Origin of the sequence: uncultured Coprobacter sp. (assembly GCF_947855755.1) — a bacterium.
Taxonomy (GTDB): domain Bacteria; phylum Bacteroidota; class Bacteroidia; order Bacteroidales; family Coprobacteraceae; genus Coprobacter.
The window spans coordinates 115,344-173,014 of sequence record NZ_CANUAR010000003.1 but is presented as its reverse complement, the minus strand read 5'-3'; the positions used below and the strand labels follow the sequence as shown (position 1 = coordinate 173,014).

The following is a 57,671-nucleotide window of genomic DNA, read 5'->3' as shown; positions in this document are numbered from 1 at the left end:
CAGCCAAATAGAAAAAAAGATGCCGTTACCGGCCGGCACATCATCTTCGGTAATAAAATTAGAAGCCTCTTCGGACAAACGTATTTATGTTGAAGAAATCATCATCAGTAAAGGAGGCGGATACAAAGAAGTACGAGTAAACGGTTATCCCAAACAAGTAGGAAATACCCTTTCCGAAACAGTAACAGGGCTTACTCCTTCTACAGAATATTATTACACAGTTACTCCTATCGGAGGAAGCGCCTCGAAATCGAATGAAATCAAAGTAACGACTTCCGATGACCCTGCAGCTCTTCCCAACATAACAGATATTAGTTATTCTGTCATATATAGTAATGTAAACCGACTATATGTCTCTAATGCCCCGTCAAATACGAAAGTATATGTATTTACCATAGACGGACAATTGATTCTGGAACGCACTTTACATGATGAAAATCTTGAAGAATATACAATCGATACGGCAGGTGTTTATATTGTAAAAATAGTCTCACCGCAAGGAAGTAAAAGCAATAAAGTCATTATCGAAAATTAAATATTTCATTTTATGAAAATCAAATATTTTGTTTACCAAAGCATAATATCATTATTTCTTGCTCTTTCCACATATACTCTGTGGGCACAGATTCCTAATGGATATTATGATGCAATCGAAGGTAAAAAAGATAAAGATCTGAAGACTGCCTTATATCAAATTATCAGTAATAACGGATTCAAAGTTGTCGGATATAGTGGATTGTGGGATGCTTATAAAGACACGGATGCCCGTTCGGACGGAAAAGTTTGGGATATGTACTCAAATACTTCGAATTTCACATTTGTAACAGATCAGGATAAAGGTTCAGGAGGGACTATAGAAGGCGATAAATATAATCGGGAACACTCATTCCCGCAAAGTTGGTTTGAAAAAGCCTCTGGGGACATGAAATCAGATTTATTCAATGTTTACCCCACTGATAAACTTGTCAATAATAAACGAAGTAATTATCCGTATGGCGAAACAAATGGCGAGATTTATAAATCAGATAATAGTTTCAGCAAATTGGGGACATGCACCTTTCCCGGATATTCGGGGACTGTTTTCGAACCTAACGACCAATATAAAGGAGATTTTGCCCGTTCTTACTTTTACATTGCAACGTGTTATGAAGATGTATTTCCCCAGTTCGGAGGAGAAATGACTGCCGGAAATTCATATCCCGGTTATAAAGACTGGGTAATCGATCTTTTGTTGAAATGGCACAGAAACGACCAAGTAGATTCAAAAGAGATCGACCGGAACGAAGCCGTTCAAAAGAAACAGCATAACCGCAACCCGTTTATCGATTATCCCGAACTCGTTGAATATATCTGGGGAAACAAAAAAGGGACAGCATTCAATCTGTCAGCATCGATAAACCAAGCAGATATGAACTCTATACATGTCTCGACAAGGGAGGGCTCAATAGTCGTCACGACTTCTGTTCCCGTACATGTTTTTCTATATAATACTTACGGGACTTTGATACAATCCCAAAACGGACAAGGAGAAATATATATACCGGCAAATCAATCAGGTATTTATATTCTGAAAATTCAAAACGACAAACACATCATTACACAAAAAATAAGACTTTAACTATGAACGGTATGTTCTCGAAAGTAAAAATTTCTTTTCTACTTTTTCTCGGAATATCTTTACAATTATGGGCACAGATTCCTGACGGATATTACGATAGTGCATTTGGGAAAAAGAAAGCCGAACTAAAAACGGCCTTACACAAAATTATAGGAAAAGCCGATGTCTTAGACTATGGCAGCGGAGCGGGTAAAACTTGGTCTGGTTTCGTTCAAACGGACGTCGATGATGAAGGTTATTATGTAGATATGTATTCGCCCAACCGAGTAAAAGCCAACGGAAATTCTGCCGGATCGGGAATGAATATAGAACATTCTTTCGCAAAGAGCTGGTGGGGAGGTACAAAGAATCAAGCATATAAAGATATACAGCAATTAAGACCGTCCAATTCAAAAGCCAATTCAAGTAAAGGAAGCTGGCCTATGGCGATAGTCGATGGAAAAACGACTTACGATAACGGAGTAATCAAAGTCGGGAAATCTTCAAGTCGTCCCGGCGGCGAAATAACGGCATGGGAACCGAGCGACCAATATAAAGGAGATTTTGCTCGCATTTATATGTACATGGTTACTTGTTATGAAGATTTCAGCGAAAAATGGACAGGAAACTCGGTAAACCAGCTCGATAATAACACCTATCCTGTTTTTGAGGATTGGACGATAAAAATGTTATTGGAGTGGTGCGAAAAAGATCCCGTCGATGACTGGGAAATAGCCCGGAATGACAAAGTCTATAAAATACAAGGAAACCGGAATCCGTTTGTCGATCATCCCGAACTTGCCGAATATATCTGGGGAAATAAAACAGAGACGGAATGGTATCCTGAGGATAATAATGAACCGACAATTATTTCTCCCAAAGATAAATCGGAAATCGACCTCGGCATGACCGCCATCAATTATCCTTTATCCCAGGAATTATTAATAAAGGTCCGCAATCCCGAAGGGAATATTTCCTTATCGGTAAGCGGTACTGGATTTTCTGTCACTCCTGAAACGATCACGGCAGAAGAAGGAAAAACCGGGAAAAATGTTACCCTTACCTATACTACGGCAACAGAAGGACGGTCAGAAGGAAGTTTAACCGTTTCTTGCGGATCTTTGGTTTCTAATGTAAATCTAAAAGCCGAAGCCGTCGATGGCATTCCTGCTCTTCAAGCTACGGACATTACAAAAAATTCATTTACGGCAAATTGGATAAATCCGGCGCACATACAGGATATATCTCTTACGGTATATCAAAACTCATCGGGTTCTCTTCTTCCGGGATTCCCGAAAATAGTCGATGAAAATACGACAAAAATGGAAATATCCGGATTAACGCCCGACACAGAATACTACTACAGTTTATCAGGAGGAGGCTTGACATCCAATACGATCACTGTTCAGACTCTGCCGTTAAATCCTCATATAGAATCCGATTTAGAAGACGGAGACCTGCTTTTCACTACAATAACAGGTTACGCATCGGACAGCAAACGCATACGAATATCCGGAACAGACACTTCGCTCCCATTGCAAATAAATACTGAAAGTCCGTTCGAATTATCGGTAAATCAACAAGATTGGAATACTCAACTTGTCCTTCCTGCAGAAGGCGGATTAGTTTATGTCCGCCTATCGGCTTCAGAAGCACCGGGAAATTATTCTGCCGATTTAACGATATCTTCATCCGAAATAGAAGAAGAATCCGAACCTTTATCCGGAGTTATCGAAATAAAAAAAGCATTTTCCGAAACTTTTGAGAATGGAACAAAAGGAAGCTACAATAATGGGAATGTCGAATGTACAGCTACAGAATGGTATATGGAAAATTCCCTAATCGGGACTCAACCGGGAGATAAAAAGAACGGAAAACAATCGGCTCGTATAAAAGGGTCGATCGAAACGACTAAAGATAAACCGGGAGGTATCGGCATGATTTCTCTATACGGTGCAAATTTCAGTAGCGATAACGACGGTAGTTTCAGTTTGTTTTACTCAACCGATCAAGGGTCGACTTGGAAAACCATTCAAAAGTCGGAAACATTGACAAATACATTGCAAAAATTTACATACATAGTTAACGAGCCGGGTAACATCCGAATCAAAATAGTGAAGGATAAAGGAGACCGCATCAATATCGACGATATAGAAATAAGCGATTATGATAACCCCGACGGAATTACACAAACCGAGGGCTCTTTCTTCAAAATATATAGCTTTCGGAATGAACTGGTTATCGAATCTCCTCAAGAAAATACCTTTGCAATATATGATATTACCGGTGCTTATATAAACCGATACGAAGTAAACGGAAATATTCGCATTCCCCTTTCTGCCGGAGTATATTTAATAAAAAACCTCTCTGACGAAAAAACTATAAAAATAAATATAAACCGATAAACACTGTTCAGCAAAACTAAAAAGAGGAAGCCGATTATTATTTGGCTTCCTCTTTTCTTTTTACAACACACACTCACATAATTACCTCTCATAATGGTAATCTCTCAATTGAGACTGCAATTGCTGACGCGTCATATAGATACGGCTTTTTATCGTTCCGATAGGCAGATGCATTTCATCGGCAATTTCCTGATATTTATAACCGGCAAGATAAAGTGAAAAAGGAACACGATATTCTTTTGAAAGATTATTGATCGCTTTATTTATTTCTTTGACATTATATAAAGATTCAGGAGTATCGTCCGAAGGATCATTTGCAACAGATTTCATTATTGTTTCGTCCTCATTATCATAAACCGTTCTGCGATTGACGTTACGGTGATAATCATTAATAAAAATATTACGCATGATCGTATACATCCACCCATTCAGATTTTCATAATGAACTAATTTTTCTACATTGCTAAGCACTTTAAGAGAAGTTGCTTGCAACAGGTCTTGAGCATCATCTCGATTCATGGTCAGGCTATAAGCAAAATTGAACAAGCTCTTTTGCATCCCGATTAACAGACCGGTCATTTTTTTTTCGTCCATATTATTATCTGTCTTTAAAAATTAAACATTTGTAATCCATTTCCCTTTTGGATGTTACAAATGTACAATTGAAGTTATAAGTATATTGTAAGTATTATAAGGTAGGGTATAAAGATTTTATAAAGAAATCATCAATATAAATAAATATGCAATATTATCCACTATTATGCACATAATAATGCAAAAACGATTATACATATAACAATAAAAAGACACCTCTTTTAATAACAGATTTACCACAAGAAAAAAGCGAAAAAAAATGGAAATAAAGTTTCTAAAAGCTTGTCCAATAAATATTACGAAAATCCATGAGAATTGAGAACAAAGTGTAAATAGAAACTCAAAAAAAAGGTTGCCTGCAAACAGACAACCCTTTCATATTTTTACAGATATAACCGATTATTTCAATTTTGCCAGCGCTTCTTTTATACGCCGTAGAGCTTCAACCAAGTTTTCGTCAGAAGTCGCATACGAAAAACGCAAACACTCGGGAGTTCCGAATGCAGCACCACCGACTGTTGCGACATGACCTTCTTCTAACAAGAACATTGCCAGGTCCGCAGCATTTTCTATTTTACGGTCTCCGAAAGACTTTCCAAAATAGTAACTTACTTCAGGAAAAAGGTAAAAAGCACCCTGAGGAACGTTTACTTTAAATCCGGGAATCTGTTTTGCCAGATCGACAACCAAATTACGACGACGTTCAAATGCCTTGCGCATCTCTCCGACACACGATTGATCGCCCGCAAAAGCTGCGACAGAAGCCTTTTGAGCAATAGAACTCGGACCGGAAGTGTATTGACTCTGCAATTTATTACATGCTTTTGCCAACCAAAGAGGCGCAGCAATAAAACCGATACGCCACCCGGTCATTGCATAAGCTTTCGATACTCCGTTTATGATAGCTACACGATCACGGATATTTTCAAACTGGGCAATACTCTGATGCCCTCCTATATAATTAATGTGTTCATAAATTTCATCAGCCAATACAATCACTCGGGGATATTTAGCCAATACATCCGCTAAAGCTTTTAATTCTTCTTTCGAATAAACACTTCCTGTCGGGTTAGACGGCGAACATAAAATTAACGCTTTGGTTTTAGGCGTAATCGCAGCTTCGAGCTGAGCAGGTGTAATTTTGAAATCCTGATCGATACCTGCCGTAATAATCACGCTTTTACCTTCGGCAAGCTTCACCATTTCTACATAGCTCACCCAATACGGAGCAGGAATAATCACTTCGTCTTCCGGATCGATAAGACTCAATATCGCGTTACAAATAGATTGTTTTGCACCGTTCGACACAACAATCTGGTCGGGAGTGAACTCCAGCGCATTTTCATTTTTCAGTTTCGCACATATAGCTTTACGCAGATCCATATATCCGGGAACCGGAGAATAGAACGAAAAATTATCATCAATCGCTTTTTTCGCTGCGGCTTTAATGTGATCGGGGGTATTGAAATCAGGTTCTCCTACACTTAAATTGATGATGTCTATTCCTTGAGCTTTCAATTCATTACTTTTCTGCGACATGGCCAACGTCTCTGAAGGAGAGAGGCTTGCCAAACGTTCTGAAATCTGATTCATGGGTGATATTTGTTTAAATTATTACTTTCTGCATTTTAACTATTTTACGCTTGCAAATATAAGACAATCTTAAATGATAGCAAACAATATACCTAAATATTTCGATATACAATAACAAAAATATGGGAAATACACGCAATAACAGAACAATATGTCACAAAATTAAGGAAAGTAAAAACTTTTAAGATAATCCAGGATCTGCGAGAAAGCCCCTTTTTTATTTTTAAGAATATTCTAAAGACAGTATAAATTCCTTGAAAATGCTTTTTCGGAAATTTCGAGAAATCAATACAAACCGTAATTTATTTTCAACACACGAAATTCGGTGCGACGGTTTATCTGATTGGCGATTTCCTGCTGATCTTCAGGTAATGCGAGAATATATTCTTCGGTAAGCACATCTCCTTCTTTAAACATCGGATACTTCTGTGCCATTTTTTTGGTTATCGTTTTAGGCTGACTTTCACCGTAACCTTTCGGAGTAAGACGATCTGCCGCAATCCCTCCGGCTATCAAATAATCTACGACAGATTTTGCCCGACGCTCCGACAAATTCAAATTATAAGCATCCGTTCCTTTCATATCGGTATGTGCACCCAACTCGATCGTCACATTCGGATTGTCTTCGAGCATTTTTATCAACTCATCCAACGCTGTCGCCGACTCGGGACGCAATGTAGCCTTATCAAAATCATAAAATATATTTTCGATCAATACCGGTTTCGTTATAGATGCAAGAATAAAGTCGACCGAATAGGTGATATTTTTTTCTTCATCACTAGTACGCATTTCATTTTTGGCATTCAAGAATCCCCGGCATCCGGCCATCATTACATAATCCGTACCTAAACTTAAAGGAAATTTATAAGTTCCGTCCTTACGGGCTATAGCTTTTTGATTAGAACCATCTTTACCGACAATACGGATAATCGCATCCGGAACAGGTTCTTCGTCACGGTCGATAACGACTCCGGTCACCCACACATTGATCGTAGGCAATTCAAAACTATAAATATGGTCATATCCTCGGGCATCATTACGGTTAGAACTGAAAAATCCGGATTCACCCAGTCCGAACGTAATACCGAAATCATCAGAAGGAGAATTGATCGGATATCCCAAATTTTCAATCTGCCAAACCCCATACTCATTCATTTTTGCCTTAAACAGATCAAGCCCCCCCATTCCCGGATGCCCGTCTGATGAAAAATACAGATCTCCGTTTTCACGAATATACGGAAAAACCTCATCTCCCGGAGTATTTATCTGACTCCCCAGATTTTCCACTCCTCCTTTTTCATCATTCAGAGCGATACGCCAAAGATCCTTTCCTCCGTATCCTCCAGGCATATCTGAGGTAAAATACAGATACTCTCCATCAGGCGACACTGCCGGATGTGCAAAAACAGACAACGTATCCCCGGTAATCTCGTATTTTTGCGCAGCACTCCATTTAGCCCCGGAACGCGACGAAGTAAATATCTCGACAGATGTATCCGAATTGGGCTCTCTTCTTGCTTTTGTCAAATACATTGTACTGCCATCGGGACTGAAACTGATAATTCCCTCGTCCAGCTCGGTATTCACCTCCCCTTCTACCAATTCGGGACGCATCCATGCCCCTTTTTCATCCTTTTTTGAAAAGAAAATATCATTATTCTTCACTCCTGTAATATCGCTCTTGTTATTTCCTGAAGCCTTGTCGTTCGTAGAAGAAAAATATAATTGATCATAATCACTTCCCAAAAACATCGGACTACATTCGCTTCTTCTGGAATTAAACAGATTAGCCCGCTTTACAACATAACGTGTCGGCTTAGCCTTTAACTCCACAGCCAATTCACATCCTTTTTTCCCGTTTAATGCCAAAGGATCATCCGGCTTCTTTTCCAAATAAAGGTCATAATTCTTTATCGCATCTTTATATTTGCCCTGCATTTGAAGCGCTCTACCCAAATATAAATAAGCCGTACTATCCGGATAATGGTATCTGATCGCATTTTGATACGCCCCGGCACAACGAGGAGCGGAATTCAACATGCGATAACAAGTTGCCATACGGAATGCTATCTTGCCCCTAAGCGCCCGTTCTTTACGAGGAGAGGTCTTATTATATACTTTACGATATGTCGCTGCGGCGGCGAAATATTCTCCCCGGCGAAATTGTCCGTCGGCCGTGCTCAGTTTTGCACTGTTGCATCCCGTAAACAACCACGCTAATAAAAAAAGAGATAAAGGCACGTATATCCGCTTCAACATCAAATGCAAATTATTTTATAGTTTATACGGCATATTCCGCAAATTATTGTACATCCGCTCCAATTTAATCAGGCAATAACAGAGAACTGTCTCCATAACTTAAAAAACGGAAATCGTGAGACAAAGCATAATCGTATATCTCCCGCCACCTTCCGTCTACAAAAGCCGAGACCAATAATAATAAAGTGCTTTGCGGCTGGTGAAAATTAGTAATCATTCCTCTGACAATCTTAAACGTATATCCCGGAGCAATTATAATTTGCGTAGCTGTTACGAGTTTCGACAGACCTTTTCGGTCTAAATAATCTACAATATTCCGCAACGCTTTCCGATAATCGATCTCCGCCACCGTATCGTCGTAAGGCTGCCATTGTCCGACTTTCAACTCTTCCGGAACAGCATCGGGATTGTACTCTAACGTCCGACCGATATAATAAAGACTTTCCAATGTACGCACCGAAGTTGTTCCTACGGCAATAATCCGACGGTCGGTTTCGGCAAGAGAAGCAATCAATGAACGTTCGACCGAAATAAACTCGGTGTGCATTTCGTGACCTTCGATCGTTTCGCTCTTCACCGGCTTGAATGTCCCCGCCCCGACATGCAACGTCAATTCCAGACACGGAATGCTTTTCTCTTTCAGAGCAGCCAATACATCTTCCGTAAAATGAAGTCCGGCCGTAGGAGCAGCAACAGATCCCTCTATTTTTGAATATACTGTCTGATAAGTCTCCTTATCGCTCTCTTCCGTTTCCCGATTCAAATAAGGGGGAATAGGGAGTTCCCCGATAGCATCGAGCAAAGCAGCAAAAGAGATTTGCGGATTATCCCATGAAAAACGAATCTCAAAACTATTTCCGTACGCATTCAGCCGATCAGCATTTAAAGTCACGGATTTACCCTCTATAATAACCGTCCGGGATAATGTTCCACTTTTCCACTTTTTTAAATTTCCGACCATACATGCCCAAACACATTCCCTGTCGGACTGGAACGACAACAAATAATCATTCGGAGAAAGAGGTTCAAGGCAGAATATTTCGATCAACGCACCTGTCTCTTTCCTGAAATGAAGCCGTGCCTGTATCACTTTCGTGTTATTGAACACCAACAGGCTATTTTCCGGCAACAGATCGGGTAAATGAAAAAACTCGGACTCGGAAACCGAACCAGAACGATATAACAGCAATTTAGAACGGTCTCTTTGCGATAAAGGGAATTTTGCAATGCGCTCATCCGGCAGCGGATAATTGAATTCTTCGATACGTATATCTCGTGTTTTTTGCATAATCTATTGAATATATCTACAAAAATAAGCAACTTTGTGAGATAAACAGATAAAGATATGGTTAAAGTAGGTGATAGAGTACGCTTCCTGAACTCTGTGGGCGGAGGAATCGTAAAAAAAATAAATAAAGATATTGCTTTGGTCGAAGAGGAAGACGGGTTTGAAACTCCCGTACTGTTACGGGAATGCGTAGTGATAGAAGCCGGGAAAAAATACAGCGATCCTGTTCCTGAAAAACGGACTGATTCGCCTCAAATATCCCGGAATATTATTCAAGAAGAGGAAGAAGAAGCAGAAGATGAACTGCCTCTACTCGAAACGCCGGAAGGAGAACGTCTAAACATTTTATTAGCATTCGTACCGGAAGAGCGGAAGAATCTGCAAACCACTTGTTTCGATGCCTATTTAATAAACGACAGCAATTATTTTCTCGATTTTACCTATTCCTGCAAAACGGACGCAGGTTGGCTCGTAAGATACCACGGATCTGTCGAACCCAACATAAAGCTACACCTGGAAACATTCGGAAAAGAGATATTGAACGACCTGGAACGTATCTGCATTCAGGCAATAGCTTATAAAAAAGAAAAAGCATTCAAACAGAAAAATCCTATATCGGTAGAACATCGCATCGACACGGTCAAATTTTATAAACTGCATAGCTTCCGGGAAAATGATTACTTCGATGAAGATGCCTTAATCTTCCCGATCGTACGCAATGATATTCCTGAACGATCATTCATCATAGATCCCGTTGAGATCGAAACTGCCATAAAACAAAAAAAAGATTCGGAAAAACCGGAACGGCAGGCAATCAAAAAGAAACACCGTCCGATAAACGAACCTTTAGAAATAGACCTCCACATTAACGAACTTCTCGATACCACTGCAGGAATGAGTAACTCCGATATACTTCAATATCAACTGCAAAAAGTAAGGGAAATTCTGAATGAACACAAAAACGAGAAAGGCAGAAAAATCATATTTATACACGGCAAAGGCGATGGCGTATTACGCAATGCATTGATAACCGAATTAAGAACAAAATATAAGACTTTCTATTATCAAGACGCATCTTTCCGTGAATACGGATATGGGGCAACCCAAGTTACAATACGTTAAAATATAAACCATTATACATAGAGCGATAGACTTTAATTCTATCGCTCTATATATTGTTATCCTCCGATACTCCCAATTCGTCAAGCATCTTGGGATAATTATTTATAAAGTACTTTGTCAACTTAAACTGGTCAGTCTCTTCATAAGTCACCGATTCGAATCCGTTATTCGTTATGCGGTAAATATCAGCTCCGGGATAAGACAACAATATAGGGGAATGAGTAGCGATGATAAACTGAGACTTGTTGTCCACCAGTTCTTTCATCCGAATCAGCAGTCGGAACTGGCTGGAGATAGACAAAGCCGATTCCGGTTCATCGAATATAAACAAGCCGTTCCCCGACAGTCGATTCTGAACAAGGGCCAGAAAACTCTCACCATGCGAATACTCATGAAGCATACCGCCATAATTTATCATTTGAAATGCACGGCCCGAAATACGATCCAATTCACTGGATACATTATAAAAACTCTCGGCTCTGAGAAAATAGCCGTCTTTATTCCGGTAAGCCGATCTCACCAATTTAAGATCATTGAACAGGCTCGAATGAGAATCATAAGTGTGATAATTCAGATTAGGACTACCTCCTTCCGGATTGAATCCGGCACAAATGGCAAGGGCTTCGATAAAAGTAGATTTTCCTGCCCCGTTTTCTCCGGTAATAAACGTAACGCTTTCCCGGAACTCAAACTCATCCATGTGTAATATAGACGGAATATTATAGGGATATTCGCATCTTTCTTCTATCGGTTTACGATTTATTATACGCTTGATATAAATCATAATAGAATAATTTCGTTTTTGTCACGCTCGACCAAGAAATATCGATAACGAGCGACTCGTATTAATGATCTTTTTTTAAAATGGATTCTAATCTCCGAAACATTTCCAGTTTATAATCCAGTCCGAAATCAGGATCGGATGCCATTTGTCTATATTCAGGATCAATTTCGATAATCTGATTCTTTTCCGATATAGGGTCTGACGGATCATCAAACTCGGCAACCTCGATCTCAAATTCCAACCCCTCTCTAAGTTTCTGAAAAGAACAGATAAACGGGTCGGAACATCCTCCCTCAATACAAAAATAATGCGTATTAATCAGTGCGATAACAGATACTTGTTCTCTTAATGACCCTATCTTATAGGTACGTCCTAAATGCTTGACAATAAATCCCAACATACGATTTACAATTATATAATTCCTTTTTCTTCAAGTTCTCTTTTTAACTCTAAATAGCGTCCTTCCAACTCTTCCCGATTCTTTAATTCTTTGGAGATTATTTGAGAAACCGCCTCTATATCGGTAAATCGCACTTTAATCCGATCACCCTTTTTCATATCTTGAGCTATCCATTTTGTTACACTCTCGGCATCATTACCCCTAACGAGTAAATAAGCCTTATTGCTGTTGAGAGTCATATCTACCGAAACGCTAACACTACCATATTCGACACCCGCATAGATAGGCTCTTCGTTATTTTTTATTATTTCAAATCCTTTCATAATTTCAATTAAATAGGTTTTGGACAATACTATGTTCCTCCCAATAAACAAATATCTTTGCTCTCACTTGCATCATCTTGCAAACATAGCAGAACTATATATCACGGCAACCTCCGTACTTGGAAAAGCATCTCCCAATGAAACAGACAGAACAATCATATAATAACAGCGTCTTTTGTATAAGACAAACTGTTATAATAAATTTTCCTCCTTAAGAATCTTTTCTATCTCACGGAATTTCTCAAGTTTCCAATTCCACTCCAACAATTCATCTTTTTCCTCAATTATATTATTATATTCCGGATCGATCAAAGTATAGCAATCTTCCGATACATCATCAAACTCGGCAACTTCAATTTCAACGTCCAACCCCTCTCGTATTCTTTGCCATGACCCGATTCTTGATCCTGACATATTTCCTCCTTCCAGAATAAACTCATTCCGCTGAATTACCAAAGAGCAGATTATAGTAGCAAAAGAGTCATCAGAGCCAATTTTACATCTTTTCCCTAAATGGGTAATAACAAATCCTTTCATTTTATGAGACCTTTTTCTTCAAGTTCTTTCTTTAACTGCAAATATAATTTTAATAACCCAGTTCTATCTACCGGATAACTTTTAACGGGAGGAGTTACTTCTTCTATCTCGGCAACCTTGATTTTTATCTTATCTCCAAAATCGAGTTTTTTTCTAACCCAAATAAACCTCTGCTGCATAGTATCCTTTCCACTTGCGACAATTTCTTTATCGATATTATCGATGTATAATTCTACTGAAACAATCGAGTCTGAAGAAACAAAGACCGAATCTTCTCCATTGATATTTATTTCAAATCCTTTCATATTATCTCACTTAAGTCTCGGACATATACCCATCCTTTTCAACGAAAAGGATAAATCTATCATAGCATGAATAACTTAATACTACAAAAAACCTTCTTCTTTGAGCAATTTTTCAAGCGCATAATAATCCGCCAAATCTTTAGCCCACATCTCATCGCTTTTTTCCTGATTCGATTTTTCTCTTTCAGGAAAAAACTTCTCAACCGATATCGGCATTGAAGATCGATTAAGTTCAGCTATCTCTATATCAATGACATCACCGGTATTCATCAAGGAATTAAGCCAAGTATAAGAATTCTTTTCCCTATCCACACCCACCAAACTGGCCGCACTCTGTTCCTTCTCACTCTTAGTGCATACCATCAGACTAACTCCAAAATCAGACGAGACATCGATCTCTTCTCCATTAAAAAAGATTTTAAGACCTTTCATTTTAACAGACCTTTTTTTGTTAAACGTTCTTTCAGCTCACTATATCTTCTATACAGATTTTGGCGGTCAACAATTGTGCGCTTTACGGGCAAATCACTTTCTTCCATTTCTGTGGCGACTATTTTGATTTTATCACCGATTGTCAGATCTTGTCTAACCCACCATTGATGCTCTTGCCTTTCAGTGTCCAATCCCGAGACTGTTATACAAAATTTATCACAGGTTTGATCTACAATAATCATAGAAACACCATGCTTTATTGCGATATTCACTTTTTTATCATTAATATAAATAGTAAAACCCTTCATACTTATTTGGTTATTTTAAAGGAATCAATCCCTCTTCGATAAGTTTTTTCTTCAATCTATTATACGAAGCCAACAATAATTGATTTTCCTGCTCCTTATCATTCACATCCCGGATAAAGACAGGCATGGAAACATCAGACTCATCTATATCCTCATACGTTATCGAAAATTTATCTCCGGGTTTAAGATCCTCACTGCACCATTCCGGGAAAAGACCTTGTTCGTCCATACCTCCGAAATGCAATCTCAACACGTCTATATCATTTTTATTCGAAATAATTATTCCCGAACAAGCATTTCTTACAGCCCCCGATATTGTTTTGTCATTCCATTTCAACGTAAAACCTTTCATAATAATCCCCGTTCTTTTATTAACGACTCTAACTGATAAAATTGTTCTAATTTCGAAATAGGCCGTTCTACATCTTTCTTTTTCGTCTCTACCGGCTCTGTCATTTGGTCGGTTTCAACAACTTCAAATTCAAAGATATCGCCCAACTCTATGGGAACTATCGGATACCAAACCCGACCGAGCTGTTCATCATAATCGACACTACCCGCATAAAAAAATGACTCTCCCCGAACATCATGCATATCGACAACTAACAAATCACCATCTTTGACAGCGGCAATCGTATTTTTTCCTTTATAGCTAATTTTTAGACCTTTCATATACTAATAATCAACAAGTAACAATATTCAGAAAATTTTCAAGCACCGAATACATGCAATCCTTTCTCACAAAATTTTATATCAACCCTTCATCCATAAGTTCTTGTTTCATCCGATGATATGATTCCAACAGCTTAAACTCATCGACAACATCGATAAACTCTGCAAATGCAGAAATTTCCGACTCATCTATATCCGTATATTTTATTGAAAGTCGATCTCCGGCTTCAAGAGTTTTCGTACACCATACACAAGAATGTGCCAGTTTATCCATACCGCCAAACTCTAATCTAAAGATATCATTCTTTCCCGTAATAGTTATAGTGGAACATCCGTCCATTGCCCCAGCAAATACCTCACCATTCAATTTTAATATAAAGCCGTTCATAGCAATCCCCTTTTCTTTAATAACGCCTCCAACTTATAGAAACTCTCCAACTTTGAAATCGGAGATTTAATATTTGCTATATCGGTCATAATCGTAGATTCCGTCATACCATCTGACTCAATTACCTTAATATCGATTACATCATCCGGTTTTATCGGTTCATTTGAGAACCAAACCTTCCTGCTTTTCTTACCACGATCTGTACTTCCCGCATAAATAAAAGCCTGTTCTTTACTATCATTAATAAGAATAACTATCGACTCTTCATTTTTAGCAGAAATTGTTGTGGTCACTCCACGATAATTAACTTCAAAACTTTTCATTTTCATTCTATTTTGCCTGTTTATTCACCACTCTATAATATTACAAACGGCTTATTTATGCTTAGCGTAAGGAGTCGATATACAAGTCACATTAAAAAAAATCGTGATAGTATTATCTTCTTTTAGGTCAGAATCATAATAACTCCATAATCCATTATCACGAAATTATAAAGTATCGAACTATCTAAAGTCATATCAGATTCTCTTCTTTTAGAATCTCCTCTAATTTTCTAAATTCCTCAAGTTTGCACTTCAAATTCCAATCAACATCAGCTTTCTGTTTATCTATCATTTCGATATACAGAGGATCGATCTGACAAGTATCTTTATAATTATCAGCGGTAATCGGGATAGAAGCCTCATCAAATTCAGCCACTTCGACATCAAGTTCAATCCCGTCTCTCTGCAATTGAAACGAACTTATGTAAGGCTGTCCACTACTCCCTTCAAGAATAAACTCATTTCTTACCAACGTCACGTTCAACGTAGCATCAGATTCAGAAGAACCGACTTTAAAATTTCGGCCTAAATATTCAACAATAAATCCTATCATCTCTCACTCTTTCCTTCCAATTCTTTTTTAAGAGTATAATATCTCTCTATTAATTCCGCCCTATCAATCGGATAGCGTTCTAATAAAGGATATATCTCCTCATCGACCTTCGTTACTCGTATTTTTATTTTATCTCCCAATTTAAGTTTTCGCTTATGCCATCGAAGGTAATACGACTTCGAATCTATTCCATCTATACACATAATGTCATATCCATGTCCTATATTCATCATTACATGCACCAAATTATCAGAAATTACAGAAATCTCTTCCTCACCATTAATTGCAATCCTGAATCCTAACATATTTATATACTTTGCAAAACATTTGATAATCTTAGAACCTATTTAAATTTTTCCGATAAAATTATGTCCTTAAACTTTTTTTAGAATCTCCTCTCGAACTGTTTTCTCATTCTTGTACGTCACGTAATCCCCAACATCCTTGAAAACATCTCTAAAAAAGACCTTATGCAAAATTTAGACAGATTTTTAAAATGCCGATAACCACCGAGTGATAAGATCTATAAATTTATAAAAAGAATACATAGATACTAAAATGGCTATTTTGTTTTATTTTTATTTAACAATAAAACCTTAAAGATATTGCATTATCCAACGCAATCAATAAAATACAGAAGATTACAAATAAAACTGATAAAAAGAAAAGATTTTCAAATGATTATTCAAATTTTATAACAACTATATTCATAAAATTCTTTACCGTTTTCGGCAATTCCCGAATTCCATTTCTGCATGCCGCATTTTTCACATAAACGAACAGAGGCCTTATTGGAAGCATACATGCGGGCAAGTACACATTTCGCTTTTAATGAAGCAAATGCATAATTTATCAATCCTCGGCATATTTCCGTTCCATACCCTTTTCCCCAATAAACAGAGTCTAAGAGCCTGTCTAAATTTTCCAATTAGAAAATATTATCAGGTCATTTTTGTGTTTTCTTCCGGTCTTTTTTCCCGTTTTTACTCGTCAGATAGCCCGCTATCCTCCTCATAAAAACAGAAAAACATCCTCGAAAGAAATTCTCAAAACTGACCCGAGCAAAATTTAGACGAACTATATAAATATACAATTAAAAAGAGGACAAAACTTTCACTCAACCTCATTTTAGTTGATGGGAAGATATAAATCCGTCCACATAAGGAGTATCGGATTTTATTACAGCGAAAGCCTGTCTGACGAGCTTGTTGGCAACGGCTATGAGAGCCACCTTAGAGGGTTTTCCGTTTGCCTTCAATCTTTCGTAGCACTCTTTACATGCGGAGTTTCCACGCAATGCCGACCACGAGGCCACATAAAGCAAAGATCGTAAGTTCGCGTCACCATTGCGGTTTATCCCCCCTTTGACGTACACGGACGTTCCTGATTGCTGGTAGGTGGGACATATCCCAATGAAACGGGAAACCTGCTTGGCATTGTCAAAACAGGCGAAAGCGCCGGTTGCCACTATCAGGGCCGTAGCCAAGGAGATCCCGATCCCTTTGATGGATGTGAGGAGTCTGAGCTGTCTGTCAAACTCGGACGAAGCCAGATCTGCAAGCTCGGATTCCAAAGCCTTTATTTGAGCGGCCAAAAAAGAAATGGTCTTGTCCAGAGCTTTCATCCCATTCCTGTCTTGAAAAGGGAGTACTACAAGAGAGCATTTCAGATTCCTGCTTGCCGTGAGCTGTTTCTTCAACTGCCTAATGATCGTCTTCTTCTGTTTCAGGAGCATGAGGGTTTCGGAAGGCATCTTGTAAGCGGGAGGATTCATCTTCTCCCCATACATGGCGATCAGGCAGGCGTCTTTGGTGTCGGTCTTTGTGACGGTCATCATCATACGAGAGAAGTGCTTGATTTGTTTAGGGTTCACCATACTGGCGGCTATTCCCTGCCGGTCAAGCAAGTATAGGAGAAGAAAACCGTAGTTTCCGGTGGCTTCCATCACACAATGATGCTCGGATACACAAAGCGATCCGATAAAACTCCTGATCCCTTTTACGGTGTTGGGGTAAGTACGGGTTCGATATCCCGATACGGTCGGATAAGCGGCTACAAAACAGCTCTTGCCGATGTCGATTCCAATGTAAGTCATAACGTCTTTTTTTTGTGTTGAATACATCCTGTAACCTATCGTCGCTAACTCGGGATCAAAACTCCCAACGAACTATCCAGATTTCAGATGTAAAGACATGGGGACGGAACGTCTAAAACGGCTTCTTGAACCTCTGGCTCTTCGGTCTTGATCCATGTCTATTCAAAGTTATTTATATTTATAACAAGAGTGCAAATGTACGACAGGCTCTAAAATATACCCTAATTCAAAAATTCTATTTTCCCGATCGAAAGAAAACAATCCAGCCTCACCGATAACCACTCCCGAATCCTTAAGCTCAACTATAAAAATACCGTATCCATAAGAATAGCTTTTATTTATCCGGGAATATTTATCCCTAAGCTCGAATATCGTCCAATCATATCTACCGTCAGAAATATACCTCATATTCTTCTCCTGTGTATAGATAGAGAACATAATATCCAAATCTCCTTCTACCACATCCCTGACAACCAACCGATTTGTTTCAAATCTGGCCATGAGAAAATATCAATGAGTATCCCGAACAATAAGATCTTTCATACCCGAAGTCATTGTAACTTGCGTATTTACAGAATCGACTGCATAAATAAAATAAGCATTCAATTGCAACTTTTCTGCTAATTGCAGACTTTTATCAATCCCCATAACCATGAAAGCCGTAGCATAAGCATCGGCAGTCATGCAATCGGGTGCAATCACCGTAGCGCTGAGTAAAGAATGCTGAACAGGATATCCGCTGACCGGATCTATCGTATGAGCTACCTTTTTACCGTTTTCATATCTGAAATTACGATAATTACCCGAAGTTGCCATTGCCCCATCGCAAATTGCCACAATTTCTTCTATTTCACCCATTACACTTTCACTATCTTCTTCAGGCTTATTGATTCCCACCTGCCAGCACTCGCCTTTGGGATTACGCCCTTTACCGACCAACTCGCCACCGATTTCCACCAAGAAATTCTCAATACCTTTCGACTCTAAAAGTTCAGCAACAACATCAACGGCATATCCCTTGGCTATTGCCGAAAAATTAAGAGACATACGCCGATCTTGTTTTATCACCTTCCCATTATCTAAAGAGATCTTATCCATCCCGACAAATTGAAGCAAGCTGTCTATATCGTGTGACGATAACGAATACCCTTGCTTAAATCCGAATCCCCAAGCATTGATCAAAGGCGATACCGTAGGATCGAAAGCTCCGTCCGTCTGCGTCCAGATTTCCTGAGAACGACGAAAGACATTGACAAACCATTCATTCAGAACTACGGTAGAATCGTTCTCATTTACCCGAGTTATAGCCGATGTTTCATTAAACGGAGAGAGTGTCGCATCAAAAAGATGCAACTCATCTTCTATTTCCGCTTGCAAATCCGAATCATACTGATAAGTTATGTGATAAATCGTATTGAAGATAATTCCTTCGTTCTGCTGATAAACAGTTTCTTTCGTCTGTTTTGTTTCCCGATATATTGTCACTATGGCAAAAACGACAAGAAACAGTATGCATGCAACCAATCCTCTCTTATTTTTCATCTGATAAATTATTTATCCGGCAGAAACCCGGCAAAAAGATACTTTTACTGAAAAAATAAATGTTCTATTAATATTTTAGTTCCGATCAAAATCAAAATAACTCCGCCCAGCATTTCCGCTCCATGTTTCAACCGTTTCCCACAGTATCTGCCCAAATAAAGGGCTATCATAGAGCAAGCAAAAGTAACTCCGATAATAATAGCTGTAGGCGCAAACATATTCATGCTCAAAAATGCAAATGATACCCCGACTGCCAATGCATCGATACTTGTCGCAACCGACAAACCGAGTAAAGTCTTTGTCTTTGCAGGATTGAAACAACAGGGTGTCTCTTCGTCTTTAGAACGCCCCTCACGAATCATATTTATACCGAGTATGAGCAACACTCCGAAAGCGACCCAATGATCATAATCTTGTATATATTTCTGAAATTCTCTCCCGATACACCAGCCGATCAAAGGCATAGCTCCCTGAAATATAGCTAAGAAAGAAGCTATTTTTAATACCGAAGACATTCGAAAAGGCTTTAACACCACCCCTGAAGTCACCGATACGGCAAAACTGTCCATCGAAAGCCCGATTGCCAATATTAGTAATTCAAAAATACTCATCCGATCATTTCTTGTTTAAATGTTCCCGGGCATATTGCATCACATTTGCAGGAGGCCGCTGATTTTTTAACTCCTCCGCCATATAATCCATGTAAGGCATCACATGTGCATAATATTTCTGTAACCCGGTGCAAAGATAGTTCAATCCCGGTTCTCCCGTTGCAGTTTTCAAGATTCTATTTTTAGGACATTCGCCATTGCATAAACTCAAAAAACGGCATTCTCGGCACTGCCGAGGCAAAGAACTCTGCTTGGCATTGCCAAATGCCATTTGCTCAGGAGATAACATCATACTTACCAAAGTATCCGTCTTTATATTTCCTCGCTTATATTCAGGAAAGACAAAATGATCGCAAGCATACACGTCGCCGTTATACTCCATAGCTGCCGCATGTCCGCAAGTCTTCCCGTAAATGCAAACTCCCGGAGCTGCTCCTACGACGCCCGCCAACGTAGCATCGAACATTTGTACAAAATAACGTCCCACATCATTGCAAACCCATTCATCGAAAATATCACAATAAAACTGGCCGTAATCCAACGGATCGACACACCAAGGGGGCATTTCCGTATCCGGAAATTCGCCCGGAGGAAGCAATTCCAGCCCATCGGGACGATCTCCCCAACGCTCTACAATAGGAGAAAACTGCATATAGCGGCTTCCTATTTCTTTAAAAAAACGATATGTTTCCAACGCATAATGAGCATTATAATCGTTGACGACCGACAAAGTATTAAATTCGACTTGGTGCTTCTGCAACAGCTCGACTCCTTTCATCACCCGAACAAAAGTGCCTCTTCCTCCTTTATCTTTACGATAACGGTCATGCACATGTTCGGGTCCATCGATAGAAATACCGACAAGAAAATCATTCTCTTTAAAGAAACGACACCACTCATCATTGAGCAGAATTCCATTGGTTTGTATCGAGTTGACGACAGGACGTCCTCCTGCATAACGTTTTTGTAAAGCAACAGCTTTCCGGAAAAAATCAAGGCCTCTCAACAATGTTTCACCGCCATGCCACGTAAACAATACTTCCGGTGTAGTCTGGCAATTGATATATTCCTCCGTAAATTTTTCCAGCATTTCATCCGTCATCCGATTAGAGCGTTGTCCCCGGTAAAGTTCTCCCTTTTCCAGATAGTAACAATAACTGCAATCGAGATTACACATTGCCCCTACCGGTTTCGCCATAACATATATCGGATAATCCAAAGGATTATACGCAATTGTTTTTCCCATGTACTATTCCTCTTCTTTGAGGGTCAAAGATAGCAATTTGTTATAATATTAACCGAAAACCGCATTCAAAACAGCACCGATCTTCTATAAATTCTATTTTTGACGAGCAAAATAATTGAACCGATAACTAAACTGCAACATAAAATAACGGGGCTGGGTACTATAAGCAATATCCTCGATATAATTAGACCGGACAATGCGGGACACGGATATTCTCTGATTCAATAGATCGAATCCTTTCAAGCTGATCGTCCCTTGTTTTTTCTTAAACACCGATACATTGAATTGTGCCCCCAAAAGATGTTGCGGACGATCAAATCCATCTGTATATCCAGTTTTAAAATTATAATCATAATCAAGCAATAATGTAATATCTCGAGGAAAACGTATCTCGATATTTCCGCCATTGCTTATATCGAATGCATTGACATTCATATTCGACTGAAGCGAATACTTTGCCGTATTATATCGTATAAGGCTTTTTATCCCTACTTCCAACCACTCATTCGTATAAGTAACACGTAAACGTTCTTGCAGCCGCATTTCATTACTGATACTTTTTTCTCCCAACAAATCCTTATCCGATAAAAAACTTATGCCCCTACTATAATTTCCGGTCGTATAAGAGCTCAATCGGAAATAGGGGTTTAACGGCATACTGTACATAAAATTAAAATAGCCGTCACAAACACCGTTTACATTGATCGGCATTGTTTTCTGTACTCCTTCTTCTATATATTCGGTACGGTTCGTTATGGAATTCTGTTTGAAATTCATACCCATGTTCAGAACGATAGTCCGCTGTGTAACTTTATTATAATCATTATACCTGAGCCTGAAACGGGTAGTAAAGGATTGTTTCAAATCGGGATTACCTACTCTCAAATTATTCGGATTGGCATCATCGACAATAGGCTGCAACTGAGAGGGAGATGGTTGCTGGCTATTTCCCCAAACATCGACTCTCAAAATCCTCTCTTTACTGAACGGACAGACAAAATTTACATAAGGCGCTATATTGAAACTTTTGTTTGCAATCGTATAAAACAAGGTATCAGCTCTAAAACTGGAACTTCTCATATCGGTAGGTTCTAATGTCGCACCGATTCTTAGATTTATTTTTTTCCAAAATTTTCGAATTCCCGCTTCTATCCGATGAATGTAAAAAATGTTCTTGGAACGGTCGGTCTGATTCGGAGATAATTCAAACTCTCCCGTTTCTCTATCCATGCTTTCTGTACGCCTATCTTCTTCCGAATTATTTCGCTGGAACTGATACGATACATTTATCTGCCACGTAGGAGATAGAGGTTCGGTATAATAAAAACGGACACGATAATCATTTCGGCTTATATCTCTATTCATGAGTTGATAAGTGGGCTCAGGCTTTTGCATCTCCGAACCATTTTTAAATTTCCACTTATCCGTACGGCTATCTGAATCAATATTCGTATTTGAACGCGTTCCCGAAACTTCGACTGAGAAATTTCTTCCTCGTTTATCAAAATTATGCCCGTACGAAAGAGTTCCCTGCAAATAATAGTTTTTCTCTTTCGCCCAATAATCTACATAGGAACTATCGAGTAACATCGTATCTCCTTTTAACGTTTTATAATCAGCCCATTCTTTACGGTTACCATCCCCCCAAACGATATTAGGACGAAAATACAAACGGTTCTTCTTATCTATCTGATATTCCCATTTCCAATTTGTACGGAATTGCGTAGATTTATTATTATTCCATTGATTCCGATACAAGGTATTAAATCCCGACGTTTGAAAATTCTCACGGTAAAGAGAACGAGATTCATCTTGATTGAAATTCGCTACAAAAATATTCCCGTTCAGTTTCATTTTTCCATCAAGATAACGATCGGCATAATTGACCCCACCCATGTGCGTACGCATAATTCCCCGTCCAGTACGGGCTGCCTGAGACGCTTGAGCAGCAACTTGAGAAGGGATGCCTTTCAACATATCCGAAAAGCCCATATTATTCGTATTGTTCGATCCGCCGAGTACGGTCAACTGCGTCTCTTTCGAAAACTTATTAACCAAGGCATTCGCTTCATACTTTTCTTGAGTTCCGCCTCCGGCAAGAGCCGTACCGAACACCCCTCGTTTCTTATCCCGTTTTACCTTCAAATTAATAATATACTGCCTGTTTCCATCATCGATTCCGGTCAACTCTTCCATATCCGACTTTTTCTCTACAACTTGTAAACGTTCGATCATATCGACCGGCAGATTTTTCGTCGCAACCTTAGGATCATTACCAAAAAACTCTTTACCGTCCACCATCACTTGAGTTATTTCCTGTCCGTTTACCAGAATCTTCCCTTCCTCATCGATTTCTACACCCGGAAGTTTTTTGAGCAAATCCTCGATAACGGCATTTTTCGTCGTTCTAAATGCTGTCGGCGAATACTCCAACGTGTCGTTGTTAACCATCACTCCCGGTTGTTTTCCTACAACGACAGCCTCCTTTAATTGCGTATCGGCCGAAGACATTATTAATTGTCCCAAATCGATCTTATCCGAAAGAGCTTTAATTTCGATATTTTTATAAACAGGCTGATACCCCAAATACGTAACATGAATAAAATATTTCCCGGTAACAAGTCCAGACAGCTTAAATAGTCCGTCTTTATCCGAAGCCGTACCCGATACAAAAGTACTGTCCGGCAAACGAGAGAGACGTACGGTCGCCATCTCGACCGGTATCTCCAATGAGGCATCGAATAAGATACCTTTAACCTCCGCATCTTTAGAAAATACAGAAAACGGTATAAACAAAAAAAACAATATGATCCAATATTCTATATAATGGCGTGTTCGTATCATGGAAATTTATGTGTATGTGTGTGTTATTATTATGCGTATCTTATATAATCCGAATCAGAAAGGTCTCATTCCACCGCCCGGAGGTCTGAGTCCTCCCCTCTCTCTCATCATACCTGGAGGAGGACCGTCGGGTCTTCCCGATCGTTGCTGTCTTTTTCCCATCGTATTGAAACGATAAGAGAAATAAAGCATACAATAACTGGACAATGTATTATATTCTACATCTTGAATATAGTTTCCGGTCGCTGTTCTGGAAATATTGGAAACTTGTTTCAAAATATCGTATATCTTAAACATAAGAGTAGCCTGTTTCCCTTTTAAAAATTGCCACGAAGCTTGTGCATTCCACATCCACTGATTCCGGTCATAGCCGGCAGAATACCCCGAACTTCCCGAATAACGAAGATCCGTGCCGATCGTTATATTCCCCGGTATATAGAAGGAGAGATCCATTCCTCCTCCAAAGTTCATAGTCTGTTGTCTCTCTCGGCTCTGAATACTGTTTCCGGTAAGAGCATACGAATAATTTCCGGTTATTCCTACATCAAACAAATCGGAATTATAATTCAATCCCATGTTTTCATACACGTTCACTGTCCTCGAAATATTTCTTTCGCTCTCTTTCCCTCCGGTATTCACAAAACCTATATTATGATTATATGACGTGTTCGTCATGGTATTAAAGCGAAACTTTTTATTCTTAAACGGCATATTATACATTACCATGCCATTTACATTCCAAACGCCGTTTACATTAACCGGCATAGTCGTTTGAACTCCGGTATTGTTATCATAAGTCGTCTGATTGACAATGCTGTTCAAAGTAAAGCTTCCGTTCACAAAAGCCATTAATCCCCGCTGCTTTTCGGGTTCGAAGGAGTTATATCGCAACCTGAAATTATTACTGTATGACGGATTTAAATCGGGATTACCTTTACTGATTCTCAATGGATTCGTAATATTTTGTACCGGCTGCAATTGGCTGACGCTCGGCTGCCGGGTTCTTCCCCGATATTCAAGATTAAGGCTTTTCTGCTTACTGATACGATATGCGGCATTGAACAGCGGAGAATAATTAAATACCATTTTACCCGGCACATCCCGTGCATGATCCATGAGATTTTCCGACTCCGAACTGGACGGGTTCATATCGAATCCGACATTGTATCTAAATTTGGGATATGTTCCTCTCAATCCTACACTGATGCGATGCGACTGAAAAACATTCCGAAAACGATTGCTGTACAGCGAATCTAATTGCAACTCTCCAGAACCGTCAGTCGGTATATTATAAGCCATTCGGTCGGCATTACTATAATTGTAGTTATAGTTATAAGCAAATGTCAAAAAATGATTTTTAAATATCGGCTCTACATAAGTTACTCTCACGCCAAAACTTCCGCCCCAACTACGGTTATCATCTTGTTGATCTACGACACTGACACTATCATTCAGATAGAACCGGTTTCTACTGTAGCTCATCCCGTCTTCTTCATTTCTGTTAGAGCTGAAATTAAAAGAGAAAGTCATCTGCCGTCCTTGTTTAGACCGGAAACGACGGCTCAAGCTCAAACGACCGGAAAAATTATATCCGTGACCATCACTCGATGATAACATCTCCCCACTATTGATGCTGTCACGCAGGCTCTCCTCTTCATCCGAATGTCCCCCTAACGTAGCAGATGTACTGTGATTATACATTTTCGATTTATTATAACCGAAAGTCGGCATAAATTCCAATACGGTAAGTGTGTCTATTTCCCAATGCAAACGAAAATTCATATTTATATTATGACTTTTCGTATTGTATGTTTTCTCCGAATTATCATAAGAAATACTGTCTTTCAGAAAATTTTGCTGTTCGCTTTTTTGCCATACATCGTTATTTGAATAACCGTATCGGATATCTCCCCCAAAACGTAACTGATCGGTTTTACCCATATTGAAATTAGCACCCGTAGTAGTAGATGTCGTCGTTCCCTTTCCTCCGCCACCGCCAAAACGACGAGAACTTCCCGAAAACATCGACGCACCCATATCTCCCGCACCCATATTTCCGGTATTATTAGTTCCTCCTAAAAACGAAATTTGAGTCTCATCCACCAATCGGTTCAGCATTCCGTTGAATTCATATCGCTTATCAGTACCCGCGCCACCTGTTACATGTCCGAACCAACCTTTTTTCATCCCCTTCTTTACGGTCAGATTAATAATGGTTTCATCTTCTCCGTCATCTACTCCGGAAAAACGGGCTTCGTCCGACTTCCGGTCTATCACCTGCAATTTTTCTATAATATTAGCCGGGAGATTTTTAGATGCAACTTTAGGATCATCCGAAAAAAACTCTTTACCGTCCAACAATATTTTCTTAACCTCTTTTCCCTGAGCTTTTATCTTTCCGTCTTTATCGACCTCTACTCCGGGAAGTTTTTTCAAAAGATCCTCGATAACCGCATTGGGTTGCGTTTTAAACGATCCGGCATTATACTCCACAGTATCTTCTTTCGTGACAATGTCCGGAACTTTTCCGACAACAACAGCTTCTTTCAGCTCTATATTCGCCGGCTCCATCACAACAGTCCCCAAAGAGACAGAAGAATCTTGAACAGAAAATTTCGCTGATTTAGAAATTGTTTTATATCCCAAATAAGAAAACACGATTTTATAATTTCCCGGAATTATCTTCGACAACAAAAAGTGTCCGTTCTTCTCCGTAACGCTACCGGTAACCATAGTACTGTCTTTCTGCGTCACAAGTTTGACCACAACCGCTTCCATCGGCTGCCCCGACTCATCTTTCACGAGCCCCTTAACCGATATTTTTCCTATTCGTGTATTTTGCGCCACCTTTTCAGAAGACTGAGATTGCTGAGCTGTCACAGAAACAATCATCAATAAACAGAGTAAAGCCGCGATTAATCTTTTCCTCTTCATCATTTATTCATTCACGAAACACATATTATCATTTTATAATGTGTAGTATGTAGTTATTGTATTGTGTAGAATCGTGATCTTCTTAAACTAAAAATTTCCTTACCCGCACCAATCTCCTCACAAAAGAATCAATTCTGAATTATTGGACAAAAATACAATATAAAGGTTTAAAAAAGCCCGTCTAAATTTTCCGACAAAAAAATATTATCAGGTCATTTTTGTGTTTTTTCCGGTCCATAACGATGTCGAGGATATCGGTACGCCTCCCTACGACTATTTATGAGGATTCCCCTCAAACTTCACCCGTACAAAATTTAGACAGACTTTTACAAGATATAGCAAAATCAATGAGAAGAGAGATAATCCCTCATATTAGCCAGAACTTTTTGAGACAAGCGCTCAATACTTTGTATCGATTTGCCAGAAATATAAGGCGTATAAAGCACATTAGGAAAGCCATTTAGTCTATCTTGCAAACCTCCCATACCCGTTGCATCACACAAATAGAAACTATCCGGACAATTTCTCAGCCAATTACAAATCGCCTCCGTTTGAAAAGTCTGACCCACTGATGTGTTTACCAATATTTTGCCATTTCCCATTAATTCAAATTCCTTTTCACCCAATATATAATTATTACGAGGCAAACAAGTACAAACGATTTCTACATCTGCAAGCAATTCTTCTAACGGTCTATAGACTATACCGACTTTCTCTGCTTCAGGTTTTCGAGTTTTGCTATAATAACTAACGTATGCACCTAAAAACGACAATGCATCGGCGATCATTCTGCCAGTCTTTCCTAAACCGACAATCCCGATTTTACGTTGCGTCAGCTCGGTACTCTCCTTCAACCACCGTACCCCTCCGAAACCGTGTAACAAACGAACTAACTCACAAATTACATACTCGACAACCCCCTCATCTCCATAATCTTTCACACCTAATACAGTAATGCCTCTCCTATATGCTTCTATGACATCAACATTGCAACTACTCGGATCATAAAGCGTACAGCACATGCCTATATAACGAATATTAGGACAAGCATCAAGAACAGCACGTGTAATTAATGTTCTAAAGGAAACCAACAAGCAATCAGCATTACCAATGCGATCAATAATCTCTTTTTCTTGAAGAGGAAAATCATGATACATAAAAACTTCTTCTCCTAAAGAATGCAATTGTTCAAGAGCAGAAGCATTTAATAAAGTTTCATCAACTCCGACTATTTTCTTAAATTTCATAATCACAGCTATTTTTTTAAATAGTTTTTAATAAAAAGACAAGTAAAGATATGATATTTCATACTATACTCATCTTTAGTTACAATCTCTGAAGAAAATTTTTTATACAATTTTTCCCAAAATCAAATTTATCAAATACTATTTAGAAAACCAAACTGCAATATTCTTTCCATAATCTACATTTCTTCTCGTTTCTTTGTTGTATCTTTACCGGCAAATAATCAAAAACAAGAATTCACAATCAGATCTCGAATTTTATGATGAAAGATTTTATACAGATACTCAGACGTTTTGTTCCTCCCTATAAAAAATATCTGTTCTTAAATATTTTCTTTAATATATTTTCTACCGTTTTAAGTTTATTCTCCTTTGCTTTGATCATCCCGATTCTGGAGATTTTGTTCAAAATGAAAGAGATCTCCTATAATTTTATTCCATGGGAAACAGCGGGCATGGATTTGAAAGATATAGCGATAAACAACTTTTATTGGTTTATTACCGAACAGATAAATATGCATAGCGAGGCATGGGCTTTAATGATATTAGGTACTTTTCTGGTTGTCATGACATTTGCCAAAACATGTACCAGCTATTTAAGTTCATACTTCATGATACCGATCCGTTCAGGTGTCGTTCGGGATATCCGCACATTCGTATTCAAAAAAGTAGTAAGCCTGCCGATCGGGTTCTTTACAACCGAACGAAAAGGTGACGTTATGTCGAGAATGACAGGAGATGTAGCCGAAATAGAAAATTCTATCATGGCTTCATTGGACATGATGTTTAAAAATCCGATCATGATTATCATCTATTTGGTTACCATGTTCGCCATAAGCTGGCAGTTGACTATTTTCGTTTTAATCTTACTGCCTGTCGCCGGATTTGTAATGGGACAAATCGGGAAAAAACTAAAACGGACATCTCTTGAAGCACAGCAACAGTGGGGTGGTTTAATGTCCCAAATCGAAGAAACTCTCGGAGGTTTGCGTATCATCAAAGCTTTCAATGCAGAGCATAAGATTTTAGACCGATTTATCAAATCGAACAATAAATTTTTCAAAATTACGAACCGGATCAGCCGAAGGCAAGCAATGGCTCATCCCATGAGCGAATTTTTGGGAACTTGCACTATCGCCATCGTCCTCTGGTATGGAGGTTCTTTAATTCTATCGGGCGATAATACGATAAGTGCTGCTGATTTCATTTACTATTTAGTTATATTTTATAGCATTATCAACCCGGCAAAAGATTTGTCAAAAGCGGCTTATGCCGTTCAGCGAGGACTTGCATCTATGCAACGAGTCGATAAAATCTTATCGGCAGAAAACCCTATCAAAAGTCCTGCCAACCCGGTACGCATCGACTCGCTCAACGACAAAATCGAATATCGTGACATATCATTCAAATACAATACCGACTGGGTTATCAAAGATGTTAACTTGACCATAAAAAAAGGACAGACCGTCGCCCTTGTGGGACAATCAGGTTCTGGAAAGTCAACAATGGCCGATTTACTGCCACGATTTTATGATGTAGAAAAAGGAGGAATATTCATTGATGGAGTCAATATTAAAGATATGGCAGTATTCAATCTTCGCGAAATGATGGGAAACGTCAATCAAGAAGCGATACTGTTCAACGATTCTTTTTATAATAATATCACTTTCGGAGTAGAACATGCAACTAAAGAGCAAGTGATAGAAGCGGCAAAAATAGCCAATGCTCACGATTTTATCATGGCAACGGAAGAACAATATAACACTAATATCGGAGACAGAGGATGCCGTCTTTCCGGAGGACAACGCCAACGGATCAGCATAGCCAGAGCCATTCTTAAAAATCCTCCGATTTTGATATTGGACGAAGCGACATCTGCCCTCGATACCGAGTCGGAACGGTTGGTACAGGAGGCTCTGGAAAATTTGATGAAAAACCGAACGACTTTAGTTATAGCTCATAGGTTATCTACCATTAAAGACGCTGATCTGATATGTGTCATGCATGAAGGAAAGATCGTAGAATCGGGACGTCATGATGAACTGATAGCTCTTAACCGCTATTATAAGCGATTGGTCGATATGCAAAAATTCTGATAAAAACCAAAGTAAAAATTGTTATTACAGTAGAAATCGATACTTTTGCAGTAAGAGTATATGAAACGGAAATACAGATATATCGTAGTTTTGATAATAGCTATATTGGTAAGCAGTATGGCTGGTATTACGAATGCTGTTCTGAATTCGAAAATACAGGACTCCATAGCTGTTTCTCAAGATACTCCGCTCCATAATACTCATACAACCATCGATGTATTGACTCATCACACGCCATACATCCTTACTTCCCACGAACACTTTCCGTCTTTTCTGTTTCAATGCGGATCGAAATTCCAGACTACATACCGAGCAGATGCTCTACATCTGCAAACATGTTTATACACAGCTTATAAAAAAAGACTGCAAGAGAATGCCCAATACTTTTCTCAACTGAGAAGTGACGGACATTATCTTTATGCTCTTTGTCAAATGCGTATTTAGAGTTTATTTTTATTTTGTTTTTGAAGTAATTTATTTGATGTACTTTTTTGTTTGTTATTCGATAACTGCAAGTTCTGGAAATAGAGATTCTATTAATCTTCTATTGCAGATATAGTTTTTTGGATATACGATTTATACATCATGATATTCATTCCCCTTTTGGATATCTATAAAACAATTATAAAAATAAACTCTAATTATATTAAAAATGGAAACAAACGAAAAAAAAGAATTTATCAACGATAATATCATTTACAAGAAAACTCTCTCTATTTCAGGGATTATTTATTTAGCAATAGCAATAGCGATATTTTTCGGAAATACACTTATACAAGGTGACAATACTTCATTAAAAATGGCTATAATGATTGCCGGATCTGTTTTTGTGATTATAGGTCTCGTGAAAGTCATGGCCGGAAAAAAGAAAATTATATATAAGGCGAACGGATGTCCGATGAAAAAATGCGATTTGTATTTCGACAACCATGAAATGCACCGATTGCAGCAATCATTGGAAAACAAACAATTTGACGTATTGCCTAAATTAAAGCCCGCAGAAGGAAATAAAGCAGGAATCAAGCTCAATTTATTCATTTCTGAAGACAAAAAATATGCATCGGCACAAGTGTTACAGTTCATTCCGTTCGATTATGAACCGGTTTCCGCTCCTATCAGTTTTTACGATGAAGATGTAGTAGCCTTGACTCAAGCTATACCAGACAGCAAATAAGCTAATATGATTACTATAAAATAAACCATAAAATCGGGGCAAGGGAATTTAAAATTCCCTTGCCCCGATTTTATAACTAATCCTTTAGAGCCTGTCTAAGTTTTGCTCGGGTCAGTTTTGAGTGTTTCTTTCGAGGATGTTTTTCTGTTTTTACGAGGAGGATAGCAGGCTATCTGACGAGGGGAAACGGGAAAAAGACCAGAAGAAAACACCAAAATGACCTGACAATATTTTTTATTGGAAAATTGAGACAGGCTCTTAATAGATAAAACATACAGCAACAACCCTTCATTTTTCTTTATATAGTCTTAAATAAGCGACAGACAAAAACAAATTCTATTCAAACAGTGTTCTAAGGAAGAATAAGAACCTCCCGCGTGTCTGTTTTTCATACAAATCCCGGGAATATAAATCCAACACACGTTTTTTTGATTTACTTAATTAATTTATAAACTTTAAAACGTAATTCTTGCATGGAGCACATGAATTTTAAACCGGGATGGAAAATTCTTCTTATTTTATTATCCGGAATTTTTCTTTCTCTCGACATCCAAGCACAACGAATCAAAGTGCATGGTAATGTAAAAGATTCTTATGGAGAACCTGTGGTAGGAGCGAATGTTATAGTAAAAGGCACAACATCCGGAACTGTAACTGACATTGACGGAAATTACCAGATAGAAGCGCCTAAAGACAGCTCTCTTATATTTTCTTTTGTCGGATACATTTCTCAAAGTATCCCTATAAAAAACAGAACTGAAATATCCGTTATTCTTGAAGAAGATGTTATTACTTTAGGAGAAGTGGTTGCTATCGGATACGGAACTGTAAAGAAAAGCGACGCCACAGGAGCAGTTACACAGGTCAAACCGGATGAAATAAACAAAGGTATGGCAACATCTGCACAAGATCTGCTGGTAGGTCAAACTCCGGGCGTTGTCGTCACCTTGACCGGAGGCAAACCTGAAGCCGGAGGAGAAATCCGTATTCGAGGAGGGTCATCTTTAAATGCGACAAACGACCCGCTGATCGTTATAGACGGTGTTCCAGTAGATAATTCAGGAGTTACCGGAATGTCGAATCCTCTCAGTATGATCCCACCCGACAATATAGAAAGTTTTACGATTCTAAAGGATGCGTCGGCAACCGCAATTTACGGATCAAGAGCTTCGAACGGCGTTATCATCATTACCACTAAAAAGGGAATGAGCGGAAAACCTCAAATAAATTTCAATGCAAACATGTCGGTCAGCACTTCCCGCAGAACCACCGGAGTTCTAAATGCCGATGAATTCAGAAGACTGATTGCCGAACAGACCGGAACTTCCAGTCAGGCATACCAGCTATTGGGAAATGCCAATACGAACTGGCAGGATGAAGTACTGAGAACGACTGTCAGCTCAGACTACAATTTAAGCGTAGGCGGACAATATAAAATATTGCCTTACCGTGTATCGGCAACTTTTACGAACCAAAACGGTATCTTAAAGACATCTTCAATGAACCGTACTACGGCTTCGATTTCCCTCACTCCTAAATTTTTTAACAATACGTTAAGTGTAAATATGAATGTCAAGGGATTATACATACGCAATGAGTTTCCTGACGAAGCCGCTATCGGGGGAGCTGTAAGTTTCGATCCGACTCAACCGGTTAAAGTTCCGGGACAAGAAATCGGAAATGGATATTTCATGTGGTTGCAACAAAATACAGGAGCAGTTATAGGAATTGCCCCTCTTAATCCGGTTTCTTTACTGGACGATCGTTCTATGATCTCTCATGTTTACCGCAGTTTGGGAAATATCCAACTCGATTATATCATGCCTTTCCTTCCGGAATTGAGAGCAAATCTGAACTTAGGATATGATGTGTCGAAAAGCCGACAATGGAATAAAATGTTCCCTAACTCTCCTATAACTTATAAAGAAAATAAAAAACTGGGGATCGGACAAACCGAAACGTTGAAACAATTAAAGAGAAATCAATTACTGGATTTTTATTTGAATTACAGTAACGATTTCCGCCAAATATACAGTAAAGTGGAGGTCATGGCAGGTTATTCATGGCAAAAATTCTATAAAGACGGAAGCACCATAACAACACTTATGCCCGATAATGAACCTTGGTATGACAAAACTTATGCCGACCACCTGCAATTACTTTCGTTTTTCGGACGAATCAACTATACATTCAAAGATACATATCTACTAACATTCACTTTACGGGGTGATGCGACTTCCCGTTTTTCTAAAGATCACCGTTGGGGAACATTCCCGGCTTTGGCTCTGGGTTGGAAAATTATCAACGAACCGTTTATGCAACCGGTTGCTAATGTAATGAACGAATTAAAATTACGGTTAGGATATGGTATCACCGGACAGCAAGACATCAGTGACAACTATTTTCCGTATATGCCATTATATTCGATGGGATTTCCAACAGCTTCTTATCCATTCGGAGACCGATATTACAATACTCTACGACCAAACGGATATGATCCTAACATAAAATGGGAAGAAACGACTACATGGAACATCGGTTTAGATTTTGCTTTTCTGGATAATAGGATCAGCGGATCTTTCGACTATTATTATCGAGAAACGAATGATCTGATCAGTCGTATTCCTGTTCCGGCAGGATCGAATCTGACAAACGAAATATACACGAATATCGGGAGTTTGAGAAATGAAGGCGTAGAGTTCAGCATCAGCTCAAAACCAATTGTAACAAACAAATTTATTTGGGATCTGGGATTTAACATTGCCTATAATTCGAACAAAATTACAAAGTTAAATAAAAGTAACGATGCCGATTATTATATACCTGTCGGAGGTATCAGCGGAGGAACAGGAAATACCGTACAGGCTCATAAGGTCGGATACCCGGCATTCAGTTATCTTCTATATGAGCAGGTATATGACAAGGATGGAAATCCGATAGAAGGACTTTATGTCGATAGAAACGGAGACGGGGTTATCGATGAAGCAGACAAACGATTATATAAAAGCAGAGATCCAAAAGTCGTAATGAGTTTCACATCACGTATGGAATATAAAAATTTCGATTTCGGATTTTCTCTTCGCGCCAATCTCGGAAATTATGTCTATGATAATGTACAATCCAATAATTCAAGTTATTCGGCAATATATAACAGTGCCGGATATTTGAATAATTTGATAAGTCGCGGAACAAAATTTCAAAATCCGCAATACATGAGCGATTATTATCTGCACAATGCAGGATTTTTGCGCTGCGATAACATTACACTCGGTTATACATGGAATGAGTTGGCACAAAACAAACTGAAACTCAGATTATACGGTGCGGTACAAAATCCTTTTGTCATCACCAAATACAAAGGACTCGATCCTGAAGTATTCTCGGGTATCGATAACAATGTGTATCCTCGCCCCGTAACCTTTTTGCTGGGAGTCATAATTACTTACTAATAAAAAATACGATATGAAAAAAACAATATATAGCTGTTTCATAGCACTGTTAGTTGCAGGCTTATCTACTCTTGTATCGTGTTTAGGGGATCTCGACCTAAAACCGATCGATAAAAACTTGATCCAAGACTCCGATTTCAAATCGCACCACGAGTACTATACCCAGTTCCTGGCAAAAGTATATGCAGGATTAGCAGTTTCCGGTCAAGAAGGCCCTGCCGGAAAACCCGATATAGAAGGCTTCGATGAAGGTATGGCCCAATATATCCGGTCATACTGGAATCTTCAAGAATTGCCGACCGACGAAGCCTTATTAGGTTGGAACGATGCAGGCGTACCCGAACTAAGCACTTCAAAATGGTCTGCCGCAAACGGATTTATATATGTCATGTATAGCCGCATCTTTTTTCAAATAGCTCTTTGCAACTCTTTCTTAAAAGCGACAACGCCTCAAGCTTTAGCTCAAAATAACATTACAGGCGAACTTGCAGAACAAATATCCAAATACCGTTCAGAAGCTCGCTTCCTACGTGCATTTTCTTACTGGCATGCAATAGATATGTTCGGGAATGTGGCTTTTGTAACCGAAAATGAACAAATTATGGAAGCTCCTAAACAAAAATCGAGAGCCGAAATATTTCAATTTCTACTGAGCGAACTGAATGCTATCGAAAATGATCTACCTGTAAATCCGGAATACGGACGTGCAGGAAAGGGTGCTCTATGGATGCTAAAAGCCAAATTATATTTGAATGCATCTGTTTATACGGGAACTCCGATGTATTCCGAATGTGCTTCAACTTGCCAGCAAATTATCGGACAGTACGGAAGCGGTGCTAATCACGGATTGGCGCAAACATATAAATTTTTATTCTGTGCCGATAATGATCAATTCGCAAGAGGCGGAGAACAAGGTGAAATTCTGATGGTCGTCCCATACGATCGAGACCGGACGAGAACATACGGCGGAACGACATATCTTACTATCGGTGCTTATGGAGGCACCATGATAAAAGAAAATTATGGAGTCAATGACGGATGGGCAGGACCGAGATCGACATCAAATCTGGTAAAAAGTTTTGAAGACGGAGATTCCAGATATGCATTCTACAGTGACGGAGCAAATATCGAAAATACCGATCTGGGGAATTTTCAAGATGGGTTTGCCGTTACTAAATTTACGAATCTGCTTTCGACCGACTGGGAAAATACGAGCAAGCGGGCATATCCCTACCCAGACACGGATTTTCCCATTTTCCGACTTGCAGATACTTATCTAATGTACGCAGAATGTGCCTATCGAGGTTATGGAGATCAAAATTTAGCCAAAACTTATATGAATTATTTGAGAACTCGGGCAGGTATCTCCACTTACACTTCTACTACGGATATTACTTTAGATGAAATTCTTGCAGAAAGAATGAGAGAACTTTATTGGGAAGGTCACCGACGTACCGATCTGATACGTTTCGGAGTCTTTACATCCGGAAGTTATTTATGGGCATGGAAAGGTGGAGTACTGACCGGAAAGTCTCTTGAAACCAAATATAATTTGTATCCGATTCCAGCAAAAGAAATAGCTGCGAATCCGGGTACTCAACAAAATTATGGATACTAAATATAACTTTATACGATTATGAATCATACGATAAAATACTGGCTATTTTTCTGCATCGGAATATTTCTGCTATTGCAATCTTGTAATGACGATAAATCTCCTGTATATGAATTTACAGCCGCTCCGGAATTAAGCCCGCTTGATAATTCCAGCCTTGTACTCAACGAAGAAGCTGAAAATTTCATCGCTGAAACATTTTCATGGAGTGCCGGGAAATACGGATTTCAAGCTGCACCTCTCTACACTCTTCAAATAGACAATACCGAGTCGTTTTCCGATCCTATTTCATTGGCAGAAACTCACAACTTGTACCTTCCTGTCAATGTAGGGAAACTAAACATGGCAACTCTGATTTTGGGAGGAGAAAGCGGTATTCCCCTTGAAACATACGTACGGCTGAAAAGCGAACTTACCTCCAGCATTATCGTTTACTCCCGGTACGTTACATTAGAAATTACACCGTATCCTATGGTAATCGTCTATCCCAAATTATATGTTCCGGGATCTTACCAAGGATGGAACATCGCCAGTGCTCCTACCCTGCTTTCTTACCGAATGAACAACAAATACGAGGGTTATCTGAATCTCGTCGATGAAAACAATCCCGATGCACCAATTACATTCAAATTAACCACAGAACCGGTATGGAACAAAGGAGAAGAATATGGCAGCGGAGGTGCTCCGGGAACTTTAGCATTGAAAGGGGGCGATATTTCTATCTCTCCACAAGGTTATTATCATATAAGCGTCGATCTCAATACGCTAACCTATACTTTGACTCCGGCAACCCCGGGAGAAGAAATGACAACGACTGACAAATAAAATACATCTTGGGAGGAGACGAGGTGTATAAACTGAAAGAGCTGCTTACAACTCCGATAAGTTGCAGATGCAGCTCTTTCTTTATTTATAAAAAACTCAAGCTTCTATCTGATCCTCTAAATGTTGAGTAGAATATTCCCCTATCAACGGTAAACGCATTCTGTCTTTCACCTCTTCCGAAGATAAACCATGCCCGAATAGAAACATTAATTTCGTTATCGCAGCCTCCGTAGTCGAATCATATCCGCTTATTATCCCCGCTTGAGCCAACTTATTTCCAGGACCATACAAACTCATCTGTACACTGCCGCTGGAGCATTGAGTCACATTCACGATCACAATTCCCCGAGCAACCGCAGCCCTTAACATATCTAAAAACCAAGGTTTAGAAGGGGCGTTTCCCGTACCATATGTTTCCAAGACGACACCTTTCAAATGAGGGATATTCAAAATACTATCTACCGTTTGCGGAGTAATGCCCGGAAAAATCTTAAGAATCACAACATTCGTATCCATTAAATAATGCGGTTTCAGAGGTTTGGGAACACGCACTTTATTAATAAGATTATTGTCATACCGTATATGCATCCCTACTCGTGCCAACGCCGGATAATTCAGAGACCGGAAAGCATTGAAATTTTCAGCGCTAATTTTCGAGGTTCGGTTTCCCCTCATCAAATGATTTTGAAAAAAAATACACACTTCCGGAACAACAGGAAATCCGTTTTCTTTTGCCGCCGCAATTTCAATAGCCGTAATCAGATTTTCTTTTCCGTCTGTCCTCAGCATACCGATAGGTAATTGAGACCCGGTCAAAATAACAGGTTTTGCTAAATTTTCAAGCATAAAGCTAAGCGCTGAAGCCGTATATGCCATTGTATCAGTTCCGTGCAGAACGACAAAACCATCATAAGTATCATAATTATCTGCTATGATTTTCACCAAACGAATCCAAGATGCAGGATCGATTTCCGAAGAATCTATCGGAGGATCAAATTGAATCGATGAAATCAAAAATCCCAAACGCCTTAATTCCGGAACATTATCTAACAAATGATCAAAATTAAACGGCATCAGAGCCCCCGTTTCAGGGTCTTGTATCATACCGATTGTCCCGCCTGTGTAGATAATCAATACGGAAATTTTCTTTTCGGACATATTCCTCAGAATTATTTTTTGACAAAAATAGCAAATAATACCAGAATAAATAGCCTTTTGCCGGTTAAAATTATCACATACCGATTATACAAGTATTCATTCATAGCAAAAAGTCAATATCAATACCTAAACGGGAACTTAACAACAGGACTTATCTTTTTCAAAACTTGTTAAAAAATTTATTCGAGATAAAATAGTAAAGCCTTTTCCAAAGTCCCGAATCATTTGAAACAAAAAAATTATCGGACTATTTCGAATTTTAAAAACTTAAAGAATTCGAAAATCATCTTATCGCAACCAGAACAACGACTAAAAATATTTCTATTAAATTTAAACAGGCTCTAATATTCATTTAGAAATCTTTATTGTAAAATCTCATAAATCGATTATTTTATATTCAAAAAAAAAGAATCCATAATAACATAAAAACCGATTATCTGAAAACCCGGAAAATTCAATAAATGAAAGGCATATAAAAAATTTTGTATCCGTAAAGTTAAAAAGTTAATATACGGGATCATCCATAAAATTTTACAAGAATGTTACATTACTTAATAAAAAAAATACTATGTTTGCAAAACATTGATTTATATCAAAATTAAAATCACCAATTATCAAAAATGAGATTACGCATGAATGCGAAAAAATTTACTATCGGCAAGATAATTATGTTATCTCTGTGCCCAAGTTTCCTTATTTTCGGATATTCTTGTATAGACAAAAAGTATGATCTTACCAAAGACATTTCCACAATCGTAGGAATCGGGGGTGAATTAGGGTTTCCTTTAGGAGAGACCGAAACAAAGCTCCTCAGCGATTTATTAAAGCCGGAAGACATAGAAGATTTAACCACCGACGACGACCAATACGGTATACATAAAAAAGAAAATGTAAAAGCCGACATTCCAACTTTCGACCCGGTATCAATCAATGCAATAAATACATCTACCGACTTTAACATCTCGTTTGAGAAGTTGACAATAGATCCTATAAAAATCGATGAGACTCAACCGGATATATTGTTGAAAAAAAATATAATCGACAAACCTGAGATCAATCAGTCTTTTACAGGAAGCGTACCGATGATAATCACGGAAAACGTTCCGATAAACGTTCCTAACAACGGAGAAGTTAGTATAATGGATAAAGAATTCCGGCTCGATGAGCATCAGACATCTTTTGTCGTTGCAAAAGGAACGTGCCCTGTAGAAGTAACACATATATCCAATATAAAATTCAGCGGAACAACCGCACACCTGAAAATGGATATGGAGCAATTGAAAAATACATTAAATCTATCTGAGGCAACCGTAACACTGAAAAATTTTACAATAACATTCCCCAATACATTCGAAATTTCAAATCCTACTAAAGGAACACTGATCAACAGCTATACTTTGAATCTCGACAATGTAAATCTGACATTAACCGATAACATAATAAACTTCAATCTGGTCAGTTATAACAAAGAAATAGATGCTGCACAAGGCGAATTTTCGGGATTCGCAGAATCGATCAATTATTCTCAGTCAGGATATATCAGTATAAAAGGTATCACAAAAGGGGTTAATCTATCATCAATAGATATATCGATGCCTATCAGTATAAGCAGTTCTAATATCAATATCGAGGATATGGATCTTGCCATCTCAGATGTAAAAATAGATGTAGAACAGACAAATTTCAGTACCGATATCAACGTTACCAATATAAACAAAGATGTAAAAACGATAAACAAAGTATATTTTGATGACAATTCTACACTTACTTTGAAATCTGACCCCATTACTCTTGCCGGATTAGACCTCTCCGGTGGAGAGGTAACGATTAACCTGAACGATCCGAATACCCCTTTCGAATTCGATAAAACAGGTAACACATGGAATGGAGATAACCTCGTCATTACAATCGACGAATTAAAAAACGGATTTACCAAACAAGTAAAATTAAAATCGATAGATCTCTCTCAAAAAGTACTAAAGTCCGAAACAGACGGAACAAAATCACTGTCTTTCGAACCACAATTTAAAGTTAATACTTTTACTACATATGCTAAGGGCAACACAACATTCAAGAAAATAGAAAGCTTCAACAACAATTCGAAAATCAATTTCAAACTTCAGGAAAGTATATTGAATATTGCTGACGCCGATGTCGAGACAGAATCGTTTACCGCCGATCTCGGAAATAATACAGCAAAAATAGAAGTTGATGAAACTGATGTTCCTAAAGAATTAAAAGCCCTAAAATGGGTTAAGCTGAAAGGAAATACTGCTGTAAATCTGCAAGCGAGTATCAACATCACAGACGGAGCTGGAGATCTACAATTCGATGAATTGATAATCGATTTTCCTCAATACATTATTTTTGATGAAAATTCAGGTGTAATAAAACATACTAATCCTGAAACCGGAGAAAAAAGCCAACGTCTGATTTTGAAAAACCAAAAATTTACCAAAGGTTCTTCTACGGAACGGACATGGAAATATAATAATCAACTGCATATTACAAAGCTTGATTTCACAGACAGTGAATTCCAAAATATTCTGACAGAAGATCACAAACTCATATTACCTGAAAAGAACGCGGTAATAACCGGTCGAGCTTCCGTATCGTCCGGAAACATCAACCTCGACGATCTTCAAAATCTAAATGTCAAAACATCTGTGAATGTAGAACAGATGAACATACAACTGGCCGCCGGAGAAGTCAATGATGACGTTATCTCCGATAATCCTCACACATCAATAAATTTAGGAGATCTTTCGGATTATCTGAAAGAAGGGTCGGCCTTGTACCTTCCGAATGCCAATTTCCAATTGACAGCGACAAACCCGATCGGAGTACCTATCAACGTCGATCTGATTTTCACTCCCTATAAAAACGGAACTCCTTTAGCTTCAGGAGGATTAAAACCCGATAAATCCATGACCATCGAGGCTTATGATGATTTAAATCCTTCAGAAGAAGAAACAGCTAAAACTTCAAAATTCATATTAGCGACTCCCGAATACATAGCAAAAGGTATTCCTGAAGGGTTCGAAGCTATTCCGTTCAGTCAACTGCAAAGCGTAATCAAAGACGTTCCGGACAGTATAGTCATAGACGCTATTCCGACTCCAAAAGCCGTAGAAGGAGAAAACTGGCACACGGTAGATCTCTCAAAAGGAGGCTCTCAAGTACTGATCGACTGCAACGCAGATGTACCTTTTGTTTTAGGTAAAGATGTCAACATCGTATATAAAGACACGATCGATAACATACAAGATGATACAGATGACATTTTTGAAAAAGCAACAGCGAGCGAAATCTCGATAAAAGCAACCGTATATAACGGTCTGCCTTTAGAATTGGCATTGAAAATTATCCCGTTATCGACAGGTTGTGTCAGCACTATCGATTCAAACGATCTATCCTTCACGTTCGACAACGGAAAAGAAGAAGGGTATGTTGCTGCAGGCACATATAATAGTGAAACAGGATCGACGAATACTTCTGAAACTACTCTTTTAATCAAAGTCAGAGAGCGAGAAGGCTCAGGAGCTTTAAGACGTCTGGACGGTTTGGAACTGCTAATTACAGGCGGATTGGGTGCAAATGAAGGTACAGTAGGCGGTGTTCCGTTGAAACCCAGTCAATCCATTAAAGCGAAGGTCGCCTTAAAGGTAAAAGGTATTCAAGCTGATATCGATAACTTTTAAAATCAACGTCGAACTCTTTACAAATACATAAAATGAAAAAGAAAATCATCATATTCATCCTATGTTTGGTCTCTGCAGGAGTATCGGCACAGACCTTGTATTCATCATATTTTTTAGAACGGATGCCTTATCGCCATAGATTGAATCCGGCTTTAATAAATGATTACGGATACTTCAGTTTTCCCGGATTAGGAAATCTCGATATTCAAGTAAACGGCAACATGGCCTTATCTCACTTTTTATATCCATCAGGAGACGAATTATTAACAGGTTTTCATCCGAGCATCTCATCAAACGAGTTTATTGGTTCGTTAAAGAACCGAAATAATCTGAGTTTAAATATCGATGAAACGATTTTATCATTCGGATTTTTCGCATTTAACGGATTTAATACTTTTGATTTATCAGTAAAAAGCAGTACCGATATATTCTTGCCGAAAGACTTATTTGCCTTTTTGAAAAATGGACAAACCGGAGAGGTTACTCAATACGAAATGAAAGATATCCGGGCGAAAAGCAACAATTATGTCGAGTTGGCATTAGGACATGCTCACCGCATAAACGACAGGTTAACGATAGGGGCTAAACTGAAAGCGTTAATCGGTGCAGGGAATCTGGATGCAAGAATAGACCGTATGACTATGACATTATCCGATGAACGATGGATGATACAAAGTAAAGGTATAGCCGACCTGTCTCTTGCCGGAGTAAGTTTGGAAACCGACAGTAACGGTGAAATCGACGGATTCGATTTCGACACCGGGAAATTAGGAATTGCCGGTATCGGTGGTGCTATCGATCTCGGTGCAACTTATAAAATTCTCGACAATCTTACCGTGTCGATGGCTTTAACAGATATAGGTTTTATTCGTTGGAATAAGAATAAAAAAGCGGAAACCCCTGAAGGAGAATTTGTATTCGACGGATTCAAACATTTAGGTGCTGAAGATGACGATAACGGCAATAACGCCTTTGACGACGAAACCGATAAAATCGGAGATGATCTTGAAGCTTTATTTAAATTTAAAGAAACTCAAGCTTCTTCCAGAAGTACTTGGTTGAAAACGACTATGAATATAGGAGCAGAATATGGCGTTTTAAATAACAGAATATCATTCGGATTGTTATCCTCTACCCGATTCAGTACCCCAAAAACATGGACAAAACTGATGGCAACAGCTAATTTCCGCCCGGTAAAATGGTTCATGGCAGCACTCAACGGATCGGTATCGAATACCGGATGCACATGGGGTGCTTTGATAAATTTATGTCCCAGAGGATTTAATCTTTTCTTGGGAGCTGACTATATCGCTGCAAAATATACTCCACAATATGTACCTGTAAATACGACAAACATGAGTTTCAGTTTCGGTATAAATTTCCCGTTAGGAACCGACCCGAAATTGAAAAATAAAAAAGTCTATAATCCCGTACCCGCAGCATACTAATCAAATAAATAAAGTGAAAACGGCAGACGAAATCGTCTGTCGTTTTCACTTTAATATCTATAACTCATCTGTTAAACGGCGAATATCTGCATTTTTTAATTAAAATAAGATTGAGAAATATGAAGAAACTCTTTTTATCAGCACTTATTGCGATTCTTTGCCTTTCATGGTACTACTATTTTATGAACGACTCAAAAGAAGTTATAAATGAAGAACAGAAAGAAACGGTTCTAAACATAAAAGATGATGATGATGCAACCATGGAAAAAAGCACTCATCTTAAATTTAAAGGCGTACCCATTGACGGAAAATTGGATGAGTTTAAGTCACGCATGGAGCGTAAGGGATTCAAGCATATAGGTACACAGGACAATGCAGAGATACTGCAAGGTGATTTTGCCGACTTCAAAGAATGTACGATCTATGTAACCACACTCGATAATAAGGATTTAGTTTCAAAAATCTCCGTTGTTTTTCCGGAACAAAAACAGTGGAAATATCTTTATGGAGATTACAAGCATTTGAAAGAATTGTTGACAGAAAAATACGGCAAGCCATCAGCATGCACTGAAAAATTCCAATTTTTCCATGAACCTCGCAACGATAACGAAAAAATGGATTATGCCTTATTGGGCGGATGCCAGTACGAGAGTCGATTTACAACTAACAATGGTGAAATCATCCTTTGGATCGAACATGAAAGATCCTTATCATGTTTTATAATGCTTTCTTATAAAGACAAAGATAATAGCAACATCATTAGAGAACACGCAAAAGATGATTTATAATAAATTTTGAAGCACTCCAATACCAATAAACGATAGACACAAATAGCCGATCATTATTATTTAGAATCTATCTAAATTCTATCTGGGTCAGTTTTGAAATTTTCTTTCGAGGATGTTTTGTTATTTTTACGAAGAGGATAGCGGGCTATCCGACGAGCGATAACGGGAAAAGAGACCGGAAGAAAACACAAAAATGACCTGATAATATTTTTTTGTCGGAAAATTTAGACAGGCTTTTAGGTGCATTGAAATCAACGAAGGATCAACACATCCCCTTCTGACGGGACATAGTCTTTATCTTTATGATTCATTTTATACAAATATTTCATACGAATACCATAAATCTGAGAAATATCATGCATCGACTCCCCTGCTGAAACGATATGCCTCGTATAGGCCTTATCCGCCTTTTTATTTTTTTTCTCAAGGTAAATCACCATTCCCGGATCTAAAGGATAATCTTTGGGAATCTCATTATAACTACACAGTTTTTTTACGCTGATACCGAACTCCTTCCCTATATTTTTAAGATTATCTCCCACACGAACTTCGATGTAATACAAGCCTGAAGAACGATACACCTGATGAGGTTTATATCCTACCGGTAATTCAGGAACATCTTGTGAAGAACGCCCCTTACGATCATATCGATATAAATCATACAATTCTATAATCTGAATCAATTTACTTGCATACGCCTTATCGGTCGCATATCCGCAACGCTGCAAGCCCCTTGCCCAACCTTTATAATCGGTACTTTTCAGTTCAAATAACTGAGCATAACGCATATTCCGAGTCAAGAATAAAGAATGATCTTCGTATGAGTCTTTAGGATGCTTATATTTACGAAAGCACTCTCCTTTAGCATCATCATCGTGATAAACCCGAGCTCCTGTCCATTTATTATGACATTTTATACCGAAATGATTATTCGATTTACGCGCTAATGTTCCTCTTCCAGCGCCAGATTCCAATAGCCCTTGAGCCAGAGTAATACTGGCCGGTATTTTATATTTTTTCTGATGACTGATTGCCAAATCCTTATACGTATCTATATATTGCATATAAAGACGATTCCGGCTCTGAGCACTCACATCCCCCCCCCAAAAAACAGAAATGGCAAAAAGCGAAAACAGTGTTAATCTTTTAAAACTCATACTCAATATCCTTATTATAACTCGAAAAAAGAACGTAAAACTCGCGCGAATATTTCAAAACTTCTTTATATTTGTATTATTACTGAATCATTACCAATTAGTGATAAGCATATATTCGAATAACCTTAACGCTATAAAATTAGTCTCGATATGAAAAAGTTGAATCTCGATACAAAGATAACAGTTTGTTCTTATGAAGAATTGAGCCCCGAAGAAAAAATTCTGATCGATCGGGCAAAAGAGGCGAGCAACCTCTCATACGCACCCTATTCTCGATTCCAAGTAGGAGCAGCAGCCCTACTGAATAATGGAGAAATAATACAAGGAAACAATCAGGAAAATGCCGCATATCCTTCGGGATTATGCGCAGAACGCGTAACACTTTTTTTCGCCAATGCCAACTATCCCGATATTCCTGTGAAAATGCTGGCATTGGCGGCTCAAACAGGCGGAAGCTACACAGACGGTCAAGTTGCTCCGTGCGGAGCTTGCCGACAGGTAATTTTAGAAACAGAAAATCGTTTTAACCAACCTATACGGATATTAATGTACGGTAAAGATGACATTTATATCGTAGATTCTATAAAAGCGCTATTACCGTTGTATTTCGATAAATCAAGTATGGAATGATAAAAACGAATTTCACTTTTTAAAATTTTTCAATATACAAACCGATTACTTTTTATTACTTTTGTAAATACAGAATTACAAGACAGAACATTCAAAATAAATGGATAATTATATTGTTTCGGCACGGAAATACCGCCCGTCCACATTCCACTCCGTTGTAGGACAAAAAGCTTTGACCCAGACTTTAAAAAATGCGATCAGTTCAGGGAAATTAGCTCACGCTTATCTTTTTTGCGGTCCGCGGGGAGTAGGAAAAACAACATGTGCCCGAATTTTTGCCAAAACAATCAATTGTTTACATCCTACAGCCGATGGAGAGGCTTGTAACGAATGCGAATCCTGTAAAGCATTCAATGAACAGCGATCTTACAACATTTTAGAATTAGACGCTGCATCTAATAACTCGGTGGACGACATACGGCAACTGACCGAACAAGTCCGCATTCCACCCCAAATCGGGAAATACAAAGTATTCATCATCGATGAAGTACACATGCTATCGACAGCCGCATTCAACGCATTTCTAAAGACACTGGAAGAACCTCCTCATCATGCACTATTCATATTAGCGACTACCGAGAAGCACAAAATTTTACCGACAATACTGTCTCGATGTCAAATTTACGATTTTCAAAGAATCACGACAGCCGATACCGTAGAGCATCTGCAATATGTCGCTTCTCAAGAAGGAGTAGCCGCCGAACCGGAAGCCTTGAGCGTCATTGCCCAAAAAGCCGACGGAGGTATGCGGGACGCATTATCTATATTCGACCAAGTCGTTAGTTTTTCTAACGGGAACATTACTTATCAATCGGTGATAGAGAACTTGAATGTCCTCGATTATGAATACTACTTCAGCCTGACCGATACATTTTTACGGAATGCCGTACCCGAAGCATTAATTCTTTTCGACAAAATACTGAAAAAAGGATTTGAGGCTCAATATTTTATAAGCGGATTAAGTAATCATTTCAGAGATTTGTTAGTCTGCAAAGACCCTATAACCCTACCTCTACTCGAAGTAGGTCCGGCAACAGCACAACGTTATGCCGAACAAGCGACACAATGCAGCAACGAATTTTTGTATAAAGCAATCGAGTTGAGTAACCGATGCGATTTGAACTACCGGAACAGTAATAATAAGAAATTATTGGTCGAATTGACACTGATACAGCTCTGTCAATTAACTGCAGCAAAAAATCCACAGCCCGAACAACAGCCAACGTTGCAAAAAGTATCTCCCGCGACACAAACTGTCTCCCAAAGAAATTCTTCACCGATTCAGAATGCTCCGGCAGAACAAAAGAGAACCGTTACGACAAATGCTCCTGTCGCATCACCAACAGTTCAAACAAGCACCGATGCTCGGACAACAGCAACAATACAGACCGATAAAACGGTAAATAAGGCTCAATTAAACGAGTTATCGAATAATCAACATCCCGCACAAAAACCGAAACCCCGAACGATTCCGATTCCTTCTATATCGATAAAAAAACCGATTATCGAAACAAAAGAACAGGTTCAGGAGACAAGGAAAGATGTGGACATGAATAATTCTTTCTCTGAAGAGGATCTGCAAAAAGCGTGGATTAAATTCACCAACACGATTTCCACCGAAACCGTTCTGGTGAATACGATGCGCACTTGTCCGCCTAAAATGCTGAATGCAACAGATTTCGAAGTTGTGGTCGATAATAAAGAACAGTTAGACCGGCTGAACGAAAGAGGTACGGACTTAATGCAATTCTTGAAAAAAGAATTAAAAAACACCCGCATCTCCATGCGTCCAAGAGAAAGCGAGAAGCAAGAAAAACACAAGGCTTTCAGCCAACGGGAACGATTCGATCTTATGGTTCAGAAAAATCCCAACATTATGCACTTAAAAGACAAATTCGGCTTAGAACTGGCATGACAATACCCCCAATAGGCTTTGACTAAGAGTGTATTTTTATTCTGTCGGAGTCATATACTGATAAGCGCCTACATCCGGATTTACCCCTTCAGGGCGCGGATTGCCTAAAAGATCCATACGTGTATTCTCATCGACAAATTCAGGATCTCCTGCTCTGTAAGCCGCCGAAGACTCTGAAGCCAATCTGAAATCATACTGATAGTTATCTCCCGTAGCCACAAACATCGGATCTCCATTCCATATACACTGAATGAAATTTTCATCGTCCGAACCATTCACCCTAAAAAGACAAGTTTTAAAATAGATCTGGGTATTCAACAATTCTAAAGGCTGCATCAACGTGCTGTTACCGATAATGATACAATTTTGAAATGATGCTTTCAACGGCAAATTTTCTTCTGTCTGAGTATATCTGTCAAAAACCAGTAAAGGAGATTTTATGACATCCATCAATTGAAAATAATTGGCAAATGTACAATGAGTAAATTTTGTTTCTCCTCCGGACAAACTCATTAAAGCACCGCTGGCATTGGAAAATTGACAATTCCATGCCTCAATCCTGCTCTCCGTCGAAGAAACCAGATTATTACTGGAGTTATGAATCACCGAATTGCTGAATATGATTTTAGTTCGCGAAACATCTGACGAATCGATAACGATTCCGGTAGAAGTACCCCTCATGGCAACATGGTCGAAACGGTTATCGTAACTGTCCGTATGGATACGAATTCCTCCCCACTGTCCCGGCAAATAGTCATACGGTAAATCGGCGAACATACGGTCGAGACGATCTCCTCGAAAAGTTACAGGACGCGATGCTGTACCACGAGCATCGATCTTTCCCTTGACCTCAAGCATCGCCTTACTATGAAAATAAAGCGTAGTTCCTTCGGACAATACCAAAGACGACGATGCAGGAATCACAAGACTGTCATAAACCAAATAAGGTTTTTCTCCGGTAAATACGTTCTCTCCGTCCGGCAACACTTCACCCCGTAAAACATTGACATCTTGTCCGTATGCCTCTAATTTGACATCCTGACGAATTCCATTCGTAACAAATACGATAGAATCTTTTATCAATAAAGGAGAGTTTTGGTTTGTCGGATCGACATTTGCTTCCACAAAAACATATAAACTATCTTTACCTCTTATTTCCAAATCTCGTATTACCGGACCTTTAGAACCGTCTACATTAATAAAAAATCCGGAATTAGCGGCATCCGCCAACGTCACGGACTCTATTTTCAACGATTTTTTCGCATGGTTATAAACTTTAAAGGATAGTGTAGCCGTACCACGCTGTGTAAAAATCGTATCAAATTTTATAATGTCCGTAGAAAAAGTCAAACGGTCGTTAGGATCGCTCGAGAAACTCTCGTCAAAACATCCTGATAAAACAAATGAAAAAACGAACAGGATAAAAACTATATGGAAAATCTTTTTCTTCATCGTTGTATATTAACGGAAAAATCCGATTGTTATTGCAAAACATTAAATTAAGAGCCTATCTATATTTTCCGAATAAGGAAACTCAGTCAGGGGAATAAATATTCCGGAGACAAAGGTAATCAAATCGATAAAAACAACCTTATTTTCAGATAAAATGAGAAAGTTAATGTACATTTGTAAAAAGAATTTATACGATTTGCGCAATGAAGTATTATCTGATAGCCGGTGAAGCTTCCGGAGACTTACATGCCTCCAAACTTATGAATGCCCTTAAAAAAGAAGACCCACAAGCTCAATTCCGTTTTTTCGGAGGCGATTTGATGCAGGCAGAAGGCGGAACTCTGGTCAAACATTACAGTGAAATGGCCTATATGGGGTTTATTCCCGTATTGCTGAATATCGACAAAGTACTGCACAATATTCGTTTATGCAAGTCAGATATAGAAGAATTTCACCCTGATGTACTGATACTTGTCGATTATCCCGGATTTAACCTGAGAATGGCAAAATTTGCTAAAACCCGGCTTAATATTCCGGTACATTATTATATTTCTCCTAAAATATGGGCATGGAAAGAGTATCGCATCAAAGATATTAAACGATATGTAGATAAAATGTACTCGATACTTCCTTTCGAAATTCCGTTTTATCAAAAACATCATTATCAGATCGACTATGTAGGAAATCCTACTGTCGATGAAATGGCGGTGAGACCGTTTGCCGATGAAAAGTTCGACTCTTTCATTGCCGAAAACAATCTTGAAAACAAACCTATCATTGCACTATTGGCCGGTAGCCGGAAAGCTGAAATCACAGCAAATCTACCGACAATGATCGATGCGGCCTCCTCATTTACAAATTATCAATTAGTCATTGCCGGAGCTCCGGGCATATCTCCCGATTTTTATCATACATTTATTTCGGGCAAACGGGTTTCTATCGTCTTTGGAAAAACATACAGATTGCTCCAACAATCCTCAGCAGCATTGGTAACTTCAGGAACAGCGACCCTCGAAACCGCTATACTGAAAGTTCCTCAAGTCGTATGTTACAAAATGGGAGGAGGAAAAATCGCATATAATCTTTTTAAGCATATACTGAAAGTAAAATTCGTGTCGTTAGTAAATCTGATTGCCGACCGGGAAGTCGTAAAAGAATTGTTGGTACATCTGTTCACTACGGAAAATGTAAAAAACGAACTGGACAAAATATTAAACGATCCTGACAAACGAGCACAGATGCTACAAGGATATACTGAAATAGCCGAACGATTAGGAAATCCGGGTGCTCCTCAAAACGCAGCAAAAAAAATCGTCGCAACCATAAAAGAGTTATAAAAAGCTCTCGATCTCTCGTCTTAGTTGTTTATCTCGGATAAAGTTTTCAAGATAAAAGATCGCTAAGCGCCGTTTTCAAAGCAGCAAATGAAGATAACGACAGTTCTTGTCCTTTATATATCAACCTGATCTTCTCAGGAGATACGAAAAAAAGAGAAACATCGGTATCGGGAGTTCCCGCAGGCAAACATTCATATCCTGCTCTCATCAGACAGTTCCGAACCCAAAAAGCCATATTATCCGGCACTGAAATCGCAGCTTTCTTGTTTAACTCGTATTGTGGGAAGAAACTTCCGGTAGAAACATCAAAATTCACGGATGAATGAGAAAACAGGTCACCAACAGCTCCTGACAGAACCATGTCCTCCGTAACACCGCATTGCAGGCCGTTCTGCCGGGACAAAAGCCACAGGCGATCGCTCAATAACAATGCCTGCTCCATATCATGAGTTGAGAACAAAATTGTCTTTTTTTCGACAGTGGCAAGTTCACGCAATAAAGATATGATCTCTATACGACTCGGAACATCCAAAAAAGCCGTAGGTTCATCTAACAATACAATAGGACACTCTTGAGCCAAAGCCTTAGCAATCATCACTTTTTGTCGTTCACCGTCAGAAAGTTCCGAAAAATAATCCGATGCCTTATGCTTAATTCCTACTCGATCGAGAGAATAATCCACGATTTTTTCATCCGAGCGGTTCAACCGTCCGAAAAAACCGGTATAAGGATAACGTCCCAAAGCAACCAACTCCCTCACTCGAAGTCCTCCCGCCAAAGAGCGATCAGTCAACACCAGACCTATTCTTCGGGAAATTTCAGTCGCCGAATAATTATATAATGATCTTCCCTCTAAAAACAATGTCCCGGACAATGCCGGTTGCGAAGCACCTAACGTTCGCAACAGAGTCGATTTCCCAGCTCCGTTAGTCCCCAATAGGCAAGTCAGTTCTCCCCGATAAAGAGAGAATGTCAGACTGTCATACAGACCCTGATGCACCTTACTCCCATCTCGATAACCAATCGATAGATTTTCAGCTTCGATAACCGGTACTCTGTTCATCAATTGAAATATTGTATTTTTTTCTGGTTCACAATTACATAAATAATCACAGGCGCTCCCAACACCGGAGTAATAGCATTCAAAGGAATAATCCCCGCTTCACCCGGAAGTACGCACAACAGATTGCAAATCAATGCAATCACAGCACCGATAAGAATCGTTACCGGTAACAAGATTTTATGATTGGAAGATCCTAAAACAAGCCTGGCAATATGAGGTACGGCCAATCCGATAAAAGAGACCGGACCGCAAAATGCCGTAACCACAGCAGTCAACAATCCGGTCGTTAATAACAATACAACCCGAACACGACGGACATTCACGCCAAGATTTTCGGCATATCGTTCTCCTAATAAAAGTGCATTCAAAGGTTTTATCAACAATAACGAAAGAACAAGACCTATCGAAACGGCAATACAGAAAAATGGCAATCTCTCCACCGATATTCCGGAAAAATCTCCCATTCCCCACAATGTATAAGAAAAAACATTTTCAGCCGTAGCAAAAAAATTCAACAAAGATATTGCCGAAGAAGTTATATATCCGACCATAATGCCGACAATAAGCAACATCACATTACTGCGTACAATCGTAGAAAAAAGAATAATAATGCCTAATATTAACACAGCACCAATAAAAGCACCTGCTAAAACCGCCATTGTACCGGAAAGAGCAAATGATCCTAAAGAACCTAACGAACCACCTAAAAACAACATCACCAAGGCTACTCCCAAACTCGCCCCGGAGTTGATCCCTAAAATCGACGGTCCGGCCAACGGATTATTGAATGCTGTCTGCAGCATCAAACCAGAAACTGCCAAAGCCGCTCCGGCAAAAAATGCCGTAACCGCCTGAGGAAAACGAGATTGCAATACGATATAGGACCAACTGCTTTTCTCTACCTCATTTCCTATACAAATATCCCAAACCGCACTCGCCGGAATAGAAACAGATCCCCAAAACAGATTTCCGAGAAACAGGCAAAAAGCCAAAAATAATAACCCTCCGATATAAAAATGAGACTTCATCATTTCAACAAGTTAAAATAACGAAGCGTATCACCGGGTAACAAATCGGGATGAAATATCAAGATAAAATCTCGCAACAAATAATCAGGATGTAAGGGAACTTCTTCATAAAAAGGTACTTTCGAACTATTACTCCCCCACACATTCTTATCTTTAAACGCTTTGAAATTAGCATTAGCGGCATAATCTTTTCTCAAATCATCCAATGTCATATCCCGATCCCGATTATATTTTACTAACCAAAAATCGGCCTGCTGAGCTTTATCGAACACGGCTTCGAAAGAGAGGGACAAAGATCCTGTCTGCGGAACATCTTTCCAAAAATAGTCTGCCCCAGCATCGGCAAAAAGCCTTGCCATATAGCTATTACCACCGGGTACATACCAAACAGGACCGGTTTTCATCTCCGAAACAACGGTAGGACGCTTAGAGATATTCGCAACTTTTTCTTTTAAAGCGAGATATGACTTTTCTGTCTCTTCGAATATCGAATCAGAAAGCGATTCTTTTCCGAAAAACAACCCTAAAAAACGAATCCATTCGGCACGACCCAAAGGGGTAGTTTCCATATAATCCACACCTTCTATAATGGGAATACCCAGTTTTTCGACTTTTCCGTAACCCATATTCTGAAAAGGAGAAGAGATTATCGCTTCAGGATTCAGATCTATAATTTTTTCTATATCCGGAGCATACGATTCTCCTAAATCTATAATTTTCCCTTCTGAGACGCCACTCTTTATTTCCGGAATAATTATATAACGAGATTCGCAAACTCCCGCAATATCGGAAAGATTTCCCAATTGCTCCAACATACTGCAATGTACCGATGAATACACGGCCACACGAGACAAAGGTGTACGTACTACTGTTCCTTCGGGTAAAGATGACGGTAAAGAAGAAGCTTTCGGTATCAATATATATTTTTGAAGCAAGTGAGTCGTATCCCAAGGATCGCGCACCTGTACTTCCGTATAATCGGGAAAACGGTTCACGCTGAACATCTCTGCATAATTCACCTGATAAGAAACAGTATCGACTTCACTGCCAGAAGAGGTATTTCCTTTTCTATTGCAGGAAACCAACACAAAAAGCAAAATTAAACTGCTGAATATTTTATTTCTCATTTCCATATTTTTTTAATCTCCAAACTTACATAAAATCGAAGAAATAATCTAAAAAAAACTGAGAAATGAACCAATAATAGCTGAATACAAAGCTGTTATACAAAATACAAAAGCCCGATAAAAAACAAAAAATATAAAAACAGACACGAAATATACTGTATTTGTCTTTTTATATTTACCTTCGCAATCAAAGGATAACTATGGCAAAAGGTGGCAAACATATCGTATTAGCATGGCTCTTGATCGCATCACTAATGCCTGTACATATTGTGAAGGCTCTTCACTTCCACAATATAACAGAAGATGTTTCCTCCCATTCAAGCATTCCACACAGCCATGACCCGGATAATTGCTGTATCTGCCAATTTTTCTTGTCTCCTTTCATCGAGTCCGAACGAATACAATCAGACTTTATTCTTCCGTTTATTTCCTTCGAATGGGTTTCACATGAAAACAAAGTCTGTAATTCCTATATATGCTCTCTATCTATCAGAGCCCCTCCTGTATATTCTGTTTTCAGTTGATATAATTATTAAAGCATTAATCATCAGAGCTTGCTTGAAATTTAGAACCTGTTTAAATTTTACTCAGATATTTTTGAGGACTGTTCTTGAGAATGTGTTTCTGTTTTTTTGATCAGAGACATAGTTGAACACGACTTGCAAAAACCGAGAAACAGACCGATCAGTACCCTCAAAAGTTGAATATATATCTTTATCTGGGAATTTAAACCGGCTGTTGAGCAAGCTTCTAAAAACAGAATAAAAATGAAAGCAATAAAAATAACATGTTTGTTGCTCTGGAGTATTTTATGCATACACGCAGAGGAACAAGATAGTTGTGTACACCTAAAAGAAATCACAGTTACAGGGCTCACAGGTAGCACACACATCAAACAAATACCGGCTCCGGTATCTATTATAAATTCCGAATTTTTAAAGACACACCAATATACCAATATCATCGATATTATTGCTAAACAGCCCGGCATATCTCAAATAACGACAGGCAACGGAATATCTAAACCTATTATCCGAGGATTAGGCTACAACAGAGTGTTGGTCGTAAATGATGGTATCCGTCAAGAAGGGCAACAGTGGGGAGATGAACACGGAGTCGAAATCGATGCGCAAAACGTACATTCCATAGAAATACTGAAAGGTCCGGCTTCTCTGATATATGGTTCTGACGCCATGGCCGGAGTATTGATTTTCCATGATGAACCGATTTTGTCTCCGGAAGGAATGAGGGCCAATATCTTTAGCGAGTATCAAACGAATAATGGACTGTTTAACTATTCCGTAAATTTTGAAGGAAACAAGAAAGGGTTCGTATATAATTGGAGATACTCGGACAAGATGGCGCACGATTACAAAAACCGGTATGACGGTTATGTTCCGAATTCCCGTTTTCGTGAACGAGCCCTCTCCGGGATGTTGGGATTAAATAAGGATTGGGGGTATTCCCGACTGAAACTAAGCTATTATCATCTCACGCCGGGAATAATAGAAGGTGAGCGTAATAACGAAACCGGAGAATTGGAAAGCTCGAGCGGAGGCAAACATTACGGCAAGCAACTTCCATTTCAACAAGTACGTCACTATAAAGCGGTATTAGACAATTCTTTTTCCCTTAAATCCGGAATTTTAAAGGTTATCGCCGCTTATCAGCAAAACCGCAGACAAGAATATGAAGAGAGTAAAAATGAATGTGGTCTCGATTTTATGCTACATACTATAAATTACGATGTACGTTATATTTTGCCTGAATACAATGGATGGAAAACAAATGCAGGTATTAACGGCATGTATCAAAAGTCTCTGAACAAAGGCGAAGAATATCTTATTCCGGCATACGATCTGTTTGATTTAGGGACATTCGTAACTGTCAGCAAATCAATGTTCCAACGTTTTCATTTAACCGGAGGGCTTCGTTTCGATATCCGACACTTGCATAGCCATTCTCTTATGGATGGAGAAAAAGAATGTTTCATTGCTTTTTCCCGTACATTCAACGGTTTAACAGGAAGCATCGGAGGCATTTATAATGTCTCGGAAAAGTTAGACATAAGGCTTAACGCATCACGAGGTTATCGTGCACCGAATCTGAGCGAATTAGGCAGTAATGGAGAACATGAAGGTACTTTACGCTATGAAATCGGAAACAAACAACTTAAGCCCGAATACAGTTGGCAATTTGATGCCGGAATAGACTACTCGTTCGAACGTATGTCTTTTCAACTTTCGTTATTTGCCAACCGCATAGATAACTACATTTTTATACAGAAATTGGAAAATATACAAATCGAAGATGTTCCTGCTTATCGATATACTGCGGGCGACGCACGCATAATGGGAGGTGAGGCTCGCATCATCATACATCCAGTCCGTCATCTGCATTTCGAGAACTCGTTTTCTTATATAAATAGCGTACAATTACATTCGTCCGAAGAAAGCAGATTCCTCCCATTTACTCCTGCACCACGCTGGCTTTCAACTTTGCACTATGATATCAATACAAACAGCAAATTATTGGATAATGCATATATAGAGGTCGAAATGGATTATAATTTCAAACAAAATCATGTATATAGAGTAAATAATTCGGAAACTCCGACACCGTCATATACTTTATTCAATATGTCGGCCGGTACAAATATAATACATCGTAAAAAGAGCCTTTTCTCATTTTATATTATGGTAAATAATATATTCAACAAAGCTTATCAAAATCATCTAAACAGATTGAAATATGCCGACACAAATGTCATAACAGGCAGAAAAGGGGTTTTCAATATGGGAAGAAATATCGGATTCAAAATACTTGTTCCGATTAATCTATAAAAAAGACTCTGACCTTATTATGCCGACAATGAAGACTTTATTGTCGGCATAATTATAAGTATTCGCATAAGCTTCTAAGAGCCTGTCTAAACTTTCCAATAAAAAAATACTATCAGGTCATCTTTGCGTTTTCTTCCGGTCTTTTTTCCCGTTTTCACTCGTCAGATAGCACACTATCATCCTCCTAAAAACAGAAAAATATCCTCGTAAGAAACTCTCAAATCTGACCCGAGCAAAATTGAGACAGGCTCTAAGAGCCTGTCTCAATTTTCCGATGAAATAAAAAGTATTTACTATAATCGCTTTCTATCATTTCGGAACATACCCTTTATACTGTCCCGTTTCTTCATTATCAATAATAGACTGTGCAGTTTGCAGTACAGAAAAAGCGTAATTTCTCAACTTATTCCGAATCGTGTCGTTTGTTACGGTACTCCCCTCCTCTCCGTCCTGAACCTTAAACAAC

Annotated in this window: 50 protein-coding genes (2 of these 50 cut by a window edge); 17 read left to right on the top strand and 33 right to left on the bottom strand. The window is 38.8% G+C overall.

The window, feature by feature from the left end:
• The 3 genes in view from Q0093_RS03405 to Q0093_RS03395 are tightly spaced (at most 12 nt apart) and all read left to right on the top strand, a layout consistent with a single transcriptional unit that may run on beyond the window.
• On the top strand, nucleotides 1-535 hold the end of the coding sequence (locus Q0093_RS03405; RefSeq protein WP_297928443.1) for an endonuclease. Its footprint begins 1,523 nt before the window's first position; the window shows 535 of its 2,058 coding nt (coding positions 1,524-2,058); the start codon falls outside the window, past its left edge; the stop codon is at nucleotides 533-535.
• 12 nt (nucleotides 536-547) lie between these two features.
• The gene (locus Q0093_RS03400) at nucleotides 548-1,618 is read left to right on the top strand and encodes an endonuclease (RefSeq protein WP_297928442.1); all 1,071 of its coding nucleotides are present in this window, start codon (nucleotides 548-550) and stop codon (nucleotides 1,616-1,618) included.
• A gap of 2 nt (nucleotides 1,619-1,620) precedes the next feature.
• On the top strand, nucleotides 1,621-4,002 hold the full coding sequence (locus Q0093_RS03395; protein WP_297928441.1) for an endonuclease: 2,382 nt from the start codon (nucleotides 1,621-1,623) through the stop codon (nucleotides 4,000-4,002).
• Between the two features lie 81 nt (nucleotides 4,003-4,083).
• On the opposite strand, the gene Q0093_RS03390 is transcribed toward Q0093_RS03395, so the two are convergent.
• The 4 genes from Q0093_RS03390 to Q0093_RS03375 all read right to left on the bottom strand — a co-directional run bounded on the left by Q0093_RS03390 (nucleotide 4,084) and on the right by Q0093_RS03375 (nucleotide 9,739).
• Nucleotides 4,084-4,596: a sigma-70 family RNA polymerase sigma factor gene (locus tag Q0093_RS03390; RefSeq protein ID WP_294176612.1), complete on the bottom strand. Its 513-nt coding sequence runs from the start codon at nucleotides 4,594-4,596 to the stop codon at nucleotides 4,084-4,086.
• Between the two features lie 399 nt (nucleotides 4,597-4,995).
• The gene (locus Q0093_RS03385) at nucleotides 4,996-6,189 is read right to left on the bottom strand and encodes a pyridoxal phosphate-dependent aminotransferase (RefSeq protein ID WP_294176613.1); all 1,194 of its coding nucleotides are present in this window, start codon (nucleotides 6,187-6,189) and stop codon (nucleotides 4,996-4,998) included.
• 285 nt (nucleotides 6,190-6,474) lie between these two features.
• Complete coding sequence (locus tag Q0093_RS03380) at nucleotides 6,475-8,448, bottom strand: OmpA family protein (RefSeq protein ID WP_297928440.1); 1,974 nt, start codon at nucleotides 8,446-8,448, stop codon at nucleotides 6,475-6,477.
• Nucleotides 8,449-8,512: 64 nt separating this feature from the next.
• On the bottom strand, nucleotides 8,513-9,739 hold the full coding sequence (locus Q0093_RS03375) for an S-adenosylmethionine:tRNA ribosyltransferase-isomerase (protein WP_297928482.1): 1,227 nt from the start codon (nucleotides 9,737-9,739) through the stop codon (nucleotides 8,513-8,515).
• A 54-nt stretch (nucleotides 9,740-9,793) separates the two neighbouring features.
• On the opposite strand from Q0093_RS03375, the gene Q0093_RS03370 reads away from it, so the two are divergent.
• Nucleotides 9,794-10,858: a DUF2027 domain-containing protein gene (locus tag Q0093_RS03370; protein WP_297928439.1), complete on the top strand. Its 1,065-nt coding sequence runs from the start codon at nucleotides 9,794-9,796 to the stop codon at nucleotides 10,856-10,858.
• 46 nt (nucleotides 10,859-10,904) lie between these two features.
• Here Q0093_RS03370 and Q0093_RS03365 read toward each other — a convergent pair whose 3' ends face one another.
• From Q0093_RS03365 to Q0093_RS03260, 22 genes are all read right to left on the bottom strand, one after another.
• Complete coding sequence (locus Q0093_RS03365; RefSeq protein ID WP_022390817.1) at nucleotides 10,905-11,642, bottom strand: AAA family ATPase; 738 nt, start codon at nucleotides 11,640-11,642, stop codon at nucleotides 10,905-10,907.
• 61 nt (nucleotides 11,643-11,703) lie between these two features.
• A complete protein-coding gene (locus tag Q0093_RS03360) occupies nucleotides 11,704-12,042 on the bottom strand; it encodes a hypothetical protein (RefSeq protein WP_297304104.1) in 339 nt (112 codons plus the stop codon).
• 11 nt (nucleotides 12,043-12,053) lie between these two features.
• Nucleotides 12,054-12,365, bottom strand: coding sequence for a hypothetical protein (locus tag Q0093_RS03355; RefSeq protein WP_294176620.1), 312 nt, complete (start codon nucleotides 12,363-12,365; stop codon nucleotides 12,054-12,056).
• Nucleotides 12,366-12,557: 192 nt separating this feature from the next.
• Nucleotides 12,558-12,902, bottom strand: a complete 345-nt coding sequence (locus Q0093_RS03350) for a hypothetical protein (RefSeq protein WP_297928438.1) — start codon at nucleotides 12,900-12,902, stop codon at nucleotides 12,558-12,560.
• Nucleotides 12,899-13,207 (bottom strand): hypothetical protein, encoded by a 309-nt coding sequence (locus Q0093_RS03345; protein ID WP_297928437.1) that lies wholly within the window; start codon nucleotides 13,205-13,207, stop codon nucleotides 12,899-12,901. The genes Q0093_RS03350 and Q0093_RS03345 overlap by 4 nt, the downstream gene beginning before the upstream one ends.
• Before the next feature lie 81 nt (nucleotides 13,208-13,288).
• A complete protein-coding gene (locus Q0093_RS03340) occupies nucleotides 13,289-13,639 on the bottom strand; it encodes a hypothetical protein (RefSeq protein ID WP_297928436.1) in 351 nt (116 codons plus the stop codon).
• Nucleotides 13,636-13,947 (bottom strand): hypothetical protein, encoded by a 312-nt coding sequence (locus Q0093_RS03335; RefSeq protein WP_297928435.1) that lies wholly within the window; start codon nucleotides 13,945-13,947, stop codon nucleotides 13,636-13,638. The genes Q0093_RS03340 and Q0093_RS03335 overlap by 4 nt, the downstream gene beginning before the upstream one ends.
• A 10-nt stretch (nucleotides 13,948-13,957) precedes the next feature.
• Nucleotides 13,958-14,299 (bottom strand): hypothetical protein, encoded by a 342-nt coding sequence (locus Q0093_RS03330; protein ID WP_294176628.1) that lies wholly within the window; start codon nucleotides 14,297-14,299, stop codon nucleotides 13,958-13,960.
• A complete protein-coding gene (locus tag Q0093_RS03325; RefSeq protein WP_297928434.1) occupies nucleotides 14,296-14,619 on the bottom strand; it encodes a hypothetical protein in 324 nt (107 codons plus the stop codon). The genes Q0093_RS03330 and Q0093_RS03325 overlap by 4 nt, the downstream gene beginning before the upstream one ends.
• A 76-nt stretch (nucleotides 14,620-14,695) precedes the next feature.
• A complete protein-coding gene (locus Q0093_RS03320; protein WP_297928433.1) occupies nucleotides 14,696-15,007 on the bottom strand; it encodes a hypothetical protein in 312 nt (103 codons plus the stop codon).
• On the bottom strand, nucleotides 15,004-15,330 hold the full coding sequence (locus tag Q0093_RS03315; protein WP_297928432.1) for a hypothetical protein: 327 nt from the start codon (nucleotides 15,328-15,330) through the stop codon (nucleotides 15,004-15,006). Before Q0093_RS03315 ends, Q0093_RS03320 begins: the two co-directional genes overlap by 4 nt.
• A gap of 190 nt (nucleotides 15,331-15,520) precedes the next feature.
• Nucleotides 15,521-15,883 (bottom strand): hypothetical protein, encoded by a 363-nt coding sequence (locus Q0093_RS03310; RefSeq protein ID WP_297304112.1) that lies wholly within the window; start codon nucleotides 15,881-15,883, stop codon nucleotides 15,521-15,523.
• Nucleotides 15,880-16,188 (bottom strand): hypothetical protein, encoded by a 309-nt coding sequence (locus Q0093_RS03305; RefSeq protein ID WP_297928431.1) that lies wholly within the window; start codon nucleotides 16,186-16,188, stop codon nucleotides 15,880-15,882. Before Q0093_RS03305 ends, Q0093_RS03310 begins: the two co-directional genes overlap by 4 nt.
• A gap of 380 nt (nucleotides 16,189-16,568) precedes the next feature.
• Nucleotides 16,569-16,811, bottom strand: a complete 243-nt coding sequence (locus Q0093_RS03300) for a GNAT family N-acetyltransferase (RefSeq protein WP_297928430.1) — start codon at nucleotides 16,809-16,811, stop codon at nucleotides 16,569-16,571.
• Between the two features lie 195 nt (nucleotides 16,812-17,006).
• Nucleotides 17,007-17,978: an IS110 family transposase gene (locus Q0093_RS03295; RefSeq protein ID WP_297928429.1), complete on the bottom strand. Its 972-nt coding sequence runs from the start codon at nucleotides 17,976-17,978 to the stop codon at nucleotides 17,007-17,009.
• Nucleotides 17,979-18,146: 168 nt separating this feature from the next.
• Nucleotides 18,147-18,479, bottom strand: coding sequence for a GNAT family N-acetyltransferase (locus Q0093_RS03290; protein WP_297928428.1), 333 nt, complete (start codon nucleotides 18,477-18,479; stop codon nucleotides 18,147-18,149).
• 9 nt (nucleotides 18,480-18,488) lie between these two features.
• On the bottom strand, nucleotides 18,489-19,520 hold the full coding sequence (locus Q0093_RS03285; protein ID WP_297928427.1) for an FAD:protein FMN transferase: 1,032 nt from the start codon (nucleotides 19,518-19,520) through the stop codon (nucleotides 18,489-18,491).
• A 44-nt stretch (nucleotides 19,521-19,564) separates the two neighbouring features.
• Complete coding sequence (locus Q0093_RS03280) at nucleotides 19,565-20,131, bottom strand: manganese efflux pump MntP family protein (protein WP_294176637.1); 567 nt, start codon at nucleotides 20,129-20,131, stop codon at nucleotides 19,565-19,567.
• Nucleotides 20,132-20,135: 4 nt separating this feature from the next.
• Complete coding sequence (locus Q0093_RS03275) at nucleotides 20,136-21,377, bottom strand: anaerobic sulfatase-maturation protein (RefSeq protein WP_297928426.1); 1,242 nt, start codon at nucleotides 21,375-21,377, stop codon at nucleotides 20,136-20,138.
• Between the two features lie 93 nt (nucleotides 21,378-21,470).
• A complete protein-coding gene (locus Q0093_RS03270; RefSeq protein ID WP_297928425.1) occupies nucleotides 21,471-24,221 on the bottom strand; it encodes an outer membrane beta-barrel protein in 2,751 nt (916 codons plus the stop codon).
• 54 nt (nucleotides 24,222-24,275) lie between these two features.
• Nucleotides 24,276-27,158, bottom strand: coding sequence for a TonB-dependent receptor (locus tag Q0093_RS03265; protein WP_297928424.1), 2,883 nt, complete (start codon nucleotides 27,156-27,158; stop codon nucleotides 24,276-24,278).
• A gap of 341 nt (nucleotides 27,159-27,499) precedes the next feature.
• Nucleotides 27,500-28,402 (bottom strand): NAD(P)-dependent oxidoreductase, encoded by a 903-nt coding sequence (locus Q0093_RS03260; RefSeq protein ID WP_297928423.1) that lies wholly within the window; start codon nucleotides 28,400-28,402, stop codon nucleotides 27,500-27,502.
• Between the two features lie 260 nt (nucleotides 28,403-28,662).
• On the opposite strand from Q0093_RS03260, the gene Q0093_RS03255 reads away from it, so the two are divergent.
• The 6 genes from Q0093_RS03255 (at nucleotide 28,663) to Q0093_RS03230 (ending at nucleotide 37,558) form a co-directional block, all read left to right on the top strand.
• A complete protein-coding gene (locus tag Q0093_RS03255; RefSeq protein ID WP_294176776.1) occupies nucleotides 28,663-30,495 on the top strand; it encodes an ABC transporter ATP-binding protein in 1,833 nt (610 codons plus the stop codon).
• A gap of 60 nt (nucleotides 30,496-30,555) precedes the next feature.
• A complete protein-coding gene (locus Q0093_RS03250; RefSeq protein WP_294176645.1) occupies nucleotides 30,556-30,939 on the top strand; it encodes a hypothetical protein in 384 nt (127 codons plus the stop codon).
• A gap of 208 nt (nucleotides 30,940-31,147) precedes the next feature.
• Nucleotides 31,148-31,669, top strand: a complete 522-nt coding sequence (locus Q0093_RS03245) for a hypothetical protein (RefSeq protein ID WP_294176647.1) — start codon at nucleotides 31,148-31,150, stop codon at nucleotides 31,667-31,669.
• A 473-nt stretch (nucleotides 31,670-32,142) separates the two neighbouring features.
• Nucleotides 32,143-35,118 carry a TonB-dependent receptor gene (locus tag Q0093_RS03240; protein ID WP_297928422.1) on the top strand — a complete coding sequence of 992 codons (2,976 nt, stop codon included), beginning with the start codon at nucleotides 32,143-32,145 and terminating at the stop codon, nucleotides 35,116-35,118.
• A 13-nt stretch (nucleotides 35,119-35,131) separates the two neighbouring features.
• Nucleotides 35,132-36,736, top strand: a complete 1,605-nt coding sequence (locus Q0093_RS03235) for a RagB/SusD family nutrient uptake outer membrane protein (protein WP_294176651.1) — start codon at nucleotides 35,132-35,134, stop codon at nucleotides 36,734-36,736.
• 18 nt (nucleotides 36,737-36,754) lie between these two features.
• Nucleotides 36,755-37,558 (top strand): SusE domain-containing protein, encoded by an 804-nt coding sequence (locus Q0093_RS03230; protein ID WP_294176652.1) that lies wholly within the window; start codon nucleotides 36,755-36,757, stop codon nucleotides 37,556-37,558.
• Nucleotides 37,559-37,654: 96 nt separating this feature from the next.
• Here Q0093_RS03230 and Q0093_RS03225 read toward each other — a convergent pair whose 3' ends face one another.
• The gene (locus Q0093_RS03225; RefSeq protein ID WP_294176655.1) at nucleotides 37,655-38,716 is read right to left on the bottom strand and encodes an asparaginase; all 1,062 of its coding nucleotides are present in this window, start codon (nucleotides 38,714-38,716) and stop codon (nucleotides 37,655-37,657) included.
• 632 nt (nucleotides 38,717-39,348) lie between these two features.
• Between Q0093_RS03225 and Q0093_RS03220 the strand changes: the two genes are divergently transcribed.
• From Q0093_RS03220 to Q0093_RS03210, 3 genes are all read left to right on the top strand, one after another.
• Nucleotides 39,349-42,417: a hypothetical protein gene (locus Q0093_RS03220; RefSeq protein WP_297928421.1), complete on the top strand. Its 3,069-nt coding sequence runs from the start codon at nucleotides 39,349-39,351 to the stop codon at nucleotides 42,415-42,417.
• Between the two features lie 32 nt (nucleotides 42,418-42,449).
• Entirely contained in the window at nucleotides 42,450-43,865 is a 1,416-nt protein-coding gene (locus Q0093_RS03215; protein ID WP_294176658.1) for a DUF5723 family protein, read from the top strand.
• 119 nt (nucleotides 43,866-43,984) lie between these two features.
• Complete coding sequence (locus Q0093_RS03210; protein ID WP_297928420.1) at nucleotides 43,985-44,653, top strand: hypothetical protein; 669 nt, start codon at nucleotides 43,985-43,987, stop codon at nucleotides 44,651-44,653.
• A 251-nt stretch (nucleotides 44,654-44,904) separates the two neighbouring features.
• Here the strand turns inward: Q0093_RS03210 and Q0093_RS03205 are convergent, their stop codons facing one another.
• A complete protein-coding gene (locus tag Q0093_RS03205; RefSeq protein WP_294176662.1) occupies nucleotides 44,905-45,810 on the bottom strand; it encodes a glucosaminidase domain-containing protein in 906 nt (301 codons plus the stop codon).
• Between the two features lie 150 nt (nucleotides 45,811-45,960).
• Here Q0093_RS03205 and Q0093_RS03200 point away from each other — a divergent pair, with 150 nt between their 5' ends.
• On the top strand, nucleotides 45,961-46,440 hold the full coding sequence (locus tag Q0093_RS03200; RefSeq protein WP_294176663.1) for a cytidine deaminase: 480 nt from the start codon (nucleotides 45,961-45,963) through the stop codon (nucleotides 46,438-46,440).
• Nucleotides 46,441-46,540: 100 nt separating this feature from the next.
• The gene (locus tag Q0093_RS03195) at nucleotides 46,541-48,355 is read left to right on the top strand and encodes a DNA polymerase III subunit gamma/tau (RefSeq protein ID WP_297928419.1); all 1,815 of its coding nucleotides are present in this window, start codon (nucleotides 46,541-46,543) and stop codon (nucleotides 48,353-48,355) included.
• A 36-nt stretch (nucleotides 48,356-48,391) separates the two neighbouring features.
• On the opposite strand, the gene Q0093_RS03190 is transcribed toward Q0093_RS03195, so the two are convergent.
• The gene (locus Q0093_RS03190; protein ID WP_297928418.1) at nucleotides 48,392-49,807 is read right to left on the bottom strand and encodes a hypothetical protein; all 1,416 of its coding nucleotides are present in this window, start codon (nucleotides 49,805-49,807) and stop codon (nucleotides 48,392-48,394) included.
• A 203-nt stretch (nucleotides 49,808-50,010) separates the two neighbouring features.
• On the opposite strand from Q0093_RS03190, the gene lpxB reads away from it, so the two are divergent.
• A complete protein-coding gene (gene lpxB, locus Q0093_RS03185; RefSeq protein ID WP_294176669.1) occupies nucleotides 50,011-51,144 on the top strand; it encodes a lipid-A-disaccharide synthase in 1,134 nt (377 codons plus the stop codon).
• Between the two features lie 46 nt (nucleotides 51,145-51,190).
• Here the strand turns inward: lpxB and Q0093_RS03180 are convergent, their stop codons facing one another.
• Genes Q0093_RS03180 through Q0093_RS03170 form a run of 3 tightly spaced genes read right to left on the bottom strand, consistent with a single transcriptional unit; the run spans nucleotide 51,191 to nucleotide 54,362 of the window.
• Nucleotides 51,191-52,207, bottom strand: a complete 1,017-nt coding sequence (locus Q0093_RS03180) for an ABC transporter ATP-binding protein (protein WP_297928417.1) — start codon at nucleotides 52,205-52,207, stop codon at nucleotides 51,191-51,193.
• Nucleotides 52,207-53,235, bottom strand: coding sequence for an iron ABC transporter permease (locus Q0093_RS03175; protein WP_294176777.1), 1,029 nt, complete (start codon nucleotides 53,233-53,235; stop codon nucleotides 52,207-52,209). Before Q0093_RS03175 ends, Q0093_RS03180 begins: the two co-directional genes overlap by 1 nt.
• Nucleotides 53,235-54,362, bottom strand: coding sequence for an ABC transporter substrate-binding protein (locus Q0093_RS03170; protein WP_297928416.1), 1,128 nt, complete (start codon nucleotides 54,360-54,362; stop codon nucleotides 53,235-53,237). The genes Q0093_RS03175 and Q0093_RS03170 overlap by 1 nt, the downstream gene beginning before the upstream one ends.
• A 767-nt stretch (nucleotides 54,363-55,129) precedes the next feature.
• Here Q0093_RS03170 and Q0093_RS03165 point away from each other — a divergent pair.
• Nucleotides 55,130-57,205, top strand: coding sequence for a TonB-dependent receptor (locus Q0093_RS03165; RefSeq protein WP_297928415.1), 2,076 nt, complete (start codon nucleotides 55,130-55,132; stop codon nucleotides 57,203-57,205).
• Between the two features lie 309 nt (nucleotides 57,206-57,514).
• Here the strand turns inward: Q0093_RS03165 and Q0093_RS03160 are convergent, their stop codons facing one another.
• A protein-coding gene (locus tag Q0093_RS03160; RefSeq protein WP_297928414.1) for an LTA synthase family protein crosses the window boundary here: on the bottom strand, nucleotides 57,515-57,671 show its 3' end. It continues 1,811 nt past the right edge of the window; only the last 157 of its 1,968 coding nucleotides appear in the window; its start codon lies beyond the right edge, outside the window — the gene reads right to left on this strand; its stop codon occupies nucleotides 57,515-57,517.

Bases quoted from the DNA above. Each gene is read 5' to 3' on its own strand.
- Q0093_RS03190 (WP_297928418.1), bottom strand. From the start codon at position 49,807: ATGAAGAAAAAGATTTTCCATATAGTTTTTATCCTGTTCGTTTTTTCA.
- Q0093_RS03330 (WP_294176628.1), bottom strand. From the start codon at position 14,299: ATGAAAGGTTTTACGTTGAAATGGAATGACAAAACAATATCGGGGGCT.
- Q0093_RS03210 (WP_297928420.1), top strand. From the start codon at position 43,985: ATGAAGAAACTCTTTTTATCAGCACTTATTGCGATTCTTTGCCTTTCA.
- lpxB (WP_294176669.1), top strand. From the start codon at position 50,011: ATGAAGTATTATCTGATAGCCGGTGAAGCTTCCGGAGACTTACATGCC.
- Q0093_RS03280 (WP_294176637.1), bottom strand. From the start codon at position 20,131: ATGAGTATTTTTGAATTACTAATATTGGCAATCGGGCTTTCGATGGAC.
- Q0093_RS03385 (WP_294176613.1), bottom strand. From the start codon at position 6,189: ATGAATCAGATTTCAGAACGTTTGGCAAGCCTCTCTCCTTCAGAGACG.
- Q0093_RS03345 (WP_297928437.1), bottom strand. From the start codon at position 13,207: ATGAAAGGATTTGAAATAAATATCAATGGAGAAGATTCGGTCTTTGTT.
- Q0093_RS03355 (WP_294176620.1), bottom strand. From the start codon at position 12,365: ATGAAAGGATTTGAAATAATAAAAAATAACGAAGAGCCTATCTATGCG.
- Q0093_RS03195 (WP_297928419.1), top strand. From the start codon at position 46,541: ATGGATAATTATATTGTTTCGGCACGGAAATACCGCCCGTCCACATTC.
- Q0093_RS03370 (WP_297928439.1), top strand. From the start codon at position 9,794: ATGGTTAAAGTAGGTGATAGAGTACGCTTCCTGAACTCTGTGGGCGGA.
- Q0093_RS03380 (WP_297928440.1), bottom strand. From the start codon at position 8,448: ATGTTGAAGCGGATATACGTGCCTTTATCTCTTTTTTTATTAGCGTGG.
- Q0093_RS03335 (WP_297928435.1), bottom strand. From the start codon at position 13,947: ATGAAGGGTTTTACTATTTATATTAATGATAAAAAAGTGAATATCGCA.
- Q0093_RS03235 (WP_294176651.1), top strand. From the start codon at position 35,132: ATGAAAAAAACAATATATAGCTGTTTCATAGCACTGTTAGTTGCAGGC.
- Q0093_RS03305 (WP_297928431.1), bottom strand. From the start codon at position 16,188: ATGTTAGGATTCAGGATTGCAATTAATGGTGAGGAAGAGATTTCTGTA.
- Q0093_RS03275 (WP_297928426.1), bottom strand. From the start codon at position 21,377: ATGGGAAAAACAATTGCGTATAATCCTTTGGATTATCCGATATATGTT.
- Q0093_RS03390 (WP_294176612.1), bottom strand. From the start codon at position 4,596: ATGGACGAAAAAAAAATGACCGGTCTGTTAATCGGGATGCAAAAGAGC.
- Q0093_RS03395 (WP_297928441.1), top strand. From the start codon at position 1,621: ATGAACGGTATGTTCTCGAAAGTAAAAATTTCTTTTCTACTTTTTCTC.
- Q0093_RS03360 (WP_297304104.1), bottom strand. From the start codon at position 12,042: ATGTTGGGATTTATTGTCAAGCATTTAGGACGTACCTATAAGATAGGG.
- Q0093_RS03290 (WP_297928428.1), bottom strand. From the start codon at position 18,479: ATGGCCAGATTTGAAACAAATCGGTTGGTTGTCAGGGATGTGGTAGAA.
- Q0093_RS03180 (WP_297928417.1), bottom strand. From the start codon at position 52,207: ATGAACAGAGTACCGGTTATCGAAGCTGAAAATCTATCGATTGGTTAT.
- Q0093_RS03260 (WP_297928423.1), bottom strand. From the start codon at position 28,402: ATGAAATTTAAGAAAATAGTCGGAGTTGATGAAACTTTATTAAATGCT.
- Q0093_RS03315 (WP_297928432.1), bottom strand. From the start codon at position 15,330: ATGAAAAGTTTTGAAGTTAATTATCGTGGAGTGACCACAACAATTTCT.
- Q0093_RS03205 (WP_294176662.1), bottom strand. From the start codon at position 45,810: ATGAGTTTTAAAAGATTAACACTGTTTTCGCTTTTTGCCATTTCTGTT.
- Q0093_RS03340 (WP_297928436.1), bottom strand. From the start codon at position 13,639: ATGAAAGGTCTTAAAATCTTTTTTAATGGAGAAGAGATCGATGTCTCG.
- Q0093_RS03255 (WP_294176776.1), top strand. From the start codon at position 28,663: ATGAAAGATTTTATACAGATACTCAGACGTTTTGTTCCTCCCTATAAA.
- Q0093_RS03215 (WP_294176658.1), top strand. From the start codon at position 42,450: ATGAAAAAGAAAATCATCATATTCATCCTATGTTTGGTCTCTGCAGGA.
- Q0093_RS03175 (WP_294176777.1), bottom strand. From the start codon at position 53,235: ATGAAGTCTCATTTTTATATCGGAGGGTTATTATTTTTGGCTTTTTGC.
- Q0093_RS03230 (WP_294176652.1), top strand. From the start codon at position 36,755: ATGAATCATACGATAAAATACTGGCTATTTTTCTGCATCGGAATATTT.
- Q0093_RS03400 (WP_297928442.1), top strand. From the start codon at position 548: ATGAAAATCAAATATTTTGTTTACCAAAGCATAATATCATTATTTCTT.
- Q0093_RS03220 (WP_297928421.1), top strand. From the start codon at position 39,349: ATGAATGCGAAAAAATTTACTATCGGCAAGATAATTATGTTATCTCTG.
- Q0093_RS03325 (WP_297928434.1), bottom strand. From the start codon at position 14,619: ATGAAAGGTCTAAAAATTAGCTATAAAGGAAAAAATACGATTGCCGCT.
- Q0093_RS03320 (WP_297928433.1), bottom strand. From the start codon at position 15,007: ATGAACGGCTTTATATTAAAATTGAATGGTGAGGTATTTGCTGGGGCA.
- Q0093_RS03225 (WP_294176655.1), bottom strand. From the start codon at position 38,716: ATGTCCGAAAAGAAAATTTCCGTATTGATTATCTACACAGGCGGGACA.
- Q0093_RS03245 (WP_294176647.1), top strand. From the start codon at position 31,148: ATGGAAACAAACGAAAAAAAAGAATTTATCAACGATAATATCATTTAC.
- Q0093_RS03240 (WP_297928422.1), top strand. From the start codon at position 32,143: ATGGAGCACATGAATTTTAAACCGGGATGGAAAATTCTTCTTATTTTA.
- Q0093_RS03365 (WP_022390817.1), bottom strand. From the start codon at position 11,642: ATGATTTATATCAAGCGTATAATAAATCGTAAACCGATAGAAGAAAGA.
- Q0093_RS03310 (WP_297304112.1), bottom strand. From the start codon at position 15,883: ATGATAGGATTTATTGTTGAATATTTAGGCCGAAATTTTAAAGTCGGT.
- Q0093_RS03200 (WP_294176663.1), top strand. From the start codon at position 45,961: ATGAAAAAGTTGAATCTCGATACAAAGATAACAGTTTGTTCTTATGAA.
- Q0093_RS03250 (WP_294176645.1), top strand. From the start codon at position 30,556: ATGAAACGGAAATACAGATATATCGTAGTTTTGATAATAGCTATATTG.
- Q0093_RS03285 (WP_297928427.1), bottom strand. From the start codon at position 19,520: ATGAAAAATAAGAGAGGATTGGTTGCATGCATACTGTTTCTTGTCGTT.
- Q0093_RS03170 (WP_297928416.1), bottom strand. From the start codon at position 54,362: ATGAGAAATAAAATATTCAGCAGTTTAATTTTGCTTTTTGTGTTGGTT.
- Q0093_RS03295 (WP_297928429.1), bottom strand. From the start codon at position 17,978: ATGACTTACATTGGAATCGACATCGGCAAGAGCTGTTTTGTAGCCGCT.
- Q0093_RS03265 (WP_297928424.1), bottom strand. From the start codon at position 27,158: ATGATGAAGAGGAAAAGATTAATCGCGGCTTTACTCTGTTTATTGATG.
- Q0093_RS03165 (WP_297928415.1), top strand. From the start codon at position 55,130: ATGAAAGCAATAAAAATAACATGTTTGTTGCTCTGGAGTATTTTATGC.
- Q0093_RS03270 (WP_297928425.1), bottom strand. From the start codon at position 24,221: ATGATACGAACACGCCATTATATAGAATATTGGATCATATTGTTTTTT.
- Q0093_RS03350 (WP_297928438.1), bottom strand. From the start codon at position 12,902: ATGAAAGGATTTGTTATTACCCATTTAGGGAAAAGATGTAAAATTGGC.